Source organism: Haloarcula pellucida, assembly GCF_014647235.1.
GTDB classification, from domain to species: Archaea; Halobacteriota; Halobacteria; order Halobacteriales; family Haloarculaceae; genus Haloarcula; species Haloarcula pellucida.
In genome coordinates this window covers 273852-328494 of record NZ_BMOU01000001.1, presented here as the reverse complement: position 1 = coordinate 328494, position 54643 = coordinate 273852, and the positions used below count along the sequence as shown (strand labels likewise).

Genomic DNA, 54643 nt, shown 5'->3' with positions numbered 1-54643 from the left:
GGAGGGAATCGAGGACCTGCGCGAACTCAGCGACCGCATCGAGCACCTGCGGGCGATTCTGCGCGACCCGACGAAGACTGACTTCCGTATCGTGATGGTTCCCGAGGAACTCTCCGTCGTCGAGTCCGAACGCCTGCTCGGGCAGTTGCGGGAGTTCGACATCCCCGTCGGCACCGTCGTCGTCAACCGCGTGATGCAGGACCCCAGCGAGGTGCTCGGTCAGGAAGTGGACATCGCCGGGCCGAACCACGACGACTGCGAGTTCTGTGCCCGCCGCTGGCAGGTCCAACAGGACGCTCTCCGTCGCGCACAGGACCTGTTCCGGGGCCACGAGGTCCGCCGGGTCCCGCTGTTCGCAGAGGAGGTCCACGGCGAGCGACTGCTCGCCGTCGTGGCGGCCTGTCTCGACTGAGTCAGTCGAGTAGCTTTCGGACGACCGAGAGCGCGGCGTCGCGCCACCGAGCGGGGGCGTGCCGTGCGAGCAGGAGGAGTTTCGCACCCTCGCCGACGGGGTAGCGAGGGGCGGGGTCGCTGGCGTTGGCGGCGTCGCGGACGGTCAGCGCGACGGCGCCCGGCGTCACCGAGACGGCGTCCCTGACGCCGGCGAGTCGCGAGTCTTCCCGTGCCTGATAGAGCCAGTCGTACGCCCCGGTCTGTTCGGCGTTCGGTCCCCGTTCTGCTTCGTCCTCGCCCGCGGTCTGAACGGGACCGGGTTCGACGACGACCACGTCCACGTCGAACTCCGCCGCCTCGACGCGGAGCGCGTCGCTCAGACCCTCGACGGCGAACTGGGAGGCCGCGTAGCCACCCTGTCCCGGGAGGGAGAGGCGGCCCGCAACGCTGGAGACGGTGACGACGGTCCCGTTCTCCCGGGCGCGCATGTGTGGCAAGACCTCTCGGACCATCCGGTGGGTGCCGAGCAGGTTGCGGTCGAATTGGGCCTCTAGGTCGGCCGTCGAGACGTCCTCGACAGCGCCGAACTGGGCCGTTCCCGCGGCGTTCACCAGACAGTCGATGCGTCCCGTCTCGTCGACCACGTCCTCGACGACGCGTTCACACTCGCGCGCGTTCGTCACGTCGAGTTCGGCCGTCTCACAGCCGTCCTCGGCGAGGGCGGTCAGGTCGGCCTCGTCGGCGGCCGTCGCCCACACGCGCCAGTCGTCGTCCAGAAACGCCTCGGCGGTCGCGCGACCGACGCCGCCGGCCGCACCCGTAATCAGCACCGTCTTGGCCATGGCGGGCCCGACACGCCCCGGACAATTAAGCTCACCCGGTCGCGGTCGGCCGTCTCACACGTCGGTCTTGACCTCGTCGGCGTAGTCATCCGCCAATCGGGTCGGCTCGGGGAGCTTGTAGCCAGCGGCCGTCGCCAACACGAGGTCCGCGGCCGTCTCGGCGCTGACGCGGTGGCCGGGACTGACCAGAAGCGGGTTGACGTACTGCGTCTCTGACTCGTACTGCCGCGTCTGGACGGCGTACCCGATGCAGACCCCGTTTTCGGCCGTCTCCACTTCGTCGTCGGCGTCGATCGGGACTCGCGCGCCTTCGGGGAGTTTGCGGTCCAGCGACTCGCGGGGGGTTCCACAGAGGAGGTTCTTCGCGACGCCGACCGTCGGCACGTCGAGGGTGACGCCGACGTGCGTCGCGAGGCCCGCCTCGCGGTAGTGGATGCGGCCACTCCCGTCGACGAACACGATATCGGGTTCGTGGTCGAGTTCGGCGAACGCCGAGAGGATGGCCCCGCCCTCGCGGAAGGAGAGCAGTCCGGGAACGTACGGAATCTCCGTCGATTCGACGGCGTACACCCGCTCTACGACCTCGCGGCCGCGCAGGACGACGACGGCCGAGACGGCCCGGTCACCGACGAACGCCTGGTCGACGCCCGCGACGAGTGGTCGGTCGGTATCCGGTTCGTCCACAGACCCGTCGCCGGCCTCGCCGAGGGTCGACTGTCCGACCGGCCCGTCGATGGCGACCGATTCGGGGTCGACAGCGTGGTCGTCTTCGAAGACGGCCGCTCGGGCGATGTCCCGCTGGAGCGTCTCCATCTCGGCCGTCGACAGCGACGGGTCGGGGACGAACTCGGGGCGAACGACGTCCATCTCAGAAGGGGCCGCGTCCACCCGGTCCACCCGGGCCGCCGGGGCCACCACCGCCCCGCCCGAACTGGAGTTGGCTGGGCACGCGCATCTGGCTCTTGAACTTCCGACCGTACCAGAGGCCGATGGCGAGGCCGATGAGGTGGGCGGTGTGGGCGATGTTGCCCCCGAGGAGGCCCACGGACCCGGGTGACAGCGACCCGAGGATGCTGAACAGGACGTAGAACCCGGTGATGGCCCAGATTGGCACCGGAATTAGGAAGTAGAGGTACACGCGGAGTCCGGGGTTGAGGACCGTGAGGAACGCCAGAATAGCCAGTGCGGCCCCGCTCGCACCGAGGACGCCGTAGGCGCCGGTCCCCTGCACGGCCTGTAGGGCAATCTGGCCGAGGCCCGCGAGCATCCCCGAGACGAGGAAGAACACCGTGAACCGCTTCGACCCCAACTGCTGTTCGACGATGCGGCCGAAGAAGTAGATGATGATGCCGTTCCCGAGGATGTGGTAGAACCCGCGCGGAGAGTGTGCGAAGACGGAGGTGACCCACGTCCAGACGTACTCCGGGTTATTCGGATGGAGGACGAACAGCGTCTGAAACAGTTGCTGGCTCCCGAGTACCCGGAGGACGACGATCTCGAGGAGGAAGGTGATGGCCATCACCGCGAGGAACACGTAGGTCATGTTCCCGCGGAAGTACGCCATCGGTCCACCGGGACCGGTGTCGAACCCGAGTCGGCCCGTCAGTCCGCCCGACTGCGACGACCCGCCGCTGTCGACGCTGTCGTCGAACCCGCTGTCGAACACGCCTTGCGGGTCGTTCCAGTTGTCCAGTCCCGCACAGTTGTGGGACTCGGGCAACCGGTGTTCGGCACAGAAGGTCCCCCCGCAGTGCCCGCACTGGTAGGGCATGTTTTCTTGCTTACCACAGACGTCACACTCCGACATTGTCGGCTCTTCGGGTGGGCCGTCCAAAGGGGTTGTGCTTGTGCGAGACCGCGACAAAAGCGAGCGTCCGAGGCCCTAGTCCTCGCTCTCCGGGTAGTCGTCTGTCGCCCGGAGGATGCCGATCCACGCCGGCGCGTCGTCGTAGTCGATAGCGCCACCAGAGACTTCGACGGTCACCCGTTCGCCGTCGGCGCAGATACCGGTGAACGTCGACTCGAGCGCCTGAACCCCGTAGTTCTCGGACTGGACGTCCTCGAAGAAGGAACTGTCGTCGGCGGCAGTGATACGCGCGGGCGACGCACCGACGAGTTCGCTCTGCGTGTAGCCGAACGTCTTGGCCAGTTTCCGGTTCACGTAGACGAACTCGTGGTTCTGAACGATGCAAACGCCGGCGATCTCCTGTTCGACGAGGCGCTGATACCACGACAGCGCGTTCCAGAACTGCTGTTCGGTCCGACGTTTCTCGACGGCGTTCTCGACGCGGTTTGCGAGGACTTCGTACTGGTCCGTTCCGGTCCCCTTCTGCATGTAGTCGGTGACACCGGCCTGAATCGCCTCACTCGCTATCTCCTCGCTGCCGTGCCCGGTAAAGAGGATAAACGGAAGGTCGGGATACTGCTCACGGACGATTTCGAGGAGTTCCAGCCCGTCGGTGTTGGGCATCTGGTAGTCGCTGACGACGCAGTCGACGCTCTCCTCGCGCAGGCGGTCGAGCGCGGCCACGGCGCTCGTCTCGCTGACAACGCAGAACTCGTCGTTTACCCGTTCGAGGAACGTCTCTATCAGGTCGCCTATCTGCGGGTTGTCGTCGACGTGCAGAACGCGAATCTGCTGGTCCGTCTCGACCTTCGCCAGCGGAATCGGCACCTCTGACTGCATCTCCTCGGCGGAGTCAGACGACTCCGTTCGGATGAGCGGGGCGTTCCGGTTCGAAGCGCGATGGCTCCCGCGAAGGACGTCGCGCGACAGTTCGATCGTGCCGCCTGCGGTCCCGTCAGTCGTCATGCGCCACCCGTCGACAGCCCGTTTTCGCTCTCAGTACGCCACAGCCCGTCGCTCTCGAAACCTCGATTGCGAGCCAGTCCGGCCCCGCAGTGGGTTGAAATCGGCGACTGCAAGCGGGTGGCGTTCGTATGCTCGTAGTTTGCCATCTGTGCGTAGCTCTACACGACTATCTAGTGGCCGGTCACAAAACAATACTGATAGTGCTGGTAGTGACCTATTACCAATAGTCGATAGCTAGCAAGACACTACGACCGCCAGCCGGGACGGGAGTGACCGTCAGATCCCGACCGGTAGGATAGAATATCGCCCCTGACGGCCCTAACCGTAGGATACAGCGATTCTGCCCATGATTTCGACTTAATATAAGTTTATATATGTCTGAACACTTCAGAAATTTTTAATATAAACTGCGCTGATTGTTTTGCTGTATCATGTCCGATACCACGATGCGAGAGTTCCTCGCAGAACACCCACGCATGGCTGGCGCACTGTTTACGATTCTCCTCCTGCTCACGCAGGCCGGAGGAGCGATGGCGGGAAACAATGCAAGTATCGCTGGCCCTTGAATCTCATTCAAGAGTGTAACTAAGTTCACCTTCCAAACAGCGTGTGCAGGATGAGTAGCTTTTGAGAGCAAAGTACTCTTCAGGGGTCTGGTGTGAGAAAAGAGCTAGATACCGTTCTGTCCGCTAGTCTAATTTTAACGAGGAACTCCAATACAGCATCCCGTCCTTCTTAACAGGCACCTCCTCTAGCTTAAGGAATTTTGACGTTTCTTCCCGTGCCAGAGTGAAGGGCCCTATTTTTCCGGATGCGAGAAAGTAGTTATCGGTATTAGATATAAATGGTGTGAATATCGTACCCATTCCTTTTTGATCGGTCGCATAGCTCGTTATGGAGACGTCAAATTTGCCGCCGGATTCGTCGATTGAGAGCAAGTTAGGTGACCCACCTGCACATTGCGTCACCGTGATCCCGCCGTCGCCGACGACGATGTACTGACCGCCGAGGATACTCTCTTCGCGGGCGATTGTGAGCGCGGCCCTGAGCGGGAATCCGCTGTTGAGTAAGCGGGCGACGGACTCGCCGATACGGACGGCGCCGTCGTTGAGCACCTCGTTGAGCGTGACGATGCCGCCGATAGCGCCCTTTTCGACGAGCGTCAGGCCCTGATGGTAGGAGTTGCAGGCGTTGAGGAGGAAGGTGTCGACGCCGACGTCGTCCAGTGTCGCGGCGTCGAGCGTGCCGTCCTCGCAGGTGAACCCCTCGCGCTCGATGTGGCCGATGTAGTGGAAGAAGTCGGCGTCGGTCGTGAGGACCGTCGCGAGTTCGTCGGTCGTCAGGTTCTCGTGGACGGTTATCTCGAACGGCAGGTCCGAGCGGTTGCCGTACACTTCGTCGGCAACCTGGCGTTCCTCGGCCATCCGGGCGTCGTTCTGGACCACCCTGATGGTGATGTCGCCCTCGGTCGTCTCGCGGTCCAGTCTGTTCTGGAACGCCTCGGGGACGAGTTTCGTCGCGCCAATAGGGACGCCGTCGCCGATCCACGCCTGTTCGAGCGTGTCGTCGGACTGCGGTTCGACGTAGTCCAACCGGCCGTGGTCCGCCTCGGCGTCGGCGCTCGCAGACCGCGTGAAATCGGTCGATCGGGTGAGCGTCTGGTCGACGCCGGCGGGTGTACTGGTGCCCGTCCGCTGGGTCGTCTGATGGGTCCGGACGATGGCGAGGTCGTCGACGACGAACGGCAACTGCGGGGCGGTGGTCGCGGCGGGGTCGACGTGCGTCGTTAACCGCCACTCGGGGACGTGGTCCTCGATGATTTCGTAGGGCACGTCGAGGTAAGCGGCGAGTTGGGCAGTCAGCGGTCGGTCATAAAGCGCCGCGAAGTCGAGGTCGAGGTACGGTTCCACGGCGCGGCGCTCGTGGAGGTCTATCTGGTAGAGCCCCTCGGTCCGGGTCAGGCAGTCGAGGAAGAACAGTCGCTTCAGCGTCCGTTCGACCTCGTGTTCGTAGCCCCTCGGACCCGACAGCGAGTACTCGAAGCCGTCGTCGGTCCACAGGCGCGGCGCCGGCCCGGGGTCGACCGACGCGCCGAGGTAGTACGCGAGGGGGGCGGCGACGTAGACAGACCCGAGGTCCGGTGGGAGTTCGAGGTGGACGCCCGTGTCGGGACGCTCGATAGACGACGGCACGTCGAGGCTGTCGCCGAGTTCGAGCGCCGGCGGGTGGCCCCGAAGCGTGGGATACGAGCGCTCGGGGTCGGTCGTCTTCAGCGCCGACCCGAACGTCTCGACTGCAGCCATCATGTCCACGGGGTCCCCGGTGGTCGTGACCGTCGCCGCGGGCCGTTCGTGGCGCGAGCGGGCACCGACCCGTACCTCGGTCGGGTCGCCGAAGTCGATGCGTGTCTGTTCCATGTCGACGCTGACATCGAAGCCGGTGTCGGCCCGGAGATAGGTCTTGATGCGCGTACAGAGGTCGACGCTGTACGCGCCGTCAGGAACCGTCTCGGCTTCGAACTGCTTGACCTCTGCGACCATCTGGCCCGCCGTGTCACGGACGTAAACCGGAACGACGGTCGGGAGGACGATGCTGCTCGTGTGAATGCTGACCGCCGACCCGACTGGGAAACGGAATCCGTCGGTCGAAACCGGCGTCGGCGAGACGGGCGAGGAGGTGTACAGTCGGTAGCGCTGACGCTCGACCGGGTCGATTATTTCGACCCCGGGCTTGTCCGCTGTCGTCTCGAACGTTAGGGACATCTTACTGTGAGCCACCGAACTGTCGACGTTCGTTACGTACTGATATAGGAATAGAGAGAACGAAAAAGATACCGACGCGGTCACTGCCCCGAACGAAGCGGGTAAGACCCCGTGGGTCGAAAGGAATGGTAGTGCAAGAGTTCGAGCGCAAACAGCTGTTAGAGCGCATCGAACGGGATGGTGCAACCGTCGGTATGGCGATCCCCGACGAGATCACCGTCCAGGGGGAAGCGATAGACCTGCAGTCGTTCGTCTTCGAGATAAAGCGCCGGGACACGATACCGCGCGGCGAGCGCGAGCGGGTCGACCGGGCGAAGAAGAACCTCCGACGCGAGCGTATCGAGCGCAAGGACCTGATAGAGGACGGAGAGATAAGCTACGAGCGCGGTGAGGAACTCGCCGAGGCTATCATCGGCATCGACCGCGCGCTGAACGCACTCGAACAACTCGGTCCAGCGGACCTCGAAGCGGAGGCGAAGGCCCAGGAGACCGCCGACACCAAGCGCTGGATGAAGTTCCTGCGGAAGGCGCTGGGCCACGAGGACGCAGATTCCGGCACGGGCCGTGCCGGTCGAGGGAGATAACATGAGTCGGAACGACGAAATCGCGACACGACTGGAGGAGTTCGCCGACCTGCTGGAGGCGACAGGCGTCGAGTACAAACCGCGTGCCTACCGGCGCGCCGCCGAGAACATCCGGGAGCACCCGGCGGCCATCGAGGACCTCACAGCGGAGGGAAAAGACGCCGTCGGCGAGATAGAGGGGGTCGGCGACGCCATCTCCTCGAAGGTCGTCGAGTACTTCGAGACGGGCGAAATCGAGGAGCTAGCGGAACTCCGCGCGGAACTCCCGGTCGACATGGCGGCGCTGACCGCCGTCGAGGGCGTCGGCCCGAAGACGGTCGGCACGCTATACGAGGAACTCGGGATCACGACGCTGGAGGAACTCGAAGCGGCCGCCGAGGCGGGCGAGATTCAGGACGTGAAGGGCTTTGGCGCGAAGACCGAGCAGAACATCCTCGACAACATCGACTTCGCGCGGACGGCCCACGAGCGGACCCTGCTGGGCGAGGCCCGACCCTACGGCGAGCGCGTCGAGTCGTTCATGCGCGACGTCGAGCACGTCGAGAAGTGTGCGCTCTGTGGGTCGCTTCGCCGCTGGAAGCCGACAATCGGTGACGTGGACGTACTGGTCGGGAGCGCGGCGGACGAGGCCGTCGTCGAGGCGTTCACCGACTGGCCCGACGTGGACCGCGTCATCGAGGCCGGCGAGACGAAAGCCAGCGTGATGGCCGGCGGGGTCCGGGTCGACCTGCGCGTGGTCGTCCCCGAGGAGTTCGGCGCAGCGCTCCAGTACTTCACGGGCAGCAAGGACCACAACGTCGCGGTCCGCAACCGCGCCATCGAACGGGACCTGAAGGTCAACGAGTACGGGGTCTTCGACGTCTCTGACGTGGAGGACGACGACCAACGTGCAGGGGAGCGCATCGCCGGCGAGACGGAGGAAGGCGTCTACGAGGCGCTGGACATGGACTGGATGCCGCCGGAGATGCGCGAGAACCGCGGGGAGGTCGAAGCCGCGGCGAACCGCGAACTGCCGGACTTGCTCGTCGAGGCCGACGTTCGCGGCGACCTGCACACCCACACGGAGTGGTCCGACGGCCGCAACACCGTCGCGGAGATGGTCGAGGGCGCCGCCGCGTTCGGTCACGACTACATCGCTATCTCGGACCACGCGACGGGGCCGGGGATGGTCGGCGGCGTCGGCGTCTCGGACGAGGAGTTGCGCGAGCAACTGGCCGAGGTGGAGGCCGTCGCAGCGGACGCCGACATCGACGTGTTCACCGGTGTCGAAGCCAACATCGCCGAGGACGGCAGTATCTCGGTTGCCGACGACCTGCTGGCCGAGCTAGACGTCGTAGTCGCCTCGCCACACGCGGCGTTAGACGGCGACGGCACCGACCGACTGGTCGCGGCCGCCGAACACCCGGAAGTGAACGTCATCGGGCACCCGACCGGGCGATACCTGAACCGACGCGCAGGGCTGGACGTCGACGTCGAGCGACTGGCTGAGGTGGCCGCCGACAACGGGACCGCACTGGAGATAAACGCCAGTCCTGCCCGTCTGGACCTCAGCGGGAGCGCCGTCAAGCAGGCCATCGAGGCCGGCGCGACCATCGTCATCGACACCGACGCCCACAGCCCCGGGAACTTCGAACAGATACGCTACGGCGTCCACACGGCCCGTCGCGGGTGGGCCGAGGCCGGAGACGTCCTGAACACGCGGGATTCAGCGGGCGTCCGGGAGTTCCTCGATGAGTGACGCCGACCGACGGGACCCGCTCTTGCTCGATGCGATGCTGGGCAAGCTGTCGTCCTATCTCCGGATGTGCGGGTACGACGCCGCCTACGCGCTGGACCGCGGGGCGGAGGCCGACGAGGACGTCCTCGCGCTCGCCCGGACCGAGGGCCGTCGGCTGGTCACGCGAGACGAAGGGCTGGCCCGGCAGATGGACGACGCGCTGTTGCTCACGCGACGCGACGTCGAGGACCAGCTCCGAGAGCTGTCGGGGGCCGGGTTCGACCTCGACCTCTCGGACGAACCGGTCCACTGTGGCACCTGCAACGCCCCGGTCGAACGCGTCGACCGAACCGAACCGACGCCGGACTACGCCCCGGACCCCGCCGAGGAGGGCGTCTGGCGGTGTCGGAACTGCGGGCAGCACTTCTGGCGAGGGAGTCACTGGGACGACGTCGCCGACACCCTCGCGGAGCTATAACCGTCGGAACTCGACGTCGTAGCGCAGCGACTCGCCGACGGTTTCGAGCAGGGCGGTCACGCGTTCGTAGTCGGCCGGCGACGGGTCCAGCCGTTCGGGCGGCGTCTCTCGAATCCGCTCGACTGCGGCCCAGACCACCCGCCCGAGCGACGACGATGCCGCCGACCGCGGCGTCTCCCACTCCAGATGGACGCACCCAGTCGCCGAGTCCGCCACGGCGGCCTCCAGTTTCCAGTACGGGAAGAACATCGTGTCGCGTTCGGGGTGCGTGCTTCTGAGGCCGGTGCCGGTGAGCAACGCTCGCGCCTCGTCGACGGCGGGGACTCGAATCGGCGGCGACGGCGCCAGCCCCGCGGCGGGAATGGCATCGAGGACCGCTTCGAGCGCCGTCCGGAACGACGCTGGCGGGTCCGCGACGGCCCGTGTGGTCTGTTGCCGTGGCACCGAGTAGTACCGCCAGTCGTCGCCGTCGACTGCGGCGAGTTCGGTGACGCCCGCCGTTCGCCACCCACTCTCTGTCGGTCGAGGACTGTCTTCGGGCCGCTTCGACAGGTCTCCGACGGAGAGGGCACGAGACAGCGTCTCGGCGTCGTCGGACGTGGCACGGAACGCGGTCAGGTCGGTGTCGAGGACGTCGGACCCGGTCTCCAGCGACCGCAGCGCCGCCAGCGTCTCCGGGACGTGTTCGTCAAGCACCGCCTCGTCGACGGCGACGTGGACGGTGTGGCCGCGGTCGAGACAGGTGGCCAATACGGCGTGTTCGGCACGGACCCACGCGGCCGCGGGCACGCAAGCGGCGGCACCGTTCCAGAGGATGGCGTGGCTCGCCGCTTCCGGTGAGGGCTCGGGGACCAGCACGACCGTCACTCGTGCGGCCACGCACATAATTCCGGATCAATTCGAGCGCAAGCCACGCGTCGGGGCGTCACCCGCGCACGCGGGCCGCGACACCCGCCTGTCGGCGGACCTCGAAGTCCTGACAGAGACGGTCGGCGACGAGTTCGTAGGCCGTCGCCGCCGCCTCCAGTACGGCGTCGTCGGGTGGGTGGAGGAATCGGGGCGGCGACTCCTTCCGACGGTCGAGGAGTCGGCCGACAACCCGACCGAGCGACGAGGACGCGCCGTCACGCCGCCTCGGCCACGTGAGGACGAGTTCGCAGGCCGCCGGGTCGACGACGACGCCCTGCAACGTGTCGTGGGGGTACCACTGGGTCTCTCCGTCGGCCCGGACGAGCCACAGTTCCTCGGCGGTGAGTTCGACGCGGATGTCGGCGACGGTCCACGTAGCCAGCGTCCCGTACGGGAACAACCCGGTACAGGGCACGTCGGCGATAGTCGACCGAATCGCGGCCTTCAGGTCGGGGCTGGGGTCGTCGAGGACCCGGACCGCCTCCTTGTTCGGAACCGAATAGTACCGCCACGCGTCGCCGTCGACGGCCGCGATGCGGTCGATACCCCGGACCCGCCAGAGCGAGGGACGCTCGCCGCGCCCGATACCGAGCGCGTTCAGCATCCGGGTCCGGTCGTCCGGCGTCGCCCTGACGACTGGACAACCCGTCTGGAACACCGGTTCGTCGACGGACGCCAGTCCGCCGAGGGCGTCCGCCACCGCGGGCGCGTGGACGCGGAGCAGGGCGAGGTCGAGCGCGAGTTCGACGTCGAGGCCCGCGTCGAGACAGGCTCCGAGCGTGGCGTTCTCCGCGCGGACCCACGCGTCGTCGGGCGCGACGTCGCGGTTGGTAACCAACTGATGTGAGGGGGTCGGTGACCGAGTGGCGGACGGCTGCACGGGCCGAAGTGGACAGCCGTTCGACAAAAGCGCCCCGGTCAGCCGCGGAGCGCCTCGACCGGCGGTTCCCACGCGGCGCGGTAGGCGGGGTAGAGGCCGCCGACGAGGGCGACGAGGACGCCGAAGGCGAATGCGCCGAGGGGGACGAGAGCGTTCCCGGGCAGGAGGACGGCCCACAGCGGCAGTTCCGTCTGCGTGGCCGTGACGACGACGGCCACGACGCCCAGTACCGCACCGACGGCCCCGCCGACGACGCCCAGCAGCGTCGCCTCGACGAGCAGGGTCCGCAACACCTGCTTGCGGTGGATGCCCACGGCCCGGAGGACGCCTATCTCGCCCCGGCGCTCGGAGACGGTCATCAGCATCACGTTGAAGATGCTGACGCCCGCGACGACGAGCGAAACGCCCGCGACGGCCAGCAGGAAGCCGTTCAGCAGGTCGAAGAACTCCGCGATGCGGTCCAGCACGCTCGTCAGCGAGAAGACGCTGACACGCTCCTGTCTGGCGTTCAAGCGCCGGTCCACCTCGTCGGCGACCGCGCGGGCGTCGGCGGCCGAGTCCGCCCGGACGACCACCTGCGAGTACCCCGACGTGGCGAACTCGTCCGGCGGGAGGACGACGGCCGAATCGGGCTGGAGCGGCGAGATGCTCTGGACCTCCGGCAGGACGCTGACGACGCGGTACTCGTTCCCTTCGACGGTGATGGTGCTGCCCGGCCGCAGCGAGAGGTCCTCGGCGACGTCGGCACCGACGATAGCGCCCTGCCGGTGGAACGCCGGGACGATACCGCTCCCGTTCCCGAACAGCGCCTGCGGGCTGTCGGTGCCGTACACCTGCGCGACGGTTCGACCGCCGCTCGCTCGCACCGTCCCGCCCGTCGTCTTCAGCGGGACGACGGTCCCCCGGCCGTCGGCGGCCCGCTGGACGGCCGCGAGGTCGCGGGCGTCCAGTGACTCCGCGTCGCTTCCCTCCGCCGGGCTGACGATGACCTGATCGCCGAGGCCCCCCAGTTCCTCAGTTGCGGCGACGCTCAGGGCGTTGCCAAGTAGCCCGAGCGTGACGACGGCGAACACGCCGATGACGATACCGAGCGCCGCCAACCCCGCTCGGAGCCGCTGTCGTGAGAGGTTCCGCGTCGCCAGCGACAGCGCCGGGAACCGACGCCCGTTCTCAGCCATCCTGAATCACCCCGTCGACGAGTTCGACGGTCCGGTCGGCGTAGTCGGTCACGAGGTCGTCGTGCGTGACGGCGACGACGCCAACGTCTTCCTCGTCGGTGATGCGGCGAATCTCCTCTAAGATGCTCGTTCCCGTCTCGCGGTCCAGGTTCCCCGTCGGTTCGTCGGCAAGCAACACGTCCGGTTCGTTGACGAGGGCCCGCGCGATGGCGACGCGCTGTTTCTGGCCGCCGGACAACTCGTCGGGCGTGTGGTCCAGTCGGTCGCCGAGGCCCACCCGTTCGAGTAAGTCCCGCGCCCGGTCGGTGGCGTCGCCGGGGAGGAACGCCGTCGGGAGCCTGACGTTCTCCAGCGCCGTCAGCGTCGGCAGGAGGTGAAAGTCCTGAAAGACGAAGCCCAGCGACTCCCGTCGGGCGTCGGTGCGCTGTTTCTCGGTCAACCCGACGGTGGGTTGCCCACGGAGTTCGACGCGGCCGCTCGTGGGTTCGTCCAGCAGGCCGAGGATGTTGAGCATCGTACTCTTGCCGCTGCCACTGGGCCCGATGACCGCCACCATCTCCCCGTACGCGACGGCGAAGTCGACGTGTGAGAGTGCGACCACCTCGCCGCCGGCGCCGCTGTCGTAGCGCTTGCTCACGTCGACGAGGCGGAGCGGCGGCGCGAGTTCGACCGGACTGGTCTGGACTGTCCTCATCGGTCACGGGCGCGGCGGGCGAACAGCGTCACGGCGACGGTGACGACCAGTCCGACAGTCACCGCCAGCGCGATACCGAGCGACTGCTGATCGCTGCCCCTGTTCGTGCCGTCCTCGGCCGGGAGCGGTACCTCGGTGGTGTCGCTGACTCGCTCGCCGTCGACGGTGTAGTCGACCCTGACGGTCACCGACGTGGCGTTCTCGGTGTCGGCCTGCGCGGTGAGTTCGAACGGCGCGAACTCGCTACTGGCGACACTGCCGACGAAGTAGTTGCGCTGTGGGTACGCCGGTTCGACGTACCGAGTGGGCTGGACGGCGACGACGGCGCTCGTGACCTCGCCGTCTCCGACGTTGGCGAGGTTGCCGTCGACGCGGACGCGGCCGTCGTCATCGACGGAGACGTCGAGGCCGGTGACGGCCGCCGCGCCGCGCTTTGCGGCGTAGTCGTAGCCGACGGCGCTCTCGGTCCGCCCGGTCGGCGCGTCGTAGTGGGCGACGAACCGCACCCCGTCGGTGGTGCGCACGCCCGTGAGGTCGACCGTCACCGTCGTCGACTCGCCCGGCGCGAGTTCGTCGGTGAGCGCGAACCTGCCGACCGAAGAGAGGACGGTACCGTCGGGCGTCTCGCCGGTGAGGACGACGTTCTCGACGGCCGCGTTCCCGAAGTTCGTCACGGTCACGTCGGCCCGCGACTCGCTCGTCGCGTCGTCGCCAGACTGTGGCTGGAGCGCCCCGCCACCGCCGCCACCGCCGAGGATGCCGGTCAGGCCACCGGGGACTTGCTGTGTGTCGTCCCCCTGTGCACGCTGTGCGCGGACCCCGACGTCGGTGGACAGCGGCGCGACGGCCACTGTCTTCGAGAACGTCGAGGAACTCTCGACGCCGTTGGGCGTGACGAACGTCGTCGTCACTTCGAGGGGACGCTCGCCCGGTTCGGGGGCCCTGACCGAGAGGTTCACCGTCTGTGATGCCCCGGCGGCCAACGTCGGGACCGTTCGGCGGGTCCGCTCGCCCGTCGCCGGGTCGGTCACCCGGAGTTCGATGCCGCGGAGCGGTGCCGTCGTCGGGTTCGAGACGACGGCGGTCACGGGCGTGTCGGCGCGGGCGACGAGGCCGTCGGTCCGGAGTTCGACCTGTGGCTGGCCGCGTTCGACGCCGACGGTCAGCGGCCGGGTCGCACGCACCGTGTCGCCGTCTTCGTCCGACCCGACGGCCACGAGTCGCAGGTCGTACGACCGGGGCCGGTTCACGGTGAACGTCACCGGGACGGTGAGCGTCTCGCCGGGCGAGAGGCGCCCGAGGGCCGTCGCGTTCCCGAGTGTCACGTCCTCGCCGATGTCCGGCGAGCGGACGACGCGAACGCTGTCCAGTGCGAGCGACGTGTTGCTACCGCCGGAGAGCCGAACGGTCGTCTCGGCAGTAATCGGTGCTCCAGCGGTCGGCGTCGCCGGCGTGACCGTCGTGTCGGTGAGGGTCAGGCGGGCGTCGGCGCCGGCGGCCGGCCCGACAGTCGCCAGTGGTCCGACGACGAGGACGACCAGTACGGCGACGAGGAAACGGGAACGCACCATCTACGGCCCTAAGGGGCCGAGTGTGCAAATATCCCTCGCCGGCCGTGGCCGCGCGACTCCAGAACGCTTGTAACCACCGTGGCGCTACACTCGGGCAATGACCCTCTCGGAGGCGGCCCGCGAGCGACTCGCCGACATCGTCGCCAACCAGCCGACGAAAAACGGCGAACTACAGGACCTGTGGGGCATGGACAGCGGCAGCGAGGTCCACCAGTACCTCGAATCCGAACTGAAAGAGTACTACTACCGTAACGAGGACAGCCTCATCTGTGCGACGCCGGAGGCGACGGAGTTGATAGACGGCGAAGGCTCCGACCGCGTCCAGACGATGCGGGTCACGCCGTTACAGCAGGCCATCGTCGACGTCATCGCCGGCCCCGACGAGGAGAGCCAGAGCGTCGTCTCGGTACTGCACGCGCTCCGCGAGGCCGGCGAGGACCCCGAGGTGGACGACGTTCGCTCGGCGCTCCGCGGACTCACAGACAAGGGCCTCGTCGAGACGGTCCAGAAGACGGTACCCACCTTCCGATTGGCTATCGACCGCGACGACGTCGACGTCGAGGTCACCGACGCGTAGCTACTCCTCCGGTAAGCCGGGCCGCGTCCGGCGACGACGGCGGTCCAACAATCGCTTGATACCCTTCCCGGGGCCGCCGTCGATGGGCCACCCCTTCGCTCGCCACGCGGGCGGTTCCGGTTCGTACTCGGGACACGAGCCACGGCACTCGCTCTGGGTCGGAACGCGGGCTTTCGCCGCACAGGACGGCACGAGACCCGTCTCGTCGGCCCGCAGTTCGAAGTGCCGACAGTCCGGCCGCATCGTCGACGCGTAGGCCCGCCAGCCCCGCTCGTAGGCTCGCTCGGCTATCGCTCCTCGCTTCTCTGCTTTCCACTGGGGGTCGGCGTACTCGAAACGGGCGGCGCTGGCGTCGTCGGTCGGCCGCTCGATGATTCTGGTGCCCGGTGCGTCCGTGTCGAGGGACCGTGGCTCCCACACCGTCTCTGCGGTCCCCGTCGTCGGGTCGACGGTCAGCACGCCGGCTGCGGCGGGGAGGTCCGCGAGCAGTATCGGTTCGACGCGCTCGCCCGTCTCGGCCGTCGCGACCCACACCTCGTCGGCCAGTCCCAGCGCCACGTCACGCTCTATCTGTCCCGCGAGGTCACGGGCCGCGCTCGCAGTCAGGTCCGGTTTGTTCTCGATGGCGACGACCCGGCGCACCCAGTCGGGGTACGCGTACCGGCGGCGAACCTCGATGCGGTTGCCCCGCTTGCGCGTCTCGATAGCGTCGCGGTCGGCGGCCGTGTGGATCGCGTCGCGGACGTACCGCCACGGATAGCCGGGGTCGGGTAGGGCGTCGCGGTAGAACGTCCACTCCGCTGGCGCGTGTTCGAGGACGTACAGGAGGTCCGAGTCGAAGGCGTCGGGGCCGAACGCCGCCCGCCTGCGGAGGCCATCGGGGTCGCATTCGAGGACCACCGTGTCCCAGCGGCGGTACTTCGTCCCGAGTTGGCGGGCGACGACGACGGCCGAGTCCGCTCGCCGTGGTGTCCACTCGCGTTCGGCCCACTGACAGACACACAGTTCGAAGGCGAACTCGGAGGCGACTTCAGGCACACCGCACGTTGGACGCGCGGGACTAAAAGATGCAGTCGAACGGGTGCAAGAACGGCGCGGCGCGTGCCACCGGACACACCCCAATCTGTCACCTCACTGGTTCAAGACGCCGCCGAGTGCCCCACCGATAGTGTACCCGATCGGCGACATGAAGATGAGGCCGATGAGGTTCGAGAGGGCACCGAGGCCCGCAAGCATCGCCATCCCGCCGGCAGCATCGCCGGTCCCGCTGCTCGCACCGAGGATGCCACCGAGGACGAACGACCCCGGAATGTAGATGACGTTGAACGCGACGGCGGCGATCATGCCGGTCACGAGTGCGAACTTGATCGCCGTTTTGGTGTCCTCGATGTTGGTGAATACCGCAACGACGGCGGCCCCGAGGAGAATCTCCTTGAACAGCGGGACGATGCGAACGAGGCCGATGATCGGTACGAACCCAACGACGAGCAAGACGACGAAAATTGCTACCGTCGATTTCTTGAATTCAGACTCGTCGAATCCAAATATCATAGTCCATTCGACGGTATTCCAACATGGTATATAAAACCACGGCCACGATAACCCATCGCAGGAAGGCGTAGTAGCTACCCGCCGAATACGGCGGTCTGTGTGGGCGGCCGGGCGTTGGTGACCCGTGCCCAAAACAGGCGCTCTTCGTTGGGGTTCTCTGTCGACCCGGTAGTGGTGGGCGGTGTTCGGTTCCCACTCCCACATTTTTATACTAAGCTGAAAAACGGCTAGTTGTTCTGCTATGAGCAGCCAAACTAACGACGCAGTGATCGATCACCGTACTTCTGCGGCACCGCACGAGTCCAACACGGTTGTGTGTCCGGACGGTGAGCAACGATGAGTCAGGGCGGTACGTTCGACCAGTACACGACGATACAGTGGGTCGCAGCCTTCATCGTCGGGATCTTGACGTTCCCCATCGGACTCCTGATTCCGATTTACTTCTACATCAAGACGAACAACGGCACCGCGAGTGAACAGGGCGCGTGGGAAGCGTGGGCCGTCATCCTCGTCGGTATCATCGGTATCGCCGCCGTCGAACTCGGCGGCGAGACAGGGGCGAAAATTGCGCTCTCGCTCCTGCTGGTGATTCCACTACTCATCATCATCGCGGCGGTCCTCGGAAGCTTCGTGCTGGGTGTGGGAAGCAGCACACAGGCGACACTCCTGCTCACGACCGCCCCGGTAGCGCTACCGGCTTAACGCGCCGCCGTCGACGTTTTACTCTTCGTTCTCTTCGTCCTCGAACTTCTCGTCGAGGAAGTCGTGTGCGTCTTCAAGTATCTCGCGTGGGCCGTCCTGCGTGACGGTGTTTACGGCCTGCTCGTAGTCGCGCCACTGCAGGTCCCGATGTTCGGTCGATAGCTCTGCCGATGCTTCGAACGACCGTGCGACGAACAGGTGGACCGTCTTGTGGATGGTGTTGCCGTTCGCCTCGAACACGTAGTCGTAATCTTTGCGGAAACCGTCCAAGAGCCGGAAATCGCCGATTCCGGCCTCCTCTTTCACTTCGCGTATGGCGGTCTGCTGGAGTTCCTCGTCGCCCTCGACGCCGCCCTTGGGGAATTCCCAATCACCGGGGCGGCTCTTGAGCAGGAGGTACTCCCGCCGGCCACGCGTATCGCGAAAGAGGATGGCTCCCGCGCTCGTGGCCTCTATCATTGCACGAATTTACATCGTCAGTACTTAAGAGAATATCGGAGGCGAGACCGCCACCGGCTGCGAAGCCGAAACGCCAGTTTTCAGCTCGGAGCGCCCGGGAGAAAACGGTTTAGCCGCCGCCCAGTAGTGTAATTTGGGCTACGCTTCCGCCGAAGACCCGGCGCGTGAAACGGAGGGCCTTTTACACCTCGCCGGTGAGAGTCAGGCCAGAGATGCCCTTCGTCACGACCCTAACGCTCACGAGTGGGGACCGCCACCGTCTCGACGACGTCGTGGCGGACATCAAGGAACGCGCCGAACGGAAAGGCGTCGAACTGAAGGGGCCACACCCGAAGTCACCGGACGAACTCCGGGTCCCACAGTCGAAGACGCTGGGGCCCGACGGCGGCCGCTTTGACCCGTGGAACCACACCGTCTACACCCGGACTATCGAGATCGTCGGGTACGAGACGTTCGCCCGGTCGGTGACCGAAGAGGTGTTTCCCGACGGGGTCCACGTCGACGTCGGCGTGGAGCAACGCACCCAACTCGGGAGCGGGTCTTGAGCTACCCACCGCTAAAGCGGTGGGATTCAGCGTGGACTCCCGTTCTGGCCTCAGCTGAGGCAGGAGAATAGCCTCCGTTCACGTTCAGCGTCCCGCTGTTCAAGCGCACGCCCAACAGTGCGCCTCCGTCGCCTCCAGTTTGGTTGCGACGGAGATACCGTAACCCGATGTTCTTCGCGGCGTTGTAGTCCGCGTGATTCTCGTATCCACACTTCAGACACTCGAATTCTTCACCGTCACGGTTGTCTGGATGGGTGAAGCCACAGTGCGAGCACCGCCGCGACGTGTTCTCGGGGTCAACCTGCTCCACGGTGATGCCGTGTTCTTCGGCTTTGTACTCGACGTACTCGTAGAGACGGTTGAATGCCCACTTGTGCCCCCACGACGCGCCAGTGCGCTCGCGGATGTCAGTCAAGTCCTCGAACGCGATGACCGAACACCCCTTCTCGCGGGCCTCCGCGACGAGTTCGTTGCTGATGCGGTGGAGCGTCAACTTGAATCGACCCTCTTCTTTTCGACCGACGGACTGGATGTTTTGGTGCGCCCACCGCGTCCCACAGTGTTGAAGCGACCCACGGCGTTTTTCGTACCCTCGTCGCCAGTGGTTGAACTCGTTGCCTGTCCAGAACGTGCCTGTACTGGTGACAGCGAGGTTGTTCACGCCGAGGTCGACCCCGAGAACCGTTCCGTTCTCGGTGGCTGCCTGTGCCGACGTTTCAGGCTCCACTTCCATCTTGCAGTGGATGTGAAGCATCCAATCACCGTCACGATAGTGCAGTTCCGCACCCGTAGTTTCGTACTGGTCGGAGAATAGATATTCGGAGTGCGGTGTGTCACTGTCCTCGTCAGGGAGGATGTAGTCGGCTTCGATACGACCGTCAGTGGTGGCGAGGGATACGTAATCTTCGTGGAACGTCGCTGTGCGTTTGTCGTAGACGACGTGTGGGCTAGTGAATGTGGGTTTCGAGGCTTTCTTCCCGTTCTTCCAGCGGGCGACGACGCTTTTGCAGGCTTCAGCGGCTTTGTTCCGGGCGGCTTGGACGAGTCCACCGTTGAAGTCGTCCGTGGCGTCTCGCACGTCGTCGTAGGTTTCGTCGTCCAGCGTGGTTTTGCTGGTGGTGACGTATTCGCCGTTGAAAGCGTGGTCTACGACGTATTGTGCCGACCAGAGGAACGTGTCTACGGTGTCTTCGAGGAGTGCGGCGTCGTCGCTGTCCACGTCGAGCGCAACGGGGACGGTGCGCCGCACTTCCATATTTCATATGTAGACTTGTGGATACTTATTGGTTGAGAGTCAGCCTGCTATCGTTTGTGGGTTGTTGCACGGAGCTTACGGATTCATCCCACGGCTAAAGTCGCGGGTTTTCTCCTGTATGCCTTATAAGTCCCTCCGGGGCCTTTGGTCCCCATGGACGACCGTAGATTCGACCGTCTGGTCACGCTGCGGCGTGACCTCCACCGACGCCCCGAACCCGCGTGGCGTGAGTTCTACACAACCAGTCGCATCGTCGACGAACTCGAACGCATCGGCGTCGACGATCTGCGCCTCGGACCGGAGATCCTCGACGCCGACGCCCGGATGGCGGTTCCCGACGAGGACGAAATCGCCGAGTGGCACGAACGCGCCCGCGAGGCGGGCGCCCGCGAGGACGTCCTCGAACGGACGGCGGGCGGGTTCACCGGCGCGCTGGCGACGCTCGAACGCGGCGACGGGCCGACCGTTGCCTTGCGCGTCGACATCGACGGCCTCCCCATCACCGAGTCCGACGCGACCACTCACGTCCCGGCAGACGGTGGCTTCCGCTCGGGTAACGAGGGGTACATGCACGCCTGCGGGCACGACGCCCACGCCGCCTTCGGCGTCGGCGTCCTCGAAGCCGTCGCCGAGAGCGAGTTCGAGGGGACGTTCCACGTCCTCTTCCAACCGGCGGAGGAAGTCATCGGCGGCGGGAGAGCCGTCGCCGAGAGCGGGGTACTGGACGACGTGGACCGACTGTTGGCCGTCCACGTCGGCCTCGACCACCCGACCGGCGAAGTCGTCGCGGGCGTCTCGGGGTTCCTCGCCGTCCGGCAGTTCGAGGTGACGTTTACCGGGGAGTCCGCTCACGCGGGCGCGAGTCCGGGGTCGGGCCGAGATGCGGTGCAGGCCCTCGCGACGGCGGTCCAGAACATGCACGCTATCCGTCGGCACAGCGACGGCGCGACGCGAGTCAACACCGGTGTCGTCGAGGGCGGCACCGCGACGAACATCGTCCCCGAGAGCGCTCGCATCGAGGGCGAAGTCAGGGGTGAGACCACGCACCTGAAAGAGTACATGAGTGACAGGGCCGACACCGTCGTCGAAAACGCCGCCGCGATGCACGACTGCGAGTCGCGTATCACGACCACTGCGGAGGCGCCCAGCGCCGAGAGCGACGACGAACTGGCCGACGTCGTGGCCGACGTGGCCGCCGGCGTCGCGGGTGTCGACTCGATTCTCCAGCGTGACGACCTCGGCGGGAGCGAGGACGCCACGTACCTCATGAACCGCGTGCAGGAGCGCGGGGGTCTCGCCAGTTACGTCGGCATCGGCACCGACCACCCCGGCGGCCACCACACGCCGACCTTCGACGTGGACGAGCGGTCACTGGCCATCGGTGTGGAGGTCCTCGCGGGTGCTGTCGGCCACTGTTGGTGACCTGCTCTGTGCGTCGGAAAGCGAGGCGAAGAGAACGGACTCAGTACTTCGGCTCTGCGCCGGTGGTCTCGTAGATGTCGTCCATGATGGCGTCGCGTTCGCGTTTCCACGCCGCGAACCCGCTGGGGTCGTCGGGGTAGTCCTCGTAGTGAGACAGCAGGCGGTCTGCGAGGCTCTTCGTCCGGTAGAGGTCGTAGATCAGCCCCCAGTGGCCGAAGCTCTCGATAGCCGTCTTCAGTTTCAGGCCGAGGCCGACGTTCGTCGACCCGGAGTACAGCGCCTCGGCGAGGTTGGTCGCGGGCAGGGACGCCAGTAGCCCCATCAGATCGTCGACCTCCTGTGCCGTCACGAAGATGTTGTACACGTCGAGTGCGGCGTACCGCGCTCCGAAGTGGTCCATCACGTTGACGTTGTACTCCCAGAGAACCGACTCGTCGTCGGTGCGGTCGTCCTCGATAGCCTCGATGGCCTGCTCTGCGGCGTACTGCCCGGCGTAGGCCGCCCCGGCGATGCCGCCGCCGGTCGTGGGATTGACGTGCGCGGCGGCGTCGCCGACGGCCATGTAGCCCGGTGCGACCGCCGAGTCGTAGGGCCTGCGGGTCGGGAGCGCGGCCCCGAGTTTGTCCTTGACTTTCGCGCCCTCGAACTCCGCTCGGTTCTCGAGGTCGGCCTTCAGGTCGTCGACGAGTTCCATCGGTTCCTCGTTCATCTGGAAGCCGAGACCGACGTTTATCTCGGTGTCCGTACGCGGGAAGTACCAGAGGTAACCCGCCGCACGGTCGGTCGGTTTGAACACCAGTGCGTCGTCCCACACGACCGGGTCCTCGACTTCGACCACCTCGCGATAGGCCGAGCAGAACTGCGAGTAGCGGACGTTCGTATCGAACGTGGCGTCCTCGAAGTCCGCCTTGTCCTGTAGGAGCGAAAGCGCCCCCGCTCCGTCGATGACGATGTCAGCCTCGTAGGTGACCGGGTCGCCCTTCCGGATGGCTTCGAAACCGGTGACCTCGCCGGTGTCGTCCTGCAGGACGTCCTGGACGACGGTGTCGTAGTGGAACTCGGCGCCCGCCTCGTTGGCCCCCCCGATGAGACAGCGACCGTACTCCCAGCGGTCGATGACGGCTAGCTCGCCGGGGACCGGAATCTCCAGCACCGTGTCCTCCTGTGGAATCTCGAACCGGCCGTGGTCGACGCCCGTGTTCGTGAAGGCGGATTCGAGTTGGGACTTCGGGATGGCCTCGGGGAAGTCACTCGCTCCTTTCAGCGCGTCCCCGCAGGCGATGTGGCCCGCTTCCTCGGCGTCCTTCCGTTCGACGACGACGACGTCGTAGCCCGCGTCAGCGACTGTCGCGGCGGCATAACAGCCCGACGTCCCCGCCCCGACGACGGCTACGTCGTACTGATGAGTGGTCATGCACCCTCGTCCTAACCGGAGAGAGAAAATCGTTCCGACTGTCGCCGTGGTGGTGGGGATAAAGAGTTTTGGCGGACGCCCGAAAAGCCGGAGTATGACCGAGTACACCGTGGAGTTCGTGGGGACGGGCGAGGAGATTACCGTCTCCGAGAAGGAGACCATCCTCTCACGCTGTATCGAGGAGGGGATCGCACAGGAGTACTCCTGTCGCGTCGGGATGTGTCTCGCGTGTTCTGCCAAAATCGTCGAGGGCGAGGTGACACAACCGGCCGCGCGTGGCCTCACTGAGCAGGAACGGGGGAACTACGCCCTGACCTGCATGGCACGACCGGCCTCCGACCTCCGACTGGACCGGGGAAAGTATCCGCCCAGCATCGAGGCCGACGCGACCGGCGACACCGCAGCGGCCGACGACTGAGTGCTGGCCGTTCGTCGCCCCGACCGTTCTAATGTGCTACCAAGGCCCACGAGCGGCATTCACACGCACACATACGTCTGCCACACCCAGAATGAAGGGCAGGTCATATAAGCACGTGGGTCCTACATACAGGTGACACCAGCGTCAGCGGACGGCCGTCGACGATTGACACACGCTCCCAACCATGACCAGCCGCGTATACAGACTTCATTCGACGCTCGAACTGCCACTGGAAGACGCCTACGACTTCTTCGAGGATCCCAATCTTCCACCTGAAATCGCTGACGTAGAGATCACCCGTCGGAACAACACGCTCATCGTGAGTGCCGTCGCGAAAGACGACACCATGAGCAAGTACACACCGACGGCCCAGCTCAAAGCCAGCGTGACAGAGAACCGGGTCTACGAGGAGGACCCGGACGAGATGGGGCCGCCCGGCGCCGCCAGCACCGGTTCGACCGGTGGCGGCCCACAGTGGGGCACACTCGAAGAGGAAGAAGAAGAGATAGAGTCGGAACTCGTCGAGTACGCCTGTTTCAAGGGCGACCGCGAGACGGTCCTGCAGAACACTGCGCTCCAGTACGCGATGTTCGAAGTCCTCTGTGAGGTCGCGAAAGTCGCCGAAAAGGGGACGTTGACCGCCATCGCCGCGGTAGACGAGGAACTAGAAGCCATCCGCATCGTCGACGGCGAAGAGCATCCCGCTTCCATCAACGTCGTGGAAGACCCGACCGACGAGGACGAGGAAGACGGGGTCAACTGGCGCGACAACGAGTTCATCAGCTAATTCTCCGGCCGTTCTCAGACGCTCACGAGGTCCCGACCAGCCACTTGCTCGGCGATTTCGAGCGTTATCGTCGCCTCGACGTACGCAGCGACCAGAATCATGACCACCGCGACGGCGACCAGCCACCCGGCTTCGCGCACGTCTCGTTCCGTCACCAGTTCGTCTTCGAGGCCCCGGAAATACCGGACAGTGAGCCGAGCGAACCGGAGACTGACGGCCGCGACGATGAGGAGCGCCGGTATCTCGATGACGCCGTGCGGGAGGATGAGTGCGGCGACGACGATGGGTTCGACCTGCTGGAGGGCGATGCCGACGACAGCGCCGATGATGAGACCGTTCAGAACCAGACCGACCACGGTAACGCTGCCAAGCGACACCGCACCGAGCAGCATGATAAACATCGCGAGTAGGTTGTTGAGAGCGATGGAGTAGGTGGTCAGTTCGTCGGGGAAAAACGGGTTCGACCCGCCCTCTGGCGCGGTCGGCAGCGACTCTATCGGCACCGCACTGCCGAGGAGGAACCCGACAGCGGTACTCACGCCGAGCAACAGGGCGGCGACGGGGACGTAGAGTGCGAGCCACCGCCGGCAGACGGCCCACATCCTCGTGTAGCGAGACGACATTCGTGAGTGAATGCACGCGCGGAAGCGTGAAAAAAGGTGGAGGCGTCTCGGGAGCGAGGAGTCATGGTAACCGTCCACGTCCTGCACGACTATCCAAAAAGTACTTACAACGCCTAATTATATCTCATTACACGATGTCCGAGACAGCCGAGTTCCCCGACTACCTCGACGTCGATTACACCGACGGCGAGGGTGAATCGCCCGAGGAGTACCCGACGATCAACCACAAGATCGAGAAGGCAATCGAGGTCACGAAGACCGGCCTCGAAGAGTACGAGAACCCGGTCGTCATGTGGACCGGCGGGAAGGACTCGACGCTCACGCTGTACTTCGTCAAGGAAGTCGCCGAGCGATTCGACCTCGAAGTCCCGCCCGTCGTCTTCATCGACCACTACCAGCACTTCGACGAACTCATCGAGTTCGTCGAGTACTGGGCCGACGAGTGGGATCTCGACGTCATCTGGGCACGTAACGAGGACGTCGGCGAGTACGTCGACGAGAACGGCCTCGAACCGGGCGACGACATCCCTGTCGACGCGCTCTCGGACCACAACCAGCACCACATCCGCAACATCCTCGAGTACGAGGAGGACACGTTCCCGTTCCTGCTCGACACCTACGTCGGCAACCACCTGCTGAAGACGGTCGCGCTCAACGACACCATCGAGGAGCACGACGTCGACGGCATCCTCTCGGGTATCCGCTGGGACGAACAGGAGTCCCGTGCCGACGAGACGTTCTTCTCGCCGCGACACGACCCCGACATCTACCCGCCCCACGACCGTATCCAGTCCATCCTCCAGTTCGCCGAGGCCGACGTCTGGGAGGCCTTCTGGAACTTCGTCGTGCCGGACACCGTCGAGGGCTACCCCGAAGAGGGCTACGTCCCGCAGGGGCAGGACGACCTGCCCGAGGGCATCGAGAAAGAGGACGTCCCGGTGTCGCCGAAGTACTTCGCCGGGTTCCGCTCGCTCGGTAGCGAGGTCTCGACGGATAAGTCCGCCGAGGAGCCCGCCTGGCTGCAGGACATGGAGAACACGACCGAACGCGCCGGCCGCGCCCAGGACAAAGAGGACCTGATGGAGCGCCTGCGCGACCTCGGCTACATGTAAGGTCGGCCACTCGAATACACCCTGGTCACCCGTCTCTCACCTTTTCAGCGCACCGGACTCCGCCAGCGACTGCGGTAGCCAGCGCGCGGGGGACACGCTTCGTTTCAATTACACTTCGACGACAGTCGATGTGCGTCGCCGTCGTCGGTAACACCACGTCGACGGCGGTCGCCACCACCGACACGCGCCGATGACTGCGCTTGGTGTCCCGCGGCGAGCGACGAGACTGCGACGACGGGGCCGGTGTCAGACGGGCGGCGTGCCGGTCGTCACCCCGCCGGGACGCGACTTTCGTCCTCGGTGGCGCGACGTGCGGCGTGTCTCACGGGTAACGACAATCGTCGTATAAAGATTTAGATGCTGTCGAATTGTAGTGGTCGGTGATGGCCGCAAGTCAGTACAAATGCCCGCAGTGTGGCGAGGAGATGAGCTACGTAACGACGAAACACACGGGCTGTGACAACTGCGGGTTCGTCCCGCCACACAGTGCCGAGTGATACTGGTGGCTGTAACAAACTGCAGTAATTCGCCACCCCGGGGTGGCGAATATCTTTACGAACTTACAGCCACCAGTATGAGGACCCGTCCCAGCAGAAGGCCCATTCGACAGCGACGGAACCCGGTTCGACAGTAGCCGCGGGCTATCGTCGGGAGGCGAGCGTCGTCGCCTGCTTCGGACCCCGAGACTATCGGATAGACTTTTCAGGCAGGTGCGTGGACCCGGACGCATGAGTGTCGACTACGATTGGCTTACGCTGGACGACGACGAAGAGGTCGTCTGGTCGGGCCAGCCCTCCAGCGAATCGCTCTACGGCGCGTACCTCTTCGGTGTCCCGATGATACTCCTCTTTGGTCTGGGGATCGTAGTCATCGCTTCGGCGTACCTGCGCCAGCAGAACACCGACTACCTCATCACGACGAACGGCGTCTACAAGAAGACGGGCATCTTCAGCCGTGCCGTCACGGAGATCGAGTTCGAGAAGGTACAAAACACCTCCTTCTCCGTGGGCGCTATCGGCCGGTACTTCGGTTACGGCGACGTGATGATAAGCACCGCCGGCGGGTCCGGTGTCGAGATGACGCTGCGGGGCGTCGAGGACCCACAAGCGGTGCAGAAACAGCTCTCTCGCCGAGTCAAGCGGGCCCAAGGCGAGACGGCGGACGCGGCCGACGGCGAGTCGAAGGCCGACGTACTCGACGAGATTCTGGTCGAGTTGCGCGCGATACGCCAGTCGCTCGACGCCGGGACGGGCCGGGGCGGAGACGCCAGCGCGGACGACCGGCACCCATGAACGCCGTCGACTGGGTGTCGCTGGCGGACGGAGAGACCGTAGTCTGGCAGGGTCAGCCACGGCGCCGCGTCGTCCTGCAGGGGGTCGCGATGGGACTTCTCAGCGCCGTCGTCGTCGCCGCCGTCGTCTGGGCGGCGCTCTCGGCTGTCGGCGTCTCCCTCGCAGTCTCGCTCGCCGTGACGGTGCCGCTGGCGGTGGTCGCGCTCGCCGTCCCGACGGCTGCCGTCTGGCTCTGGCGGCGGACCACCCACTATCTGCTGACCGAGCGAGCGCTGTACCACCGCACTGGCGTCCTCTCCGTGACGGTGACGGAACTGTCGCTCCGGAAAGTCCAGAACACGGCCTACGAACAGGGCGTCCTCGGCACCGTCTTTGGCCACGGCACCGTCACCGTGGACACGGCCGGGAGCGAGGGCGCCGAACTCACGCTTCGCGCAATGAACGACCCCGGGTCGGTCCAGCAACGCATCGCCGAGCAGGCTTCGCGTGTTCGCGGCGACGACGCCGACGACGTGCCCGGGTCGATCGAGCAGTGGCAGGCCGTCCGCTCCGAGGTGCGTGCGATTCGGACGGCGCTCGGCGAGCGGTAGCTACGCCTCGTCCGTCGGCCGGTACTGGTCTCCGTCTCGCTCCAGTCGCCCCTCGGCGACGGCACGCTTCAGTGCCCGGTCGACCTCCCGTTTGTCGATGGCGGTCGCCCCCATGAGCGAGTCGACCTGAGCTCGCGAACACCAGTCGTCGTCTCCGGTCACGTCCCGTATCGTCCGGACGACCCGCGTCGTGATATCGGTCGGCATCGGCTGAGAGGGCGGGCCAGACACACTTGAACCTGCGGCCGGGCGACCCGACCGAGCGGGTACAGTTGCACGGGGCACCCGTGGCGTATGGACCGCAGTCACAGCACCGTGCTCTCGGGTGGCGTGCGAGCCACGTTCCTCACTGGCCCAAGGGGTCCTCGGCCGGTTTTCGGCGCTCTCGGCGGCCTCAAGCGGCGCGCTCGGGATGGGGTCGACCATCGTGACGCCGCTGGTCGCCGGAGTGTCGGGTGTGGCGGTTCGCGGTCTCCTGCCGCCGAGCGAGTGAGGAGTCGCTTGTTCGACACGTATTTTCGTCCGTCAGTCCTACCGGCCGGTGTGAGCGTACACCGAGAGCGGGTGGCCCTCGCCGGGGTGGTCTTCGCCGTCCTGCTCGCACAGGTGTTGTTGTATCCCGGCGTCGACACCCTCGTGCGAGCGCTGGGGGCCACGACGGACCTCGATGCCAGCATGTGGTTCTTGGCTGCCGAGTTCGCCGCCTTCGTCGCCTTCGCCGGCGTCTGGGGCGTGGTGAGCGACGCCACCGGGCGGCGGGTACCGTTCATCGTGGTCGGTGCCCTGGGCGGCGCAGTGTTCTACGTCGCGCTGGCGTGGCTCCCGACGCAGATTCACATATCCTTCGAAGGCATCATCGTACTACGGGCGCTGCAGGGCGCGATGACCATCGCCGCGTTCTCGCTGGCGATGACGATGCTGATGGACCTCGCAGGCGGACACGGCAAGAACATGGGTGCGGCGGGCATCGCCATCGGCACCGGGACGGCCCTCGGCGCGCCGCTGGGCGGGCAACTGTACGGCCTCTCGCCCACGCTCCCGCTGTACGTCGCGGGCGGTCTGCTGTTCGCCGTCGCCGGCCTCGCCGCGACGGTGACCGACCGCGCGCCCTCGAACACCGACGGCCGACTCGCCGCCGTGACTGCCCGCCTCCGCGAGACGCCGGCACTGGGAATCCCCTACGCCTTCGGCTTCATCGACCGCCTTACCGCCGGCTTCTTCGCCCTCGTCGGGACGCTGTACTTCCGGGAGGTGTTCGCGCTGACCCCCGGCGAGACGGGGCTGATGCTCGCACTCTTCTTCGCGCCGTTCGCGCTGCTCCAGTATCCTTTCGGTGTCCTCTCGGACAGCATCGGGCGGACCGTCCCCATCGTCGCCGGGTCGTCGCTCTATGGCCTCGCCGTCGTCGCCGTCGGCCTCGCTCCCAGCGTCCTGACGGCCGGCATCGGCATGGTGGTCGTCGGCGTCATCGGGGCGCTGATGGCGCCGGCGACGATGGCGCTCGTGACGGACCTCGCCGGCGAGAGCGGCCGCGGGACGGCGATGGCCGGGTTCAACGCCTTCGGGAGCGTCGGCTTCCTCGCCGGCATCCTCGTCGGCGGGTTCGTCGCCGGCGAGTTCGGCTATCTCGCCGCCTTCCTCGTCGCCGGCGGCGCGGAACTGGGCCTCGCGATAGTGTCGGTGCCACGACTGCTCGCGCTCGACGTGCCGACGGCGGACCGACCGGCCGACTGAGACGAGTCAGCGGGCGTCGGCGACGGCGTCCAGCGCCTCCGGGTTCTCGATGCTGGACATGTCCCCCAACTCCTCGTCCCGATAGACGGCGCCGATAGCTCGCCTGAGTATCTTCCCGCTCTGGGTCTTCGGGAAGGCGTCGACGAACAGCACCTCCCGCGGGCGGAACGGCTTGCCGAGTTCGTCGCCCACCGTCGACTGGATGGCTTCGCGGAGCGAGTCGGTGGGGTCGTGGCCCGGTTCGAGGACGACGTAGAGGACGACGGCCGTCCCGGTGGTGTCGTCGGGCGCGCCGACGGCGGCGGCCTGATTCACCGCCGGATGTTCCATCGCCGCCCCTTCGACTTCCGCTGGACCGACCTTCCGGCCCGCGACGTTCAGCGCGTCGTCGGCCCGGCCGTGGAGGAACCAGAGGCCGTCCTCGTCTTTCTGGGCCCAGTCGCCGTGGTCCCAGCGGTCGTCCCACGTCGACCAGTACTCCTCGAGATACCGCTCGTCGCCGCTCCAGAGCGACTTCGTCATCGAGGGACAGGAGTCTCTGGCGACGAGGAACCCGCGTTCGTGCGTGTCGGCGATAGACTCACCGCTCTCGTCGACGATGTCGACGTCCATCCCCAGCCCCGGCCCGCCCAGCGTACAGGGCTTGAGTGGCTGGATGGGCATCGGCATCAGGAAACAGCCCATTATCTCGGTGCCGCCGGAGATGTTGATGATGGGGCACTCGCCGCCGCCCACCTCGTCGTAGAACCACTGCCAGCTTTCGGGGTCCCACGGTTCGCCCGTCGACCCCAGCAGTCGAAGCGAGGAGAGGTCGTGGCCCGCCAGCCACTCGTCACCCTGCTTGCGGAGCGCGCGAATCGCCGTCGGCGAGACGCCGAAGACGGTGAGGTCGTGGCGGTCTATCATCGCCCAGAACCGGTCGGGGTCGGGATGGTCCGGCGCGCCCTCGTACATGAAGACGGTACCGCCCAGCGCGTGGTTGCCAAGCAGCGTCCACGGCCCCATCATCCACCCGATGTCGCTGACCCAGAAGAAGCGGTCGCCGGGCTTGTGGTCGAAGCCGAAGTAGATCTCCTTCGCCGCCTGCAGGAGCGCTCCCGCGTGCGTGTGGACGATGCCCTTCGGTTCGCCCGTCGTCCCCGAGGAGTACAGCAACATCGACGCCGCGTCGCTCGGGAGCGACTTCGTCTCGTAGCCGTCGGCCGCCGTCTCGATAGCCTCGTCCCACCACTCGTCGCGCCGGGTCCACGTCATCCGGTCGACGGGGTCGTCTGCGGTGCCGATGCGGTCGTAGACGACGACGTGTTCGACGGGCGAGTCGCCGCTCTCGGTCAGGTCCGCGGCTTCACTGATGGCCTCGTCGGCCGTGTCTTTGAGGAGTACTTTCGACCCGCGGCGGTAGAAGCCGTCGCCGGTGAACAGCACCGAACACTCCGCGTCGGCGATGCGCGTCGCCGTCGCGTCGACGCCGAACCCCGAAAAGATGGGGACCGCGATGGCGCCGACCTTCAGACACCCGTAGAGGATGCTCGCCACCTCGGGAACCATCGGCATGTAGAGACCGACGGTGTCGCCCGTCTCGACGCCCACCGAGTCGAGGTAGTTCGCCACGCGGTTGCTCTGCTGGTGGAGGTCGTGGTACGTGATCTGGCGGACGTCGCCCGGTTCCCCCTCCCAGATGAGCGCGACGTGATTCCGAGCGCCGTTGTCGCGGGCGGCGTGCCGGTCGACGACGTTGTGGGCGGCGTTCAGTTCGCCGCCGGGGTACCAGTCGGTGAACTGCGGCCCGTCGGAATCGTCGCGTACCGCGTCGTAGTCCTCGAAGAACTCGATGCCCAGATAGTCGACCAGTTCGTCCCAGAACCAGTCGACGCCGGATTCGTCGACGCCCTCGACGTCCGTGGACGTCCGCTCTATGAGTGCGTCGTAGTCGTCGATATCGTACGTCTGCATGAACTGCCAGACGTTGGTGGATTCGACGAACTCGCGTGACGGCTCGTGGACGACGCGGTCCAGTTCTTCGAGTGACTCCGGAGCCATAGCGTGTGATTCGGTGACAACGCACTAAGTAGTTGCGTGGCGGTGTCCCGGACGGACACGGCCTCCCGGAACGCAGACGCTGCAAACCCTTTTTACCGCGGACGGCGAACCGCTACGTATGTACGTCCGGGACGCGAAAAACCGCGAAGAAGTCTGGTTGCTGGACCGCATCGAAGAGATGGGGCTGGACGACACAGCCTTCCGCTCCCGCGACTACGTGCTCGCTATCGACGAGCACGACCACCAGAAGGCCGGGTTCGGCCGCATCCGCATCCACAAGCCCGAGGACGGAGACCCCGTCTGTGAGTTGACGAGCATCGGCGTCCTGCCGGAATGGCGCAATCAGGGCGTCGGTGCACACATCATCGAGCGACTGGTCGAGTACGCCAGCGACGAGGGGTTCGACGTGGTGTACTCGCTGACGAGCGCCGACAGCTACCTCGCCCAGTTCGGTTTCGAACGCATCGAACCCGAGCAGTTGCCCGACCGCTTACGGGAGCGACTGGAGACGAAACGGGAGAACATCCAGCCGGATGCCGTGCCGCTGCGCCTCCAGAGAGAGCGGTTCCGGATGCCCGAGCGGTTGCGTGAGCAGTTCAAGAACGCCTCGGTCCACGAACCGGTCGAGTCCGAACCGGAGGACTCCGCCGAGGACTTCGGTATCGACCCCGACGAGGCGACGTACAAGTACGATACGGGGCGCTGAGCTACCTGACGTCGACGACTTCGACGTCGAATACCAGCGTCCTGCCGGCGAGTTCGTGGTTGAAGTCCACGGCGACGGCGTCGTCTCGCACCGCCGTCACGTCCCCGTGGAGGCCGTTCTCCGCCTCGACGTGGAGGCCAACTTCCGGAGCCTTACCGACCATCGCCTCGAAGGTCTCCGGGTCGTATTCCCGGACCTTCGCGTCGTCGGCCTCGCCGTAGGCCTTCTCGGTCGGAACCGTAATCGTCGCTTCTTCGCCTTCTTCCATGCCGACGAGGGCCTCGTCGAGTCCCTCGATGATGTCGCCGGCACCGACGGTGAAGGCCAGCGGTGCGTAGTCCCGTGGGTCGGCGTCCTGTGCGTCCAGCAGGCCCTCCGCCTGCGCGACGTCGAGCCGCGAGGTATCGAAGACGCTCCCGTCCTCGAAGCGGCCGACGTACTCGATGGAGACCTCGTCTCCGGGTTCGATCGCCATGCTTCCGAGTGCGGGGAGCAGCGAGATAAATCCCGGGACACGGGAAACTCGTGAACAATCAGGAAGGATTCGCGAACGCTTAAGCCGGGCCCGGTCGACGATACCCCCATGTTCGACCCCGACGAGCTGGACGAGATCCGCGAGGCGAAAGCCGAGTGGGAAGCCGAAGCCGTCCAGCCGACCGTCGACCGGTTCGGCGAGCGCAAGGAGACGTTCACGACGGACACCGAGGGGCACGAGGTAGACCGCCTGTACACGCCCGCAGACGTCGCCGACCTCGATTACGAGGCGGATCTGGGCTTCCCGGGCCGGGAGCCGTACACCCGCGGCGTCTACTCGACGGGCTACCGAGGTCGTCTCTGGACGATGCGGCAGTACGCCGGGATGGGGACCGCCGAGGAGACCAACGAGCGGTTCAACTACCTACTAGACGAGGGCCAGACCGGCCTCTCGATGGCGTTCGACCTGCCGACCCAGATGGGGTACGACTCCGACGCCGCGATGGCGGCCGGCGAGGTGGGGAAGACCGGCGTCGCCATCGACTCGCTTTCGGACATGGAGACGGTGTTCGAGGGCATCCCGCTGGACGAGGTGTCCACCTCGATGACCATCAACGCGCCTGCCTCGGTGCTGCTGGCGATGTACATCGCCGTCGGCGACAAGCAGGGCGTCGACCGCGAGGAGCTACGGGGAACCATCCAGAACGACGTCCTCAAGGAGTACATCGCCCGGAACACGTTCATCTACCCGCCCGAGCCGTCGATGCGGCTCATCACCGACATCTTCGAGTTCTGTGCGGCGGAGGTGCCCAACTTCAACACCATCTCCATCTCGGGCTATCACATCCGCGAGGCCGGCTCGACCGCCGCACAGGAGATCGCGTTCACGCTGGGCGACGGTATCGAGTACGTCGAGGCGGCCATCGAGGCCGGACTGGACGTCGACGAGTTCGCGCCACAACTGTCCTTCTTCTTCGCGTCCTACAACAACATCTTGGAGGAGGTGGCGAAGTTCCGCGCCGCCCGTCGCCTCTGGGCGAAGATCATGGACGAGCGCTTCGACAGCGAGAACCCCAAGTCGAAGCAACTCAAGTTCCACACACAGACCGCCGGGTCGACGCTGACCGCCCAGCAGATAGAGAACAACGTCGTCCGGGTCGCCTATCAGGCGCTCGCGGCGGTGCTGGGCGGCACGCAGAGCCTCCACACCAACGGGAAAGACGAGGCCATCGGCCTGCCGACCGAGGAGTCCGTGCGGACCGCCCTGCGGACCCAACAGATTCTCGCCCACGAGTCCGGCGCGGCCGACACCATCGACCCCCTCGCCGGGAGCTACTACGTCGAGTCGCTGACCGACGAGCTAGAACGGGAAGCCCGCAGCATCATCGAGGACGTGGACGAACGCGGTGGAATGCGCCGGGCCATCGAGAACCAGTGGGTCCAGCGCCAGATTCAGGACGTGGCCTTCGAACGCCAGCGCGAACAGGAGGCCGGCGAGCGCATCATCGTCGGCGTCAACGAGTACGAGGTCGAGGAGGAGGGCCAACAGGACATCGAGGAGGTCGACGAGGCCGTCGAGGCCGCCCAGCAGGAGACCGTCGCCGCCGTCCGCGAGGAGCGAGACGACGAGGCGGTCGAAGACGCGCTACAGGCTCTCGCCGACGCCGCGGCGGGCGACGAGAATCTCATGCCCTACATCGTCGACGCGGTGAAAGCCTACGCCACGACCGGCGAAATCTGTGACGTGCTTCGGGACGTCTTCGGCGAGTACCAGCCCGGATCCTCGATGTAGGCGGCTTTCGAATCGAAGGTTTTCCACGGCGATCTGTTCAACATCGTAACAGGAACCGCATTGAACGTGGAGCGTGTCCTTCTAGGTATGTCTCCGAATCGATACGCTGGCGGTGTCCGACCGTGACCGCGACCGAACGAGATAGCCGACTCGTCGTCCTCGTGTTGCTCGTCCTCGGTGCGCTGCTCGTCCTCCCGGCACTCGCGATGGGATTTGGCATGATGGGGTTCGGGATGATGGGCGGCGGGATGTGGGGCGGTGGCGGGATGTGGGGTGGGACCACATCGGGATGGATGTGGCTCGTCGGTCTCCTGTTCCAACTGCTCTTCCTCGCGGCCATCGTCGGCCTGGGCTATCTCGTCTATCGGGCGGTCACCGGCGGTGACGGCGGCCGAGACGCGGCCGTCGCGGAACTCCGGAGAGCGTACGCTCGCGGTGACCTGAGCGACGAGGAGTACGAGCGACGGCTCGAACGGTTGCGAGAGGAGTGACAGCGGGACAGAGACTTATACGTCGGCCGGACGAGGGACCGAACATGCAGTTCGACCACGCCGGCGTCGCCACCGACGACACCGATACGCTGGCGGCGCTGTACGAGACCGTCTTCGACGCACCGGTCGCCCACGAGGAGGAGTTCGACGGGCTACGAGTGACGTTTCTGGACCTCGGCAACGGCTACTTCGAACTCCTCGAACCACTCCCGGACGCCGAGGGAGCGATTCCCCGCTACCTCGACCGGAACGGGCCCGGTCTCCACCACGTTGCCCTCGCGACCGAGGACATCGCGGCCGCGTTGGAGACCGCCCGCGGCGCGGGCGTCGACCTCATCGACGAGACACCGCGAGAGGGGGCGTGGGGCCACGACGTCGCGTTCTGTCACCCGGCGTCGACTGGCGGCGTCCTCCTGGAGTTCGTCGAGCACTGAGACAGTCAGTCGAGTCGGTCAGGCCGCGTCGTCGGCCGCTGTGTCGTCGCGCTCGCCGTCGAGTTCGTCGCCCCGGTCGCGCGCTTCGAGGAACTGCTTCCAGAGGCGTTCGGCCCCCTCGGTCATGTGTTCGGGTGGCTCGGCGAACCACGCCGCGCCGACGAGTTCGGACTCGTCTACGTCTATCGACCCGCTCGCGTACTCGGCCCGGAAGTAGACGTCGAGCGTGTGGACCGAGCCGTCGGCGTCGGTGTCGGGGTAGTACTTTCGGTGGAACACCTCGTCGACGTCCTCGATGGTCCCGCGGACGCCCGTCTGCTCGGCCATGCGACGGAGCGTGGTTCCCTGCATGGACTCGTACTGCTGTCCCTCGCCACCGCCCGGGAGCGCCCACAGGTCGGCCCCGCGGCCCAGCACCATCAGCACGCGGTCCCGCGTGTCGTGACCGGCCTGTTCCGGGATGTTCTCGCTCAGCTCCGGAAACGTCTCGCCGTCACGGGTGAGGAAGGCGACGCTGTTGCCGTCGTAGCCCGTGCTGTTCGTCGCGGCGAACACCTCCGCGTAGTCGCCGGCCGAGAGTTCGTACGTCTCCTCGGTCACCGGCAGGTCGCCGTACATCGCCCGGAGGTCGTCGAGTTTCCGCTCGACGTTGATCTGGTTTACCTTGTCGATGACGTTCTCGCCGGCCTCGGCGGCCTGCTCGGCCGGGTCCGACCCGAACTGCTCGTCTGTGTCGGCTGCCGGTTTGTCGCCACCCACGTCCTGCGTGCCGTCGTCCCCAGTCATACGTTGGACGTTCCCGTGGACGCCGATAAATGGACCGGTGCCGTCAGATGAAAAGGAACTTGTCCGTCGGCGGTGTCGCCCCCGGTATGAAAGCGATAGTCCTCGCCGGTGGGTACGCGACGAGACTGTGGCCGGTCACGAAACACCGGCCCAAGATGCTCCTCCCGGTGGGCGACTCTACAGTCATCGACCGCATCCTCGCTGACTTAGAGTCGGACGATCGCATCACGGACGTCTTCGTCAGCACGAACGAGCGGTTCGCCGACGACTTCAAGGACCATCTCGCGGCGAGTTCCTATCAGAACGTCTCCCTGACGGTCGAAGAGACCAACGAGGAAGACGAGAAGTTCGGCGTCGTCGGGGCGCTGGCCCAACTCGTCGACCGCGAAGGACTCGGGGACGAGGACCTGCTTGTCGTCGCCGGCGACAATCTCATCAGCTTCGACATCTCGGCGTTCATCGACCACTTCGAGCAGTACGGGGACCCGACGCTTGCGGCCTACGACGTCGGGTCACTAGAGAAGGCGAAGTCCTACGGCCTCATCGAGACGGAGGGCGACGAAGTCGTCGACTTCCAGGAGAAGCCCGACAATCCGAAGAGCACGCTCGTCTCCATCGCCTGCTACGCCTTCCCGGCCGACGCCATCCGCTTCGAGGAGTACCTCTCGGAGGGCAACAACCCCGACGAACCCGGCTGGTTCATCCAGTGGCTCGTCGGGAACGGGACCGTCCGCTCGTTCACCTTCGACGAGGCGTGGTACGACATCGGCACCCCCGAGAGCTACCTCGAAGCCGTCGGCTGGGAACTCGAAGGCGAGAACGTCGTCGCCGAGGACGCCACCATCGAGAACACGACGCTGGGGGACAACGTCCACGTCCTCTCCGGCGCGGAGGTCGTCAACTCCAGTCTGGACAACACGGTCGTGTTCCCGAACGCGACCATCGTCGACGCCGACATCCGGAACTCCATCATCGACAAGGACACGCACATCGAGAGTCTGGATCTGGCCGGCGCGCTCATCGGCGCCCACACCCAGTTGACGAACGGCGGATAGCGCCGCCGACTCTTTTCACGCCCCGGTCTCGAACAGCGTCGTCGCCAGTGCGCCAGCGAGCGCGACGCCCGTCGAGACGGGGACGCTCGTCGTCGCGGCGTCGACGTCGTCGGCCCACGCCTCGTACTCCTGTTCGTCGGCGAAGACGTGGACGTAGCCACACACCTGTCGATAGATGCGCTCTAGGGTCGGGTCCGCGTCGGGGTCGACGTGATCGGAGACGCCCAGCGAGACGACGGCGTCTGCGTGCGACCGGGCGATACCGTCCGGCGCGATGCCGATCTCGACCGTCTCGCCGCGTTCCGGCGTCGTCGACCGGATCGTTCCGGGTTCGTCGCGCAGGAACGGGACGACGAGCGGGTCGAGCACGCAGACGTACTCCTGTCGGTGGTCGGCCCCGACGAACGCGTGGCGACCGTCGTCGGTCGTACAGAGGTCGTCGGCCGTGGGTGGCCGACCGTCCAGTGCTCGCTTGGCCGCCCGCATCTCCTCGACCCACTCGGCACCCGTCTCCGGCGGGGCCGACCCGAACAGCGTCCCCAGATTCGCCGCCACGTCCGGCGGGAGGGCGAAATCGTCGAGGTCCAGTTCCAGTCCGAGGTCGTCGGTGTCGATCATGTCGTCTGCCATTGCACTCTAGCTTTGCAATGCGAAGTTATTAAGCTGTGAAGTCCAAAGTGATAGAGTACGTCCACGGAGACGAAGCTATGGAAGGATTCGACTGTGCCACCGACGACCCGCGGTGTTACTGCCTGCTCTCGGACGTACTTGACCTGCTCGGCCGAAAGTACGTGATGGACATCGTCTGCGTCGTCGCCGTCCACGGGACGGTGCGGTTCGGGACGCTCGAAGCCCACATCCCGGAAGCGAGTACGTCGACGCTGTCGGCCCGCCTCGACTCGCTGGAAGACGCCGGCCTGCTCACCAGAGAGCAGTACGACGAGATTCCGCCACGGGTGGAGTACGAACTGACCGACGACGGCGCGGAACTGGCCGAGCGGCTCCGGCCAGTGCTGGAGTGGGCCCAAGAACGAGATTCAGCGACGGCCTGAGTCAGCTACTCGGCCAGCCACGCGTCGGTGACTTGTAGCGTTCCCCGAGTCCCGTCCCACTCCGTCTCGGACTCCAGTTCGATGCGCCTGTCCATGTGGGGTNCCCCTGCCGTACCTTTTTCGTCGTCGGGTTTCCTCGCGCCGAGGGCGCTGCGGGAACCACTCCTCGAAAAATCTACGCTAAAAAGGCCGGCCACTCGTTCGCACGGCTCACTCGTGGCCGGTTCGGCTCACTCCAGCCACGCGTCGGTGACTTGTAGCGTTCCCCGAGTCCCGTCCCACTCCGTCTCGGACTCCAGTTCGATGCGCCGGTCCATATGCGGCCCGTCGGTCACCAGCGTCTCGAACTCCCCTGCCGTACCTTTTTCGTCGTCGGGTTTCCTCGCGCCGAGGGCGCTGCGGGAACCACTCCTCGAAAAATCTACGCTAAAAAGGCCGGCCACTCGTTCGCACGGCTCACTCGTGGCCGGTTCGGCTCACTCCAGCCACGCGTCGGTGACTTGTAGCGTCCCCCGCGTTCCGTCCCACTCCGTCTCGGACTCCAGTTCGATGCGCCGGTCCATATGCGGCCCGTCGGTCACCAGCGTCTCGAACTCGCCGCCTTCGCCGAGGATGTGGACGCCGTACTCGTCGTTGAGCGCTTCGAGTTCGTCGAGTGCGTCGGCGTCGAGGCGTCGACCCAGCCACGACTCGTCCAAGCCGTAGGCGGCGACGCGGATGATGCGAATCTCGAACCCGGCGTCGAGCATCGCGTCGGCGAGGTCACGGGGGTTCTCCTGCCAGAGCGGGGCGAAGACGTTCGCTTCGAGACGTTCGGCCATCGCCTCGATGCGGGTGGTCTGGTACTCGCTCTCGACGGCCCCGGCGGTGATGCCGCCCACGCCGTCCGGCAGGTCCGCGTCGAGTTCGCGCAGGGCGGCTTCCAGCGGTTCGAGTTCTTCGTCGCCCTGCCGGCCCGAGTCCGCGACGTCGTCGGCTCCGAAGTCGTCGGGTTCGACCTCCAAGAGCGGGATACCGATGCTCTCGGCGGCCAGCGACGCCAGCCGCGTCGCCGGGACGTGGTACATGTAGGAGTCGCCCTCGGGGTGGACCGTCACCAGTCGTTCGACGGGATAGCCACGTTCGAGGGCCCGATACAGCGCCCACGAGGAGTCCTTGCCGCCGGAGAACAGCGAGACCCACGCGCCGTCTGTCATGGCCGTCCGTAGCTCTCGACCGCCTAAATCGCTGTCTATTCGGCCAGTTCCTGCTCGATGTCGGACTGACTGACGTAGGCGGCGACGCGGACGCCGACGAGGCTGATGAGGATGCCGGCGAGGATGAAGATGGCGAGGCGAGTGCCCGCGTCCATCGGGAAGCCGTTGATCTCGACGATGTCGAAGTTCATAGAGGGGACGTGAAACGAACCGAAGACGCCGGCCCGTTCGAGGAAGTACGCCGAGAAGCCGCGGACGACGAGACCGACGGCGACCGCACCGAACGGGAGGTTCACGTACGCGCTTCGGACGCCGTCTCGCTGGAGGAGTTCGTCCAGTAACCGACCCAGCGAAGCAGCGAGCGCCGCCGCCGTCAGCCACGGAACGCTCTCGAAGAGGAACCGATTGGCGAGGATGAATGGGCTAGTCGACCCGACCGAGGATATCTCCAGTGCGCCGGCGAATATCCCGACGACGGAGAGACCGGCGGCGACGACGTAGGTGACGAGCGACACCTGCCCGGAGTACAGGGCCTCGCGAATCTGGCCCGGCAGGCGCGAGAGGTAGGTGTCGATACCCAGCCCTTTGTAGATGAGGAACACGCCGAGGGCGGCGGCGATGGCGCCGACGGTGATAGTGGTGCTGTCGGCGACGATGAGCAAGACCGGGAACGCGAGCAGCGCCAGACCGAGGGGGACCAGCACCGTTTTGCGCAGTTCCTCGTCGGCGAGGAACTGCTTGAGGAGGTAGTACGTCGACTCGATGTCGCGGGCCTGTCGGACGACGACGCGGTCGACGGCGTCGACGCGGACGCGACTCTCGATAATCGGGACGAGGCGCTCGTCCTCGGCGCTGTCCACGACGACGACGGCCGATTCGGGGTCGTACTCGGCGACGAGGTCCTCCGTCTGGTCGGCTATCCGACGGTCGGTCCCGACCGAATCCCCGCCGCCACCGACCACCGCGACGACGGTGTCGTCCCCGTCGGCTTCGAGGTCGTTCGCCACGCGAAGACCTTCGAGCAGGCAGTTGATTCGGCTGTCCTCGGGGTCTACGATACCGGTCTCGGTAATCATCGACTCGACGGCGTCGCTCCCGACTACCGGGCACTCGTCCGCTACCGGGCTGTCCCGATCGATACACACCACCAGCGTGGTCACAGTAGCCGAGAGTGGGTCACAGGGTAAAAAACCCTCGCGCGACTCAGCGCCGGAAAGAAAGGCCGTCGACGTCACCGCCGACCGTACTCGCAAGGCCGGCACCGAACGCGAAGGCGACCCGCTGGGCGCCCCCGCGGAGTCGCCCCATCAGCCCCCGTTCGGGTTCGAACTCGGCGACCGTCACGGTCTCGCCGAGGTGTGTTTCGAGGCGGTCCTCGATGTCGTCTCGGGTACCGATATCGTCGACGAGCCCCCGTTCGTGGGCCTCGGTCCCGAGGAAGATTCGGGCCTCGGTCTCTCTGATGGTCTCGTCGTCCATCTCGCGACCCGCTGCCACCGTCTCGACGAACTGGTCGTAGTAGTCGTCGACGATGCCTTGCAGGTACTCGCGTTCGTCGTCGGTCATCTCCTTCAGCGGCGTCCCGGCGTCCTTGTACTCGCCGGCGGTGAACTGCTCGTAGGAGAGGCCCGCCTGATCGGCGAGGTCCTTGGCGTTGACCCGAGAGCCGATGACGCCGATAGAGCCGACGATAGATCCCTCCCGCGCCCACAGCTCGTCACACCCGGCAGCGATGTCGTAGCCGCCGCTGGCACAGACGTCGGTGGCGTAGGCGACGGTCGGGCCGTCGAAGCGCTCCGCGGCGAGACGGATGTCCTCGCTCGGGACGATCTGGCCACCGGGCGTGTTGAGTTTCAGGAGGAGCGCCTCGGCGCCCTTGTCCTCGTCGGCCCGCTCTATCTGCTCGACCACGTCGTCGGCGCTGGCGCCGGTCGGCGGACTCGCGATGCCGCCACCGCCGTCCCGCGTGATGGGCCCCTCGACGGCGACTTCGGCCACGTTGTGGGCCGGGACGAGCGACCCGGCCGCGTTGCTCCCGATGCGGGCGGCGACGACCACCGTCACCAGCACCAGTACCACACCGAGGAGTTCGGCGAAGTCGTCGGGCACGACGACGAAGACGACCCAGCCGAGCAGTACCGCGACGACGACGACGGCGAGGACGATGCCGCCGCGTTCGAGTGCGTCGGCATCCACCATTACTGATACATCCCCAGCGGTCGAGCGCTCGTGCTCTCCTCGTCGGCCTGTTGCATCTGCTCTGCCAGCCGCTCTTTGGCCTTGCCTATCTCCTCGGCCTGTTCGACGAGCGCCTCCGTGTCCACCTCGAACGATCCGAGCGGGCCGATAGCGGTCGTCAAGAGCGCTCTTGCGGCTTCGGGGTCCGGGAACTGCGGGTCGGCCTCGACGACCAGACCGACGCCGGTCAGGCCGACGCGCTGGGCCTCGTGGACCAGCGCTCCCGTCGGCCCGGTGACCGCCCCGGACTCGGTGGGTACGCTCACGTCGGCGTCCTCAAGCAGTGCTGCCCCGTCACCGGTGGCGACGCCGTACACCTCGGGGACGTCACCGCTTTTCTCCGCGGGCATCCCGCTGAGGAATATCGGCGTCACGTCGTGGCTGACGAACCAGCCGACGATGCAGGTGGCGAACTCCTCGGCCGCCGACGGCGAGACGGGCGCGTCGCTCTGGAGGACCAGCAGGTCTCGGTCCTCGTCGGCGTAGATGCGCACCGGCGCCTTGACCGTCGGGTCGCCCTCGCTGTACACCGCTATCTCCGGAAGGCCATCACAGTGGGCCGTCCCGTAGTGGACCATGTCGTAGGCGTCGACCAGATGGTCGGCCGCTATCTTGCCGACCAGCCCCACCCCGGGGAGCCCCTCGACGAGTGTCGGCTCGTCGAGTTCGACGTCGTCCCGATGGACCTGTATGTGTGCCATACCCCGAGAGAGGACCGCCGTCGGCTTGAAAGGCAGGGCTACTAGAGCGTTACTACGCTGGATTTCTCGCGAGTACGACCGGCGACAATAACCAGAAAGCCCCGGCGTGCTACCCTCCCGCGACTCGCTGTGCGCTTCCTTCGCTCAGTGCAGTGCTTGCGTCGTCGGGGTTCGCGTAGCACGCCGCCCCTTTCAGTCCCACCCGATGCTGGATTGTCAGCCAGCATGGACGGGACTGAACGAGCGGGTTCTGGCTGTGTGAGACGGCGACAGCACCGGCGGCTGTCCGAGAAACCACCGTTCCTAGCTTCGAAACCCACAAACAGACCCCCGACGAACCACGGGCCAATGGAACCCATCGAACGGTATCGCCCCATCGTCGACGACTGGGAGGCGTTCCGGGCGGCCTGCGACCGGCCGCTCCCGTCGGCGATCCGGGTCAACACCATCAAGGCCACCGTCGCGGGCGTGCGAACGGCCTTAGACGAGGCCGGTGTCGCCTACGATCCAGTGGACTGGCACGACCTGCTGTTCGTCCTGCCCGAGGACTCGCCGGGCCGGAACTGGCCGTACTTCCACGGATGGATTCACGGGCAAGAGGAGGTGTCGGCGGTGCCGGCCACCGTCCTCGACGCCCGGCCCGGCGAGCGGGTGTGGGACGCCTGCGCCGCGCCCGGAACCAAGACCACCCAGTTGTCGGCCCAGATGGACGACACCGGCGAGGTGGTGGCGACGGACAACAACCTCGGGCGCATCTCGGCGCTGCGGTCGAACACCGAACGGCTGGGCGCGACGAACGTCGCCGTCACGCACGAGGACGGCCGCAACCACTCGCTGAAACCCTTCGGTGGCGAGGAGTACGACCGAGCGCTCGTCGACGTCCCCTGCTCCTGTGAGGGGACCATCCGCAAGAACCGCGACGCCTTCGACGACTGGTCGCTCTCGCACGTCGAGGGCATCTCGGGCGTCCAGAAGGGCATCCTCACGCGCGCCGTGCAGGCGACGAAACCGGGTGGTACCGTGGTCTACTCGACGTGTACGTTCGCCCCGGAGGAAAACGAGGCGGTGCTGGACTACGCGCTGGCCGAGGAAGACTGCAGAGTCGTCGACTACGACCTCGACCTGACCCATCGCCCCGGCGTCACCGAGTGGGAGGACGAGGAGTTCGACCCGAGCGTGACGAAGGCAAAGCGCATCTACCCCCACCACAACGACACGGGCGGGTTCTTCTGTGCGAAACTGGAGGTGACGGGATGAGCAACGACAGCACGCAGTTCACGCGCTTACCGGAGACGGCCGACGAACGCGAAGACGAGGGCCGCGCGACCCGCGAGGAGGTGCTGGACTTCTGGGCGGAGCGCTTCGGCGTCCCGCCGGAGACGTTCGCCGACCACACCTTCTGGGAACGCGGCGCGGGAAAGATATGGTGCTACCGCGGCGACCCGCCGTCGCCCGTCGACGTCGAGGGACTGGGGATGGCGTTCCTCCGAACGCGACAGGAACACTGGAAACCGACGCTGGAGGCCGTCCAGCGCTTTGGCGAGCACGCGACGAAGAACGTCATCCTCCTCTCAGAGGGCGAGGCCACGGCCTTCGCGGCCGGCCACGATCAGGAACTCGACTGGGAGGGTGACTGGGGCTACCTCGTGGTCACCCACGACCTCGCGGGGCGAGTCGAACCCATCGGTGTCGGCCTGTACGTCTACGGGGAACTGCGGTCGCAGGTCCCGAAAGGGCGGCGGCGGGACCTCGACGACGATAGTAACAATTGAAACGATTCACACACCGACCGCACCGCCGTCGTGCGGTCGGGTGTGCATTGATTTTCGATGGCTACTATAGATCACTGCTGGTGGTGGACGGGGAACGCCACCTCGACGGTCGTCTTGTACTCCGTTATCTGTCCGTCCTCGACGGTCGCCGTCCAGTCCTCGATTTCGACGCCGTGGATGTCCTCGATGGTCTCGCTGGCCTGTGCGACCGCCTCGTGGGCCGCGTCCTCCCACGATTCGGTCGACGTGCCCAGCACCTTGACGATCTTGACTGCTGTCATGCGGTCCCCAATCGAGAAGGGGGCGACTTAGCTATGCTTCGGCTATCGGCGACCCCGAAGGGTAGGCCGGTGTTAGCCGCGTCCGGGACCGACCCTACTCACTGGCACCGTTCTCGCCGGAGCCGTCCGCCCGTTCTCGGACGGTCCCGCCGCTCAGGCCCGTCCACGCCACGCGGTAGCCGAGGCGTGCGAGGACGGCGCTGTCGTCGTCGACGCCGTACTCGTCGAGGACCGCTTGGGCGTCCGAGAGGGACATCCCCGCCTCGATTTCGTCGCCGAGTACGTCGAGGACGCTCGGCCGGATCAGCGTGCGCCCGACGCGTTCGTGGGCCGGGAACGACTTGTCCTCGACGGCGTCCTCGCTGACGCCGTACTCCGCAGCGAGGGCGGCGAGCGACACAACGTCGGCGTCGGGCCGCAGTTCTTCGGGGATGTCGGCCGCGCTCTCGGCGACGAGTTCCGACTCGTAGGGCCGGAGGGCGTCCCGAACGTCCTTGACCCGCACCGTCCCCGAGTACGGAATCGCGCGGTGGTCCCGCGCTTCGATGGCCTCGCCGACGCCCAGCGACTCGTCGACGGCCACCAGCATCTCCACGTCGTCCATCGCGTCGAGGCGGTCGAGTTTCTTCGCGACGTACTCGGGCGTCCAAAAGCCCATCACCTCGAAGAAGACGCGGAACGGGGCGTCGGGGTCGGTCGTATCGCGGACGGTGGCGTCGCCGCCCGGCGCCCACTCGAAGGCGAAGTCGGGGACGACGACGTGTTCGCCGGCCGCGAGCGGTTCGGGTTCGCGAACCAGCCGCCAGTCCAGCCCGAGCGCCGAGAATCGAGCGGCGAAGTCCGCCTCGACGCCGCTGTCGTACGTGACCTCGGCCACGGGGTCGGTGCCGGGTGCGGAGACGTCGACGTCCGAGAGGCGGAGTTCGCGCTCGGTCCCCCGGTCGTCGATGGTCGCGGTCAGGTCCCACTCGGCGGCTTTGATCACGGTCCGGAGAAGGCGCGCAAAGCGGGTTCCGTACCGGCGCGTGTTCGAGAACAGCGCGTCCGGGCCGGTGATTATCACTTCACGGCCCGCCGGCGTCGCGCGTATCTCGTACATGAGACGGAGGCGTTTCACTGCGGAGACGAGCGCTTTCGGATCCGACGATCGAACCCGGACCTCGGTGGCGTCGAACAACGCCGTCTGGGCCAGCGAGAGGTTGTACTGCGTGACGAGTTCGGCCGGCGTCCAGCGTGCGTCCACCTCGGTAAGCACCTGCCGGTCCGCTAAATCGGCGTACAGCGACGACTCCGTCGCGTCGGCGTCGACGCCGAGTCGGTCCGCCGCCCGGTCGATGGCCGCCGCTCGCTCCGCTTCCGTGACGACGCCGACGGCTTCTGCCGCCTCGAACACCCGTTTGCGTGCCCGTTCCGGCGGGACCGCCGCCCGCGTCTCGAAGGTAGCTTCCCGTTCGACGAGTTTGGCGACCCCCCGGACGAGTTTGAAGTCCTCGGCCTCGCCTTCGAGGTCCGCCAGCGCCGCCTGCAGGTCCGCCCGCGTCTCGCCGACGTGGCCTTGATACACCCCGAGGACGCGGGCGGCGAGTCGCTCCCGCGACTCGTCGGCGAACTGTGGGTGGTAGCCGCCGCCGGCCCGGGAGACGCGCAGGAGGTCCTTCGTCAGCACGACGGACACTCCGGCACCGACGGACAAAAACGCCCCGTGTCACTCGGTCGCGTCTCGGGTCATCGAGCGGTCTGCCGGTCGACGAACGTCACCTCGACGCTCGACTCCTCGGCGATGGCAGCCGTGACCGCCGCCTCCAGTCTGGTTGCCAGTCTGGGATACGCCGTGTCGTCGGGCCGACTCACCTGCACCGTGACCTCACGGTCGAACCTGTAGACGCTGACGCCGCCAAAGCGGGTCCGCACCGACAACAACCGGAGGTCCTCGTACGACTCGTCGGCGAGCGTCTCCTCGACGGCATCGTTGACCGACGTCTCGACCTGCATCTGTCGCACCGTCACGGTGCTCGCACCCGCAAACGTCGCCAGCAGGACGAGCAGCGCCATCACGGTGGGCGCGTACTGCCGGACCGTCCCGAGATTCGGCCACCCGTGTCCCCAGTCCCGAGGTCGGAATCCGAGGCCCCAGAGGACGAGAAAACCAGTGAGGTTGATAGACGCGGCGTTCACCAGCAGGAGGATACCCGCCCCGAGCGCCACCGCGGGGAGGCCCCACGCGATGCCGACGCCGACGGCGGCCGCCGCGGGGATGAGCGCCGCGGCGATCATGACGCCGACGAGCGAGACCGGCAGCGCTGTCGCGAGGCCGACGGCACCGGCGGCCCCGGCACACAGCCCGACGGCCAGCGAGAGGAATCCGGGGGAGATGCGCTGCGCTATCTGCTGGACCGTCGTCACGCGCAACTGACCGGGGACGAACCCGGCGTGCCGCACGAGAAATCCGAAAGTAGCCGCGCTCGCCACCGCAAGCAACAGTCCGAGTAGCTGGTCGCGAAACCCCTCTTTCACCAGCAGTCGGTCGTCGAGCGTCGTCCCGACGGCGGCGATGAGCGCCGACCCGACCTGCGGCGCGATGACCATCGACCCGACGACGATAGCAGGCGAGTCCAGCAAGAGGCCGGCCGTCGCGACCACCGCGCTCAGGATGGTCATTCCGTAGTACGTGACGGCCCCGGGGTTCATCCCGACCGCACGGCCACGGAGTTCGTCGTGGGAGATGCGGTCCGCGTGACTCTCCGCCGCGACGGACTGGTCCGGCCGGGCCGTCTCCGCGGTGGCGACGACGGCGTAGCGGTCGGGGTCCAGTCCCGCCGATTCGAGTTCCTCGAACACCTCGTCGACGGCCTCTGGCGGAATCGGGAACTGGATGAGCGACGCCTCACCGCCGGCGCTCTCCTCGTCGGTCTGTACGTAGCTTATCTCGCGGTCGTCGAGCACCGCCCGAACGGTGTCGAGGTCGCCGTCTTCGACCCGTATCTGTATCAGGCGCACCGCTCGCGCCTCCACAGGACGGTCTGTGCCAGAGAGAACAGAGACTGCATCCAGCCGAACAGACCGGCCCGAAGCCGTTATTTATGCAGCCCTTAGGCAACCGTGACTCGGCTTACCGATTCCGCAGCGGTGTGAGTGGGCCTAACGGCGCCGACGCGCGACCCGTTCCTCGGCGGTCGCCTCCGTGACGAGTTCGTACAGCAGCGCCCGTCCGCCGTCGACCTTCGGTCGGAGAACTCGGCCGAGACGCTGGGTGAACTCCCGCTCGGACCCGCTCCCCGAGAGGACGACGGCGACGTTGGCGTCGGGGACGTCCACGCCCTCGTCTAAGACGTTCGCCGTCACCACGCGAGAGTACGTCCCGTCGCGGAACCGCTCCAGAATCTCGCGGCGCTCGCTCGCGCCCGTCTCGTGGGTTATCGCCGGGAGGAGGAACCGTTCGGAGAGACGGTAGACGAGGTCCGTGTAGGCGGTGAAGACGATGACGCGGTCGTCGCGGTGTCGGTCGAGGATGTCGGCCAGTCGCTCGACCTTCCGACGGGCGTTCATCATCACCTCGCGGGCGCGTTGCTTCGCAAGCAGGGCCTCCCGGGCCGCGGGGTCGGTGCCCGAGCGCTTGACGAGTTCCTGATAGTCACTGCCCGAGCGCAACTGGATGTTCGACCGTTTCAGGTAGTCCGTGAACGTGCCCTGTTCGGCCTCGTAGCGTTCCCGTTCGTCGTCGGTGAGTTCGACCTCGACGCGTTTGATGTCGTAGTCGGCGAGGTGGTCGCCCGCCAGTTCGTCGACCGAGAGGTCGTAGACGAGGGGGCCGACCAGTTCCTCGACGACCTCGTGGGCGCCGTCGGGGCGTTCGAACGTCGCCGTGAGGCCCATCCGCGCCGGTGCGGCGAGCAGTCGGGCGATGTCGCGGTATCCCTCGCCGCCGAGGTGGTGGACCTCGTCGAAGACGACGAGGCCGAACCGGTCGCCCAGTTCGTCGGCCCGGAGGTACGCCGAGTCGTAGGTGGCGACGGTGACCGATTCGACGCGCTGTTCGCCGCCGCCCAGACGGCCGATAGGGCGGTCGAACTCCCGTTCGAGTTCGCGCTGCCACTGCTCCAGTAGGTCGATGGTCGGGACGACGACGAGCGTCGGGGTATCGAGCGCCACCATCGCGGCGATGCCGACGACCGTCTTCCCGCTCCCGGTCGGGAGTTCCAGACAGCCACGGTCGCCGGCCTCGCGCCACGCCGACAGCGCCGCCTGCTGGTACTCGCGCAGGTCGTACGTCGTCGAGAGCGAGAGGGAGTCGGTGTCGAGGACGCGGTCGGCGTAGTCGACTCCGCTGTTGGCTACCGCGGCCCGGAGTTCCGCGTAGCGGTAGGCCGGGGCCCGGGCGCTCTTCGACCGGTCGTCACGCTCGACGCCAGGCAGGCCCGGTGGCACCTCCCCGTCGAGTCGGACGGTGCCCGACTCGAAGGTCAACTCCAGCACGGACTGCGGTTCGTCGGGGTCGCCGATAACGGTTTCGCGGCGTCACCGACGGCCGGCGACGACGGCGTTGAGGAGTGCGCCCGCGAGGACGAGCGAACTGCCGAAGAACAGCCACATCACGAACAGGACGACCGCACCGAGCAATTCCGAGACCGTGCGCGGTCCGACAGCGAGGTAGAGGTCGAAGCCGAGGCGGAGGAGTTCCCATCCGCCCGCAGCGAGGACGGTCCCGGGCAGCGCCTCCGTCACCGAGAGGTCCACGTCGGGGAGCGTGTAGTACAGCGGCCAGAGGAGGGCAGCGACGACGAGGACGCGAACGAGCGCTACTGCCGGGCCCGTCACCGTCGTTCCTGTGAGGCTAACGGCGAGGCGAACGCCGAGGACAGCGGCGACGGCCCCGCCGACGCCGACCATCGCTACGAGGCCGTTGGTAAACCGACCGCCGACCGACGACTCTGTCCGGTACACCCTCGCGAACGCGGCGTCCAGTCCTCGGAACAGTCGCAACACGCCCCACAGGAGGACGACGGCACTCCCGAAGGAGGCTTGCCACCGACCCGCCGCGCCGGTGACGGCCTCCCTGAGCAGCCGAGTCCCCACCGGAGAGAGTGCCGTGCCTGCGGCGCTGACGAGCGCGTCTGCGACAGTTTCGTCCCAGAGTGCGGTCACGGCGGTCATCGTGAGGACGCTGGCGGGGACGAGCGCCACCAACCCGTAGTACGCGAGCGCGGCCGCCGTCAGTCCGAACTCCATCTCGCGACTGGCGAGGACGACACGACGCCCGGTCTCGCGGAGCGTCTCCGGTCGGTCGGGAGCGCCCATACGTCGATGGACGCCCGTCGGTGGTTAGCTATGGTCAGCATACTACCGCAGCGCCGAATAACGACGCAATTACCCACCTTTACCAGACTGATAACTAATGTCACAGTGCCCGAAGGACCACTATGATCCGCTCTCTGGCCGTCGTCCCGCTTCAGTTCAGTGGCGGGTTCCTCGAGTACGCGCTCGTCTTCCTCGTCCTCGCAGTGATCGCCGGGCTGGCGGGGTTCCGCGGTATCGCCGGCCTGAGTATGAGTATCGCGAAGATACTCGTGGTCATCTTCCTCGTTCTCATGGTCGTCTCGCTGCTCCTGTGAACCACGTTTCACCGAAACAACATCTATAACCCTGTGTCTCGAACTGTCGATATGGACCGGTGGGTCGACCCCGACGAGACTGACCCGGCGACGTGGCGTGGTAGCGGACCACACGAGGACCTCCGACGGGGTGACGACGTCGGGTCCGTCCTCGAACGAGCGGCCCAGACCCCGCTCCCCTACCAGTACGAGGAGGACCGGCACTACAGCGAGGCCGTCGCAGAGATGTTCCGAACGAGTCAGTTCTCGAACGTTCGCGTCGTCTACAACTGCGGGATCGACGCCCACCGGCGTATCAAGGTGCTCACTCGGGGATTGCTCTGGGGTGGCGGCGAGGACCACCAGCGGTTCAAGGCCCAGTACCGCCGCCCGCCGCCGCCGACCGAGACAGTCCCGTTCGGTGAGTACACGGTCTGGACGCGCTTTCAGTACGGACACATCGAGCGAACGGACGACGGCGTGACATTCTCGCCGGGCGACAGCGCACCGGAAGAGAAACTCGAAACGCTGGCGTGGGCCGACCTCTATGAACCTGTCCGGCAGCGACTCGCCGAACTCGAACTCGTCCGGAACCCGCCGTTCGCGAAGTACCGCCTGCAGGAACTCGACGAATGGGAGCAGTACCGCACCCAGTTCCGGTACGCCGCCGACGCGTTCGCGCTGGGTCCGTGACGTTTCTGAATCCTTTTATTCGTGTGACGACTCCTATCGTGTATGACTGAGCAGGACGCCGCCGAGGAGGAGACGCCCCCAAGCGACGACGTTCCGGAGGACGTCGAGGTGGAAGCGGCCCCCGACGATATCGACGCCGACGACATCGACCTCGACGACGTGACCGGAGCGGACGAACCGGCCGTCGAGGAACTGGTCGACCGCGTCGCCGAGTCGGACCCCGAAGACGTGGCCCAAGAACTCGCGGCGCTCCGGACCCGCGCCGACAGTCTGGAGAGTCAGGTCGAAGCCCTCGAATCCGAGACCGAGGAACTCGAAGACAAACTCAAGCGCAAACAGGCGGAGTTCCAGAACTACAAGAAACGGATGGACAAGCGCCGCGAGGAGGAGAAACAGCGCGCGACCGAGGACCTCGTGACCCGCATCTTAGACGTTCGCGACAACCTCGAACGCGCCCTGCAACAGGACGAAGACACCGACATTCGCAGCGGCGTCGAGTCGACTCTGCGCCAACTCGACGACGTCCTCGCGGCCGAGAACGTCGAGGTCATCGACCCCGAACCCGGAGAAGACGTCGACCCGACCCAGCATCAGGTACTCGCTCGCGTCGAGAGCGACGAAGCGGCTGGCTCGATTGCGGACGTACACCGCCCCGGCTACGAGATGGCCGAGAAGGTGCTCCGAGAGGCACAGGTCACCGTCAGTGAGGAGTAGCGAGGGGCGTGCGACCGACGGGAGCACGGCCCTCGAAGGGCGAGCGGGGAACCCAGTGACCCGCGAGGAGTAGCGAGACGCCGACCGAAGGGAGGGGTCTCGAAGCGACGCGGTGAGTGAAACGAACCGCGGAGCAGTAGCAAAGGGCACGAACGCGGTGAGCGGCCCTCGACACGGCGCGGCGGCCCCGCCGTGAGCGCTCTCCCGACGACCGAACGGTCGGATTGCGGTACTTCATATACTCTCCGGTCGCCGCCGTCGTGAGCGTCGAAAACCGCCGGGAGGCGGCCACTCGTCGCGGTTCGTGAGTCAGCCCATCTAGCAACTTTTAACCGGCCGAGTCCGCTATCAGCGGGTAAGATGGCGAGCAACAAGATTCTGGGTATCGACCTCGGGACCACGAACAGTGCGTTCGCGGTCATGGAAGGTGGCGACCCCGAAATCATCGTCAACGGCGAAGGCGAACGGACGACACCCTCCGTCGTCGCGTTCGACGACGGGGAGCGCCTCGTCGGCAAGCCAGCGAAGAATCAGGCCGTTAAGAACCCCGACGAGACGATTCAGTCCATCAAGCGGCACATGGGCGAAGACGACTACTCGGTCGAACTCGACGGCGAGGAGTACACGCCCGAGCAGGTCTCGGCGATGATCCTCCAGAAGATCAAGCACGACGCCGAGGAGTACCTCGGCGACGAGGTGGAGAAGGCCGTCATCACCGTCCCGGCGTACTTCAACGACCGCCAGCGACAGGCGACGAAGGACGCCGGCGAGATCGCCGGCTTCGAGGTCGAGCGCATCGTCAACGAACCGACCGCGGCCGCGATGGCCTACGGCCTCGACGACGAGTCCGATCAGACGGTTCTCGTCTACGACCTCGGTGGCGGGACCTTCGACGTCTCCATCCTCGATCTCGGCGGCGGCGTCTACGAGGTCGTCGCGACCAACGGGGACAACGACCTCGGGGGCGACGACTGGGACCACGCCATCATCGACTATCTGGCCGACGAGTTCGAGGCCGAACACGGTATCGACCTGCGCGAGGACCGACAGGCCCTCCAGCGCCTCACCGAGGCCGCCGAGGAAGCCAAGGTCGAACTCTCCTCGCGCAAGGAGACCCGCATCAACCTGCCGTTCATCGCGACGACCGACGACGGGCCGCTCGACCTCGAACAGAAGCTCACCCGTGCGAAGTTCGAGTCCCTGACCGAGGACCTCATCGAGCGCACCGTCGGCCCGACGGAGCAGGCGCTCTCGGACGCCGGCTACAGCAAGTCCGACATCGACGAGGTCATCCTCGTCGGTGGCTCGACCCGGATGCCCCAAGTCCAGGAGAAAGTCGAGGAGATGACCGGACAGGAACCGAAAAAGAACGTCAACCCCGACGAGGCCGTCGCGCTGGGCGCCGCGATTCAGGGTGGCGTCCTCTCCGGCGACGTCGACGACATCGTCCTGCTGGACGTGACGCCGCTCTCGCTGGGCGTCGAGGTCAAGGGCGGCCTGTTCGAGCGCCTCATCGAGAAGAACACCACGATTCCCACGGAGGAATCGAAGATATTCACCACGGCCCAAGCCAACCAGACGCAGGTCCAGATCCGCGTCTTCCAGGGCGAGCGTGAGATCGCCGAGGAGAACGAACTGCTCGGCGCCTTCGCCCTCTCGGGCATCCCGCCGGCCCCGGCCGGGACGCCGCAGATCGAGGTGTCGTTCAACATCGACGAGAACGGCATCGTCAACGTCGAAGCCGAGGACAAGGGCTCCGGTAACAAGGAAGACATCACCATCGAAGGCGGCGCCGGCCTCTCCGACGAGCAGATAGAGGAGATGCAGGAGGAGGCCGAACAGCACGCCGAAGAGGACGAGGAGCGCCGCAAGCGCATCGAGGCCCGCAACGAGGCCGAGGCCGCCGTGCGCCGCGCCGAGACGCTCATCGAGGAGAACGAGGAGGACATCGACGAGGACCTCGTCGCCGACATCGAGGCGAAGATAGCGGACGTCGAGGAGACCCTCGAAGACGAGGACGCCGACACCGAGGCCTACGAGGCGGTCACCGAGGCCCTCTCCGAAGAACTGCAGGAGATCGGCAAGCAGATGTACGAAGGACAGGCCCAGCAGGCCGCCGGCGGTGCCGGTGGCGCTGCGGGTGCCGGTCCGGGCGGCATGGGCGGTGCCGGACCCGGTGGCGCTGCCGGCGGTGCCGCGGGCGGTGCGGCCGGACAGGGCGAGGAGTACGTCGACGCCGACTTCGAGGACGTCGAAGAGGACGACGACGAGTAAGTCGGCGTCCTCTTCGGCTCGTCAGAGCTTGCTCTGACGGTGTTTCGAAAAGCGAGCGGAGCGAAGTTTTTCGAAGTAGACACGAGTAACGTGACGGCCGCTTCGCCGACCTCACCCCCGTTCTTCGAGCGCTACTCCTCCCCGTGAATCGACTCCCCCCGGAACAGGCGGTGGGCGATGGTGAACGTCTGTTCGCGTTCGCGGCGGGTCGGGAAGTGCGCCGCGAGATAGCGAGCGGTGGCGATAAGCGGGAGGCGTCGCTCGTCGTTGGATTCCGCGAACGCCACTTGCCGGAACGCGGCCTCGACGTTCTGGAGTTCGTGGAAGCCGGCGTCCTCGCGGAGCAGTCCCTCGCCGAGCGCCTGTTTCAGGGCGTCGACGTCGCCGCCCGCGTCGAAGTACTCGCTGACCAACGCGCCGGCCTCGTTCACCCGGCCCTGTTCGTCGAACGTCGCGAGGAGGGCGTCGCGAATCGCCTCGGGGTCGCGGTCCGACTCACCGGGGGCGGGTATCGGCGCGGCGGGCGTGTTGAGGAAGCGGTCCAGATACACCGACATCGCGCCGTCGAAACAGGGTCTGTACGCGTCGATGGCGTCGGTGCGGGCGGCCAGCGCGTGGGCGGCGTTGGCGTAGCTGAACGTGTGGTGGACCGTGTTCCAGTCGCTGAACTCGTTGCTGGTCGCGAACTGGGCGACGCGACGGGCCGCCGCCAGCGCGACGGCCCGAGTCACCTGTTCGGCCGTCGCGCCCTCGCGGATGGCGTTCCGCAGCGCGTCGAGTACGGTTTCGGGGTCGTCTGCGAGCAACGTCTCGACGAAGTCGTCGGGTCGGTCCCACTCCCGGCCCTCGCCTGCGGCCACGAGGTCCGGGAGGGCGTCGTGCGCGTCGAAACACAGGGCCGCCACGTCGATTGGCTGGCGCCACTGGGACAGTTCCTCGCTCCTGCTGGCGTCGGTGAACTGGTCGACGGTCGAGGCGAGGACGTCCTCGGCGTGCGCCCAGCCGACGTGGTCCAGCGTCTCGACGGCCTTGTTCACGAAGTCGAGCGTGTGGCC

At 66.3% G+C, this 54643-nt stretch carries 60 protein-coding genes and 1 pseudogene (2 of these 61 only partly in view); 28 read left to right on the top strand and 33 right to left on the bottom strand.

Annotated elements, in window-relative coordinates; all coding sequences use genetic code 11:
- A protein-coding gene (locus tag IEY28_RS01765; RefSeq protein ID WP_188993978.1) for an ArsA family ATPase crosses the window boundary here: on the top strand, nt 1–412 show its 3' portion. 665 nt of this gene lie to the left of the window's left edge; 412 of the gene's 1077 nt are visible here — the last part of the coding sequence; its start codon lies beyond the left edge, outside the window; its stop codon occupies nt 410–412.
- Between the two features lies 1 nt (nt 413).
- On the opposite strand, the gene IEY28_RS01760 is transcribed toward IEY28_RS01765, so the two are convergent.
- The 4 genes from IEY28_RS01760 to IEY28_RS01745 form a co-directional block, all read right to left on the bottom strand.
- Nucleotides 414–1235: an SDR family NAD(P)-dependent oxidoreductase gene (locus tag IEY28_RS01760; protein WP_188993976.1), complete on the bottom strand. Its 822-nt coding sequence runs from the start codon at nt 1233–1235 to the stop codon at nt 414–416.
- Nucleotides 1236–1289: 54 nt separating this feature from the next.
- Nucleotides 1290–2102, bottom strand: coding sequence for an endonuclease V (locus IEY28_RS01755; RefSeq protein WP_188993973.1), 813 nt, complete (start codon nt 2100–2102; stop codon nt 1290–1292).
- Between the two features lies 1 nt (nt 2103).
- Nucleotides 2104–3042, bottom strand: coding sequence for a rhomboid family intramembrane serine protease (locus IEY28_RS01750; RefSeq protein ID WP_188993971.1), 939 nt, complete (start codon nt 3040–3042; stop codon nt 2104–2106).
- Nucleotides 3043–3117: 75 nt separating this feature from the next.
- The gene (locus IEY28_RS01745; protein WP_188993969.1) at nt 3118–4047 is read right to left on the bottom strand and encodes a response regulator; all 930 of its coding nucleotides are present in this window, start codon (nt 4045–4047) and stop codon (nt 3118–3120) included.
- A 431-nt stretch (nt 4048–4478) separates the two neighbouring features.
- On the opposite strand from IEY28_RS01745, the gene IEY28_RS20880 reads away from it, so the two are divergent.
- A complete protein-coding gene (locus IEY28_RS20880; RefSeq protein ID WP_420842320.1) occupies nt 4479–4613 on the top strand; it encodes a DUF7503 family protein in 135 nt (44 codons plus the stop codon).
- 123 nt (nt 4614–4736) lie between these two features.
- Here the strand turns inward: IEY28_RS20880 and IEY28_RS01740 are convergent, their stop codons facing one another.
- Nucleotides 4737–6809: a CHAT domain-containing protein gene (locus tag IEY28_RS01740; RefSeq protein WP_188993967.1), complete on the bottom strand. Its 2073-nt coding sequence runs from the start codon at nt 6807–6809 to the stop codon at nt 4737–4739.
- A 131-nt stretch (nt 6810–6940) separates the two neighbouring features.
- Between IEY28_RS01740 and IEY28_RS01735 the strand changes: the two genes are divergently transcribed.
- The 3 genes from IEY28_RS01735 to IEY28_RS01725 are packed head-to-tail and all read left to right on the top strand — an operon-like array spanning nt 6941 to nt 9588.
- The gene (locus IEY28_RS01735) at nt 6941–7393 is read left to right on the top strand and encodes a DUF5788 family protein (RefSeq protein WP_166972977.1); all 453 of its coding nucleotides are present in this window, start codon (nt 6941–6943) and stop codon (nt 7391–7393) included.
- Between the two features lies 1 nt (nt 7394).
- Complete coding sequence (polX, locus tag IEY28_RS01730; RefSeq protein ID WP_188993965.1) at nt 7395–9131, top strand: DNA polymerase/3'-5' exonuclease PolX; 1737 nt, start codon at nt 7395–7397, stop codon at nt 9129–9131.
- Nucleotides 9124–9588: a Mut7-C RNAse domain-containing protein gene (locus IEY28_RS01725; RefSeq protein WP_188993963.1), complete on the top strand. Its 465-nt coding sequence runs from the start codon at nt 9124–9126 to the stop codon at nt 9586–9588. Before polX ends, IEY28_RS01725 begins: the two co-directional genes overlap by 8 nt.
- Here the strand turns inward: IEY28_RS01725 and IEY28_RS01720 are convergent.
- The 5 genes from IEY28_RS01720 to IEY28_RS01700 form a co-directional block, all read right to left on the bottom strand.
- Entirely contained in the window at nt 9583–10446 is an 864-nt protein-coding gene (locus IEY28_RS01720) for a hypothetical protein (protein WP_188993961.1), read from the bottom strand. The genes IEY28_RS01725 and IEY28_RS01720 overlap by 6 nt on opposite strands.
- Before the next feature lie 67 nt (nt 10447–10513).
- Nucleotides 10514–11377 (bottom strand): hypothetical protein, encoded by an 864-nt coding sequence (locus IEY28_RS01715; protein WP_188993959.1) that lies wholly within the window; start codon nt 11375–11377, stop codon nt 10514–10516.
- 38 nt (nt 11378–11415) lie between these two features.
- Nucleotides 11416–12555, bottom strand: a complete 1140-nt coding sequence (locus tag IEY28_RS01710) for an ABC transporter permease (protein WP_188993957.1) — start codon at nt 12553–12555, stop codon at nt 11416–11418.
- The gene (locus tag IEY28_RS01705) at nt 12548–13249 is read right to left on the bottom strand and encodes an ABC transporter ATP-binding protein (protein WP_188993956.1); all 702 of its coding nucleotides are present in this window, start codon (nt 13247–13249) and stop codon (nt 12548–12550) included. The genes IEY28_RS01710 and IEY28_RS01705 overlap by 8 nt, the downstream gene beginning before the upstream one ends.
- Nucleotides 13246–14820: a COG1361 family protein gene (locus IEY28_RS01700; protein ID WP_188993954.1), complete on the bottom strand. Its 1575-nt coding sequence runs from the start codon at nt 14818–14820 to the stop codon at nt 13246–13248. Before IEY28_RS01700 ends, IEY28_RS01705 begins: the two co-directional genes overlap by 4 nt.
- Nucleotides 14821–14917: 97 nt before the next feature.
- Here IEY28_RS01700 and IEY28_RS01695 point away from each other — a divergent pair, with 97 nt between their 5' ends.
- On the top strand, nt 14918–15397 hold the full coding sequence (locus tag IEY28_RS01695; RefSeq protein ID WP_166968944.1) for a DUF5797 family protein: 480 nt from the start codon (nt 14918–14920) through the stop codon (nt 15395–15397).
- Here the strand turns inward: IEY28_RS01695 and IEY28_RS01690 are convergent, their stop codons facing one another.
- Both IEY28_RS01690 and IEY28_RS01685 read right to left on the bottom strand, forming a co-directional pair.
- Nucleotides 15398–16435 (bottom strand): DUF5787 family protein, encoded by a 1038-nt coding sequence (locus tag IEY28_RS01690; RefSeq protein ID WP_188993952.1) that lies wholly within the window; start codon nt 16433–16435, stop codon nt 15398–15400.
- A gap of 93 nt (nt 16436–16528) precedes the next feature.
- Nucleotides 16529–16948 carry a hypothetical protein gene (locus IEY28_RS01685; protein ID WP_188993950.1) on the bottom strand — a complete coding sequence of 140 codons (420 nt, stop codon included), beginning with the start codon at nt 16946–16948 and terminating at the stop codon, nt 16529–16531.
- A 336-nt stretch (nt 16949–17284) separates the two neighbouring features.
- On the opposite strand from IEY28_RS01685, the gene IEY28_RS01680 reads away from it, so the two are divergent.
- Nucleotides 17285–17650, top strand: coding sequence for a hypothetical protein (locus IEY28_RS01680; protein ID WP_188993948.1), 366 nt, complete (start codon nt 17285–17287; stop codon nt 17648–17650).
- A gap of 18 nt (nt 17651–17668) precedes the next feature.
- Here the strand turns inward: IEY28_RS01680 and IEY28_RS01675 are convergent, their stop codons facing one another.
- Entirely contained in the window at nt 17669–18109 is a 441-nt protein-coding gene (locus tag IEY28_RS01675; protein WP_188993946.1) for a bis(5'-nucleosyl)-tetraphosphatase, read from the bottom strand.
- Between the two features lie 212 nt (nt 18110–18321).
- On the opposite strand from IEY28_RS01675, the gene IEY28_RS01670 reads away from it, so the two are divergent.
- Nucleotides 18322–18654 (top strand): uS10/mL48 family ribosomal protein, encoded by a 333-nt coding sequence (locus tag IEY28_RS01670; protein ID WP_188993943.1) that lies wholly within the window; start codon nt 18322–18324, stop codon nt 18652–18654.
- A gap of 1 nt (nt 18655) precedes the next feature.
- Here the strand turns inward: IEY28_RS01670 and IEY28_RS01665 are convergent, their stop codons facing one another.
- Nucleotides 18656–19909: an RNA-guided endonuclease InsQ/TnpB family protein gene (locus IEY28_RS01665; protein ID WP_188993941.1), complete on the bottom strand. Its 1254-nt coding sequence runs from the start codon at nt 19907–19909 to the stop codon at nt 18656–18658.
- A gap of 153 nt (nt 19910–20062) precedes the next feature.
- Here IEY28_RS01665 and IEY28_RS01660 point away from each other — a divergent pair, with 153 nt between their 5' ends.
- The gene (locus IEY28_RS01660; RefSeq protein WP_188993939.1) at nt 20063–21331 is read left to right on the top strand and encodes an amidohydrolase; all 1269 of its coding nucleotides are present in this window, start codon (nt 20063–20065) and stop codon (nt 21329–21331) included.
- 40 nt (nt 21332–21371) lie between these two features.
- On the opposite strand, the gene IEY28_RS01655 is transcribed toward IEY28_RS01660, so the two are convergent.
- Nucleotides 21372–22745: a geranylgeranyl reductase family protein gene (locus tag IEY28_RS01655; RefSeq protein ID WP_188993937.1), complete on the bottom strand. Its 1374-nt coding sequence runs from the start codon at nt 22743–22745 to the stop codon at nt 21372–21374.
- Between the two features lie 94 nt (nt 22746–22839).
- On the opposite strand from IEY28_RS01655, the gene IEY28_RS01650 reads away from it, so the two are divergent.
- Both IEY28_RS01650 and IEY28_RS01645 read left to right on the top strand, forming a co-directional pair.
- On the top strand, nt 22840–23163 hold the full coding sequence (locus IEY28_RS01650; RefSeq protein WP_188993935.1) for a 2Fe-2S iron-sulfur cluster-binding protein: 324 nt from the start codon (nt 22840–22842) through the stop codon (nt 23161–23163).
- A gap of 184 nt (nt 23164–23347) precedes the next feature.
- A complete protein-coding gene (locus tag IEY28_RS01645) occupies nt 23348–23950 on the top strand; it encodes a DUF7110 family protein (protein ID WP_166968926.1) in 603 nt (200 codons plus the stop codon).
- 14 nt (nt 23951–23964) lie between these two features.
- Here the strand turns inward: IEY28_RS01645 and IEY28_RS01640 are convergent, their stop codons facing one another.
- Nucleotides 23965–24573 (bottom strand): stage II sporulation protein M, encoded by a 609-nt coding sequence (locus IEY28_RS01640; protein ID WP_188993932.1) that lies wholly within the window; start codon nt 24571–24573, stop codon nt 23965–23967.
- A gap of 134 nt (nt 24574–24707) precedes the next feature.
- Here IEY28_RS01640 and IEY28_RS01635 point away from each other — a divergent pair, with 134 nt between their 5' ends.
- The 3 genes from IEY28_RS01635 to IEY28_RS01625 all read left to right on the top strand — a co-directional run bounded on the left by IEY28_RS01635 (nt 24708) and on the right by IEY28_RS01625 (nt 27567).
- Entirely contained in the window at nt 24708–25685 is a 978-nt protein-coding gene (locus tag IEY28_RS01635) for a phosphoadenosine phosphosulfate reductase family protein (protein ID WP_166968922.1), read from the top strand.
- Between the two features lie 728 nt (nt 25686–26413).
- Nucleotides 26414–26977, top strand: coding sequence for a PH domain-containing protein (locus IEY28_RS01630; RefSeq protein ID WP_188993930.1), 564 nt, complete (start codon nt 26414–26416; stop codon nt 26975–26977).
- The gene (locus IEY28_RS01625; RefSeq protein ID WP_188993928.1) at nt 26974–27567 is read left to right on the top strand and encodes a PH domain-containing protein; all 594 of its coding nucleotides are present in this window, start codon (nt 26974–26976) and stop codon (nt 27565–27567) included. The genes IEY28_RS01630 and IEY28_RS01625 overlap by 4 nt, the downstream gene beginning before the upstream one ends.
- On the opposite strand, the gene IEY28_RS01620 is transcribed toward IEY28_RS01625, so the two are convergent.
- Complete coding sequence (locus IEY28_RS01620) at nt 27568–27774, bottom strand: hypothetical protein (RefSeq protein WP_188993926.1); 207 nt, start codon at nt 27772–27774, stop codon at nt 27568–27570. It lies immediately after the preceding gene.
- A gap of 118 nt (nt 27775–27892) precedes the next feature.
- On the opposite strand from IEY28_RS01620, the gene IEY28_RS20565 reads away from it, so the two are divergent.
- Together IEY28_RS20565 and IEY28_RS01615 are read left to right on the top strand one after the other, a co-directional pair.
- A complete protein-coding gene (locus IEY28_RS20565) occupies nt 27893–28060 on the top strand; it encodes a hypothetical protein (protein ID WP_229783063.1) in 168 nt (55 codons plus the stop codon).
- Between the two features lie 50 nt (nt 28061–28110).
- Complete coding sequence (locus IEY28_RS01615) at nt 28111–29301, top strand: MFS transporter (RefSeq protein WP_229783062.1); 1191 nt, start codon at nt 28111–28113, stop codon at nt 29299–29301.
- A gap of 6 nt (nt 29302–29307) precedes the next feature.
- On the opposite strand, the gene IEY28_RS01610 is transcribed toward IEY28_RS01615, so the two are convergent.
- Complete coding sequence (locus IEY28_RS01610) at nt 29308–31341, bottom strand: AMP-binding protein (protein WP_188993922.1); 2034 nt, start codon at nt 31339–31341, stop codon at nt 29308–29310.
- A 118-nt stretch (nt 31342–31459) separates the two neighbouring features.
- Here IEY28_RS01610 and IEY28_RS01605 point away from each other — a divergent pair, with 118 nt between their 5' ends.
- Nucleotides 31460–32047, top strand: coding sequence for a GNAT family N-acetyltransferase (locus tag IEY28_RS01605; protein WP_188993920.1), 588 nt, complete (start codon nt 31460–31462; stop codon nt 32045–32047).
- Nucleotide 32048: 1 nt separating this feature from the next.
- On the opposite strand, the gene IEY28_RS01600 is transcribed toward IEY28_RS01605, so the two are convergent.
- Complete coding sequence (locus IEY28_RS01600) at nt 32049–32522, bottom strand: FKBP-type peptidyl-prolyl cis-trans isomerase (RefSeq protein ID WP_166968906.1); 474 nt, start codon at nt 32520–32522, stop codon at nt 32049–32051.
- A 108-nt stretch (nt 32523–32630) separates the two neighbouring features.
- On the opposite strand from IEY28_RS01600, the gene IEY28_RS01595 reads away from it, so the two are divergent.
- The 3 genes from IEY28_RS01595 (at nt 32631) to mce (ending at nt 35238) form a co-directional block, all read left to right on the top strand.
- Nucleotides 32631–34313, top strand: coding sequence for an acyl-CoA mutase large subunit family protein (locus tag IEY28_RS01595; protein ID WP_188993918.1), 1683 nt, complete (start codon nt 32631–32633; stop codon nt 34311–34313).
- 122 nt (nt 34314–34435) lie between these two features.
- Entirely contained in the window at nt 34436–34804 is a 369-nt protein-coding gene (locus tag IEY28_RS01590) for an SHOCT domain-containing protein (RefSeq protein ID WP_227015762.1), read from the top strand.
- A gap of 44 nt (nt 34805–34848) precedes the next feature.
- Nucleotides 34849–35238: a methylmalonyl-CoA epimerase gene (gene mce, locus IEY28_RS01585; RefSeq protein WP_188993916.1), complete on the top strand. Its 390-nt coding sequence runs from the start codon at nt 34849–34851 to the stop codon at nt 35236–35238.
- 18 nt (nt 35239–35256) lie between these two features.
- Here mce and IEY28_RS01580 read toward each other — a convergent pair whose 3' ends face one another.
- The gene (locus IEY28_RS01580; RefSeq protein ID WP_188993914.1) at nt 35257–36024 is read right to left on the bottom strand and encodes an NUDIX hydrolase; all 768 of its coding nucleotides are present in this window, start codon (nt 36022–36024) and stop codon (nt 35257–35259) included.
- A gap of 86 nt (nt 36025–36110) precedes the next feature.
- Here IEY28_RS01580 and IEY28_RS01575 point away from each other — a divergent pair, with 86 nt between their 5' ends.
- A complete protein-coding gene (locus IEY28_RS01575; RefSeq protein WP_188993912.1) occupies nt 36111–37079 on the top strand; it encodes a nucleotidyltransferase family protein in 969 nt (322 codons plus the stop codon).
- Nucleotides 37080–37094: 15 nt separating this feature from the next.
- On the opposite strand, the gene merB is transcribed toward IEY28_RS01575, so the two are convergent.
- Nucleotides 37095–37709 carry an organomercurial lyase gene (gene merB / locus IEY28_RS01570; protein ID WP_188993910.1) on the bottom strand — a complete coding sequence of 205 codons (615 nt, stop codon included), beginning with the start codon at nt 37707–37709 and terminating at the stop codon, nt 37095–37097.
- Between the two features lie 77 nt (nt 37710–37786).
- Between merB and IEY28_RS01565 the strand changes: the two genes are divergently transcribed.
- On the top strand, nt 37787–38131 hold the full coding sequence (locus IEY28_RS01565; protein ID WP_188993908.1) for a winged helix-turn-helix transcriptional regulator: 345 nt from the start codon (nt 37787–37789) through the stop codon (nt 38129–38131).
- A gap of 5 nt (nt 38132–38136) precedes the next feature.
- On the opposite strand, the pseudogene IEY28_RS01560 reads toward IEY28_RS01565, so the two are convergent.
- The 6 genes and pseudogenes from IEY28_RS01560 to IEY28_RS01535 form a co-directional block, all read right to left on the bottom strand.
- Nucleotides 38137–38232, bottom strand: a pseudogene (locus IEY28_RS01560) (diphthine--ammonia ligase); the annotation flags it as partial.
- A 129-nt stretch (nt 38233–38361) separates the two neighbouring features.
- A complete protein-coding gene (locus IEY28_RS20875; protein WP_425433177.1) occupies nt 38362–38574 on the bottom strand; it encodes a Dph6-related ATP pyrophosphatase in 213 nt (70 codons plus the stop codon).
- Nucleotides 38575–38607: 33 nt separating this feature from the next.
- On the bottom strand, nt 38608–39327 hold the full coding sequence (locus IEY28_RS01550; RefSeq protein ID WP_188993906.1) for a diphthine--ammonia ligase: 720 nt from the start codon (nt 39325–39327) through the stop codon (nt 38608–38610).
- A gap of 35 nt (nt 39328–39362) precedes the next feature.
- Nucleotides 39363–40487, bottom strand: a complete 1125-nt coding sequence (locus IEY28_RS01545; protein WP_188993904.1) for a DUF373 family protein — start codon at nt 40485–40487, stop codon at nt 39363–39365.
- A 43-nt stretch (nt 40488–40530) separates the two neighbouring features.
- Nucleotides 40531–41526: a signal peptide peptidase SppA gene (gene sppA, locus IEY28_RS01540; protein WP_188993902.1), complete on the bottom strand. Its 996-nt coding sequence runs from the start codon at nt 41524–41526 to the stop codon at nt 40531–40533.
- Nucleotides 41526–42266: a proteasome assembly chaperone family protein gene (locus IEY28_RS01535; RefSeq protein ID WP_188993900.1), complete on the bottom strand. Its 741-nt coding sequence runs from the start codon at nt 42264–42266 to the stop codon at nt 41526–41528. The genes sppA and IEY28_RS01535 overlap by 1 nt, the downstream gene beginning before the upstream one ends.
- A gap of 348 nt (nt 42267–42614) precedes the next feature.
- Between IEY28_RS01535 and IEY28_RS01530 the strand changes: the two genes are divergently transcribed.
- Complete coding sequence (locus IEY28_RS01530; protein WP_188993898.1) at nt 42615–43523, top strand: RsmB/NOP family class I SAM-dependent RNA methyltransferase; 909 nt, start codon at nt 42615–42617, stop codon at nt 43521–43523.
- The gene (locus IEY28_RS01525; RefSeq protein ID WP_188993896.1) at nt 43520–44038 is read left to right on the top strand and encodes a DUF7122 family protein; all 519 of its coding nucleotides are present in this window, start codon (nt 43520–43522) and stop codon (nt 44036–44038) included. Before IEY28_RS01530 ends, IEY28_RS01525 begins: the two co-directional genes overlap by 4 nt.
- 71 nt (nt 44039–44109) lie before the next feature.
- Here the strand turns inward: IEY28_RS01525 and IEY28_RS01520 are convergent, their stop codons facing one another.
- The 5 genes from IEY28_RS01520 to IEY28_RS01500 form a co-directional block, all read right to left on the bottom strand.
- Complete coding sequence (locus IEY28_RS01520) at nt 44110–44319, bottom strand: dodecin family protein (protein ID WP_166968880.1); 210 nt, start codon at nt 44317–44319, stop codon at nt 44110–44112.
- A gap of 94 nt (nt 44320–44413) precedes the next feature.
- Nucleotides 44414–45985, bottom strand: coding sequence for a DUF790 family protein (locus tag IEY28_RS01515; RefSeq protein ID WP_188993893.1), 1572 nt, complete (start codon nt 45983–45985; stop codon nt 44414–44416).
- A 59-nt stretch (nt 45986–46044) separates the two neighbouring features.
- Nucleotides 46045–47316: a TIGR00341 family protein gene (locus tag IEY28_RS01510; protein WP_188993891.1), complete on the bottom strand. Its 1272-nt coding sequence runs from the start codon at nt 47314–47316 to the stop codon at nt 46045–46047.
- A 141-nt stretch (nt 47317–47457) separates the two neighbouring features.
- Nucleotides 47458–48792 (bottom strand): DEAD/DEAH box helicase family protein, encoded by a 1335-nt coding sequence (locus IEY28_RS01505; RefSeq protein ID WP_188993889.1) that lies wholly within the window; start codon nt 48790–48792, stop codon nt 47458–47460.
- Nucleotides 48793–48834: 42 nt separating this feature from the next.
- Complete coding sequence (locus tag IEY28_RS01500; RefSeq protein ID WP_188993887.1) at nt 48835–49614, bottom strand: YihY/virulence factor BrkB family protein; 780 nt, start codon at nt 49612–49614, stop codon at nt 48835–48837.
- Nucleotides 49615–49736: 122 nt separating this feature from the next.
- On the opposite strand from IEY28_RS01500, the gene IEY28_RS01495 reads away from it, so the two are divergent.
- The 4 genes from IEY28_RS01495 to dnaK all read left to right on the top strand — a co-directional run bounded on the left by IEY28_RS01495 (nt 49737) and on the right by dnaK (nt 53588).
- On the top strand, nt 49737–49928 hold the full coding sequence (locus IEY28_RS01495) for a DUF1328 domain-containing protein (RefSeq protein WP_188993884.1): 192 nt from the start codon (nt 49737–49739) through the stop codon (nt 49926–49928).
- Between the two features lie 51 nt (nt 49929–49979).
- On the top strand, nt 49980–50600 hold the full coding sequence (locus IEY28_RS01490) for a hypothetical protein (RefSeq protein WP_188993882.1): 621 nt from the start codon (nt 49980–49982) through the stop codon (nt 50598–50600).
- A gap of 42 nt (nt 50601–50642) precedes the next feature.
- Nucleotides 50643–51314 carry a nucleotide exchange factor GrpE gene (locus IEY28_RS01485; RefSeq protein ID WP_188993880.1) on the top strand — a complete coding sequence of 224 codons (672 nt, stop codon included), beginning with the start codon at nt 50643–50645 and terminating at the stop codon, nt 51312–51314.
- A 360-nt stretch (nt 51315–51674) separates the two neighbouring features.
- Entirely contained in the window at nt 51675–53588 is a 1914-nt protein-coding gene (dnaK, locus tag IEY28_RS01480; RefSeq protein ID WP_188993877.1) for a molecular chaperone DnaK, read from the top strand.
- 131 nt (nt 53589–53719) lie between these two features.
- Here the strand turns inward: dnaK and IEY28_RS01475 are convergent, their stop codons facing one another.
- On the bottom strand, nt 53720–54643 hold the 3' portion of the coding sequence (locus IEY28_RS01475) for a Rieske (2Fe-2S) protein (protein WP_188993875.1). 816 nt of this gene lie beyond the right edge of the window; the window shows 924 of its 1740 coding nt (coding positions 817–1740); its start codon lies beyond the right edge, outside the window — the gene reads right to left on this strand; the stop codon is at nt 53720–53722.

Coding starts and splice junctions, on each gene's coding strand:
- IEY28_RS01520 (WP_166968880.1), bottom strand. CDS start 44,319: ATGACAGCAGTCAAGATCGTCAAGGTGCTGGGCACGTCGACCGAATCG.
- IEY28_RS01705 (WP_188993956.1), bottom strand. CDS start 13,249: ATGAGGACAGTCCAGACCAGTCCGGTCGAACTCGCGCCGCCGCTCCGC.
- IEY28_RS01580 (WP_188993914.1), bottom strand. CDS start 36,024: ATGACTGGGGACGACGGCACGCAGGACGTGGGTGGCGACAAACCGGCA.
- IEY28_RS01665 (WP_188993941.1), bottom strand. CDS start 19,909: ATGGAAGTGCGGCGCACCGTCCCCGTTGCGCTCGACGTGGACAGCGAC.
- IEY28_RS01680 (WP_188993948.1), top strand. CDS start 17,285: ATGAGTCAGGGCGGTACGTTCGACCAGTACACGACGATACAGTGGGTC.
- IEY28_RS01575 (WP_188993912.1), top strand. CDS start 36,111: ATGAAAGCGATAGTCCTCGCCGGTGGGTACGCGACGAGACTGTGGCCG.
- IEY28_RS01645 (WP_166968926.1), top strand. CDS start 23,348: ATGACCAGCCGCGTATACAGACTTCATTCGACGCTCGAACTGCCACTG.
- IEY28_RS01630 (WP_188993930.1), top strand. CDS start 26,414: ATGAGTGTCGACTACGATTGGCTTACGCTGGACGACGACGAAGAGGTC.
- IEY28_RS01750 (WP_188993971.1), bottom strand. CDS start 3,042: ATGTCGGAGTGTGACGTCTGTGGTAAGCAAGAAAACATGCCCTACCAG.
- IEY28_RS01530 (WP_188993898.1), top strand. CDS start 42,615: ATGGAACCCATCGAACGGTATCGCCCCATCGTCGACGACTGGGAGGCG.
- sppA (WP_188993902.1), bottom strand. CDS start 41,526: ATGGTGGATGCCGACGCACTCGAACGCGGCGGCATCGTCCTCGCCGTC.
- IEY28_RS01625 (WP_188993928.1), top strand. CDS start 26,974: ATGAACGCCGTCGACTGGGTGTCGCTGGCGGACGGAGAGACCGTAGTC.
- IEY28_RS01675 (WP_188993946.1), bottom strand. CDS start 18,109: ATGATAGAGGCCACGAGCGCGGGAGCCATCCTCTTTCGCGATACGCGT.
- IEY28_RS20880 (WP_420842320.1), top strand. CDS start 4,479: ATGTCCGATACCACGATGCGAGAGTTCCTCGCAGAACACCCACGCATG.
- IEY28_RS01695 (WP_166968944.1), top strand. CDS start 14,918: ATGACCCTCTCGGAGGCGGCCCGCGAGCGACTCGCCGACATCGTCGCC.
- mce (WP_188993916.1), top strand. CDS start 34,849: ATGCAGTTCGACCACGCCGGCGTCGCCACCGACGACACCGATACGCTG.
- IEY28_RS01685 (WP_188993950.1), bottom strand. CDS start 16,948: ATGATATTTGGATTCGACGAGTCTGAATTCAAGAAATCGACGGTAGCA.
- IEY28_RS01635 (WP_166968922.1), top strand. CDS start 24,708: ATGTCCGAGACAGCCGAGTTCCCCGACTACCTCGACGTCGATTACACC.
- IEY28_RS01755 (WP_188993973.1), bottom strand. CDS start 2,102: ATGGACGTCGTTCGCCCCGAGTTCGTCCCCGACCCGTCGCTGTCGACG.
- IEY28_RS01655 (WP_188993937.1), bottom strand. CDS start 22,745: ATGACCACTCATCAGTACGACGTAGCCGTCGTCGGGGCGGGGACGTCG.
- IEY28_RS01500 (WP_188993887.1), bottom strand. CDS start 49,614: ATGGGCGCTCCCGACCGACCGGAGACGCTCCGCGAGACCGGGCGTCGT.
- IEY28_RS01620 (WP_188993926.1), bottom strand. CDS start 27,774: ATGCCGACCGATATCACGACGCGGGTCGTCCGGACGATACGGGACGTG.
- IEY28_RS01595 (WP_188993918.1), top strand. CDS start 32,631: ATGTTCGACCCCGACGAGCTGGACGAGATCCGCGAGGCGAAAGCCGAG.
- IEY28_RS01535 (WP_188993900.1), bottom strand. CDS start 42,266: ATGGCACACATACAGGTCCATCGGGACGACGTCGAACTCGACGAGCCG.
- IEY28_RS01610 (WP_188993922.1), bottom strand. CDS start 31,341: ATGGCTCCGGAGTCACTCGAAGAACTGGACCGCGTCGTCCACGAGCCG.
- IEY28_RS01670 (WP_188993943.1), top strand. CDS start 18,322: ATGCCCTTCGTCACGACCCTAACGCTCACGAGTGGGGACCGCCACCGT.
- IEY28_RS01700 (WP_188993954.1), bottom strand. CDS start 14,820: ATGGTGCGTTCCCGTTTCCTCGTCGCCGTACTGGTCGTCCTCGTCGTC.
- IEY28_RS01490 (WP_188993882.1), top strand. CDS start 49,980: ATGGACCGGTGGGTCGACCCCGACGAGACTGACCCGGCGACGTGGCGT.
- IEY28_RS01605 (WP_188993920.1), top strand. CDS start 31,460: ATGTACGTCCGGGACGCGAAAAACCGCGAAGAAGTCTGGTTGCTGGAC.
- IEY28_RS01650 (WP_188993935.1), top strand. CDS start 22,840: ATGACCGAGTACACCGTGGAGTTCGTGGGGACGGGCGAGGAGATTACC.
- IEY28_RS01565 (WP_188993908.1), top strand. CDS start 37,787: ATGGAAGGATTCGACTGTGCCACCGACGACCCGCGGTGTTACTGCCTG.
- IEY28_RS01745 (WP_188993969.1), bottom strand. CDS start 4,047: ATGACGACTGACGGGACCGCAGGCGGCACGATCGAACTGTCGCGCGAC.
- merB (WP_188993910.1), bottom strand. CDS start 37,709: ATGGCAGACGACATGATCGACACCGACGACCTCGGACTGGAACTGGAC.
- IEY28_RS01740 (WP_188993967.1), bottom strand. CDS start 6,809: ATGTCCCTAACGTTCGAGACGACAGCGGACAAGCCCGGGGTCGAAATA.
- IEY28_RS01760 (WP_188993976.1), bottom strand. CDS start 1,235: ATGGCCAAGACGGTGCTGATTACGGGTGCGGCCGGCGGCGTCGGTCGC.
- IEY28_RS01525 (WP_188993896.1), top strand. CDS start 43,520: ATGAGCAACGACAGCACGCAGTTCACGCGCTTACCGGAGACGGCCGAC.
- IEY28_RS01725 (WP_188993963.1), top strand. CDS start 9,124: ATGAGTGACGCCGACCGACGGGACCCGCTCTTGCTCGATGCGATGCTG.
- IEY28_RS01660 (WP_188993939.1), top strand. CDS start 20,063: ATGGACGACCGTAGATTCGACCGTCTGGTCACGCTGCGGCGTGACCTC.
- polX (WP_188993965.1), top strand. CDS start 7,395: ATGAGTCGGAACGACGAAATCGCGACACGACTGGAGGAGTTCGCCGAC.
- IEY28_RS01710 (WP_188993957.1), bottom strand. CDS start 12,555: ATGGCTGAGAACGGGCGTCGGTTCCCGGCGCTGTCGCTGGCGACGCGG.
- IEY28_RS01495 (WP_188993884.1), top strand. CDS start 49,737: ATGATCCGCTCTCTGGCCGTCGTCCCGCTTCAGTTCAGTGGCGGGTTC.
- IEY28_RS01485 (WP_188993880.1), top strand. CDS start 50,643: ATGACTGAGCAGGACGCCGCCGAGGAGGAGACGCCCCCAAGCGACGAC.
- IEY28_RS01640 (WP_188993932.1), bottom strand. CDS start 24,573: ATGTCGTCTCGCTACACGAGGATGTGGGCCGTCTGCCGGCGGTGGCTC.
- dnaK (WP_188993877.1), top strand. CDS start 51,675: ATGGCGAGCAACAAGATTCTGGGTATCGACCTCGGGACCACGAACAGT.
- IEY28_RS01550 (WP_188993906.1), bottom strand. CDS start 39,327: ATGACAGACGGCGCGTGGGTCTCGCTGTTCTCCGGCGGCAAGGACTCC.
- IEY28_RS01600 (WP_166968906.1), bottom strand. CDS start 32,522: ATGGCGATCGAACCCGGAGACGAGGTCTCCATCGAGTACGTCGGCCGC.